General features: G+C 39.5%; 49 protein-coding genes and 1 pseudogene (1 of these 50 running past the window's edge). 45 read left to right on the forward strand and 5 right to left on the reverse strand.

From position 1 onward, the window contains the following. Positions 1-241: 241 nt before the first annotated feature. Positions 242-952, reverse strand: a complete 711-nt coding sequence (locus tag ODU37_RS06065) for a GntR family transcriptional regulator (protein ID WP_029172587.1) — start codon at positions 950-952, stop codon at positions 242-244. Between the two features lie 206 nt (positions 953-1,158). On the opposite strand from ODU37_RS06065, the gene ODU37_RS06070 reads away from it, so the two are divergent. The 26 genes from ODU37_RS06070 to ODU37_RS06195 all read left to right on the forward strand — a co-directional run bounded on the left by ODU37_RS06070 (position 1,159) and on the right by ODU37_RS06195 (position 33,595). After that, positions 1,159-2,931 carry a beta-galactosidase family protein gene (locus tag ODU37_RS06070; protein WP_249562218.1) on the forward strand — a complete coding sequence of 591 codons (1,773 nt, stop codon included), beginning with the start codon at positions 1,159-1,161 and terminating at the stop codon, positions 2,929-2,931. Positions 2,932-2,984: 53 nt separating this feature from the next. Next, on the forward strand, positions 2,985-3,470 hold the full coding sequence (locus ODU37_RS06075) for a PTS sugar transporter subunit IIB (RefSeq protein ID WP_004194095.1): 486 nt from the start codon (positions 2,985-2,987) through the stop codon (positions 3,468-3,470). Positions 3,471-3,508: 38 nt separating this feature from the next. Continuing rightward, positions 3,509-4,411, forward strand: a complete 903-nt coding sequence (locus ODU37_RS06080; RefSeq protein ID WP_024399825.1) for a PTS mannose/fructose/sorbose/N-acetylgalactosamine transporter subunit IIC — start codon at positions 3,509-3,511, stop codon at positions 4,409-4,411. Continuing rightward, on the forward strand, positions 4,398-5,216 hold the full coding sequence (locus tag ODU37_RS06085; protein ID WP_004194091.1) for a PTS system mannose/fructose/sorbose family transporter subunit IID: 819 nt from the start codon (positions 4,398-4,400) through the stop codon (positions 5,214-5,216). The genes ODU37_RS06080 and ODU37_RS06085 overlap by 14 nt, the downstream gene beginning before the upstream one ends. After that, complete coding sequence (locus ODU37_RS06090) at positions 5,216-5,617, forward strand: PTS sugar transporter subunit IIA (RefSeq protein WP_044754828.1); 402 nt, start codon at positions 5,216-5,218, stop codon at positions 5,615-5,617. The genes ODU37_RS06085 and ODU37_RS06090 overlap by 1 nt, the downstream gene beginning before the upstream one ends. 456 nt (positions 5,618-6,073) lie before the next feature. After that, on the forward strand, positions 6,074-7,075 hold the full coding sequence (locus ODU37_RS06095; RefSeq protein ID WP_105106266.1) for an aldose epimerase family protein: 1,002 nt from the start codon (positions 6,074-6,076) through the stop codon (positions 7,073-7,075). 109 nt (positions 7,076-7,184) lie between these two features. After that, the gene (locus ODU37_RS06100) at positions 7,185-7,439 is read left to right on the forward strand and encodes a DUF1912 family protein (RefSeq protein ID WP_002943432.1); all 255 of its coding nucleotides are present in this window, start codon (positions 7,185-7,187) and stop codon (positions 7,437-7,439) included. A gap of 22 nt (positions 7,440-7,461) precedes the next feature. Continuing rightward, positions 7,462-7,848, forward strand: coding sequence for a helix-hairpin-helix domain-containing protein (locus tag ODU37_RS06105; RefSeq protein WP_013730198.1), 387 nt, complete (start codon positions 7,462-7,464; stop codon positions 7,846-7,848). 241 nt (positions 7,849-8,089) lie between these two features. Beyond that, positions 8,090-8,479, forward strand: a complete 390-nt coding sequence (locus tag ODU37_RS06110; RefSeq protein ID WP_105106265.1) for a VOC family protein — start codon at positions 8,090-8,092, stop codon at positions 8,477-8,479. Then, on the forward strand, positions 8,476-9,048 hold the full coding sequence (locus ODU37_RS06115) for a shikimate kinase (RefSeq protein WP_105159122.1): 573 nt from the start codon (positions 8,476-8,478) through the stop codon (positions 9,046-9,048). Before ODU37_RS06110 ends, ODU37_RS06115 begins: the two co-directional genes overlap by 4 nt. Positions 9,049-9,162: 114 nt before the next feature. Further along, entirely contained in the window at positions 9,163-11,814 is a 2,652-nt protein-coding gene (locus tag ODU37_RS06120) for a valine--tRNA ligase (protein ID WP_249562217.1), read from the forward strand. Between the two features lie 75 nt (positions 11,815-11,889). Next, positions 11,890-13,356, forward strand: a complete 1,467-nt coding sequence (locus ODU37_RS06125; RefSeq protein ID WP_105159124.1) for an AAA family ATPase — start codon at positions 11,890-11,892, stop codon at positions 13,354-13,356. Beyond that, the gene (locus ODU37_RS06130) at positions 13,349-14,353 is read left to right on the forward strand and encodes a DUF4435 domain-containing protein (protein ID WP_161499141.1); all 1,005 of its coding nucleotides are present in this window, start codon (positions 13,349-13,351) and stop codon (positions 14,351-14,353) included. The genes ODU37_RS06125 and ODU37_RS06130 overlap by 8 nt, the downstream gene beginning before the upstream one ends. 59 nt (positions 14,354-14,412) lie before the next feature. After that, the gene (locus ODU37_RS06135) at positions 14,413-15,219 is read left to right on the forward strand and encodes a Fic family protein (RefSeq protein WP_105159126.1); all 807 of its coding nucleotides are present in this window, start codon (positions 14,413-14,415) and stop codon (positions 15,217-15,219) included. A 93-nt stretch (positions 15,220-15,312) separates the two neighbouring features. Continuing rightward, positions 15,313-18,027, forward strand: a complete 2,715-nt coding sequence (locus tag ODU37_RS06140; protein ID WP_249562216.1) for a TOTE conflict system archaeo-eukaryotic primase domain-containing protein — start codon at positions 15,313-15,315, stop codon at positions 18,025-18,027. A 115-nt stretch (positions 18,028-18,142) separates the two neighbouring features. Continuing rightward, positions 18,143-18,865: a hypothetical protein gene (locus ODU37_RS06145; RefSeq protein ID WP_044758543.1), complete on the forward strand. Its 723-nt coding sequence runs from the start codon at positions 18,143-18,145 to the stop codon at positions 18,863-18,865. A gap of 12 nt (positions 18,866-18,877) precedes the next feature. Then, on the forward strand, positions 18,878-20,032 hold the full coding sequence (locus ODU37_RS06150; protein ID WP_044758542.1) for an XRE family transcriptional regulator: 1,155 nt from the start codon (positions 18,878-18,880) through the stop codon (positions 20,030-20,032). A 14-nt stretch (positions 20,033-20,046) separates the two neighbouring features. Beyond that, positions 20,047-21,105, forward strand: a complete 1,059-nt coding sequence (locus ODU37_RS06155) for an MmcQ/YjbR family DNA-binding protein (RefSeq protein ID WP_249562215.1) — start codon at positions 20,047-20,049, stop codon at positions 21,103-21,105. A gap of 83 nt (positions 21,106-21,188) precedes the next feature. Next, positions 21,189-22,181 (forward strand): aspartate--ammonia ligase, encoded by a 993-nt coding sequence (asnA, locus tag ODU37_RS06160; RefSeq protein WP_044758540.1) that lies wholly within the window; start codon positions 21,189-21,191, stop codon positions 22,179-22,181. 132 nt (positions 22,182-22,313) lie between these two features. Further along, complete coding sequence (gene typA / locus ODU37_RS06165; protein ID WP_249562214.1) at positions 22,314-24,161, forward strand: translational GTPase TypA; 1,848 nt, start codon at positions 22,314-22,316, stop codon at positions 24,159-24,161. Between the two features lie 17 nt (positions 24,162-24,178). Continuing rightward, positions 24,179-24,427: a DUF3165 family protein gene (locus tag ODU37_RS06170; protein ID WP_004194480.1), complete on the forward strand. Its 249-nt coding sequence runs from the start codon at positions 24,179-24,181 to the stop codon at positions 24,425-24,427. 706 nt (positions 24,428-25,133) lie between these two features. Beyond that, positions 25,134-25,394: a hypothetical protein gene (locus ODU37_RS06175; protein ID WP_004194478.1), complete on the forward strand. Its 261-nt coding sequence runs from the start codon at positions 25,134-25,136 to the stop codon at positions 25,392-25,394. Next, a complete protein-coding gene (gene lepB, locus ODU37_RS06180) occupies positions 25,387-25,977 on the forward strand; it encodes a signal peptidase I (RefSeq protein WP_044753661.1) in 591 nt (196 codons plus the stop codon). The genes ODU37_RS06175 and lepB (ODU37_RS06180) overlap by 8 nt, the downstream gene beginning before the upstream one ends. Positions 25,978-26,026: 49 nt before the next feature. After that, positions 26,027-31,021 (forward strand): InlB B-repeat-containing protein, encoded by a 4,995-nt coding sequence (locus tag ODU37_RS06185; RefSeq protein WP_398580437.1) that lies wholly within the window; start codon positions 26,027-26,029, stop codon positions 31,019-31,021. 100 nt (positions 31,022-31,121) lie between these two features. After that, positions 31,122-32,612 carry a SpaH/EbpB family LPXTG-anchored major pilin gene (locus tag ODU37_RS06190; RefSeq protein WP_044753656.1) on the forward strand — a complete coding sequence of 497 codons (1,491 nt, stop codon included), beginning with the start codon at positions 31,122-31,124 and terminating at the stop codon, positions 32,610-32,612. A 113-nt stretch (positions 32,613-32,725) separates the two neighbouring features. Beyond that, on the forward strand, positions 32,726-33,595 hold the full coding sequence (locus ODU37_RS06195) for a class C sortase (protein WP_024387114.1): 870 nt from the start codon (positions 32,726-32,728) through the stop codon (positions 33,593-33,595). Positions 33,596-33,708: 113 nt separating this feature from the next. Here the strand turns inward: ODU37_RS06195 and ODU37_RS06200 are convergent. Beyond that, positions 33,709-33,986 (reverse strand): annotated as a pseudogene (locus ODU37_RS06200) (IS982 family transposase); the annotation flags it as partial. Between the two features lie 170 nt (positions 33,987-34,156). On the opposite strand from ODU37_RS06200, the gene murD reads away from it, so the two are divergent. The 12 genes from murD (at position 34,157) to ileS (ending at position 46,946) form a co-directional block, all read left to right on the forward strand. After that, positions 34,157-35,506: a UDP-N-acetylmuramoyl-L-alanine--D-glutamate ligase gene (gene murD, locus ODU37_RS06205; protein ID WP_105202244.1), complete on the forward strand. Its 1,350-nt coding sequence runs from the start codon at positions 34,157-34,159 to the stop codon at positions 35,504-35,506. 2 nt (positions 35,507-35,508) lie between these two features. Beyond that, a complete protein-coding gene (locus ODU37_RS06210; RefSeq protein ID WP_032500041.1) occupies positions 35,509-36,573 on the forward strand; it encodes a UDP-N-acetylglucosamine--N-acetylmuramyl-(pentapeptide) pyrophosphoryl-undecaprenol N-acetylglucosamine transferase in 1,065 nt (354 codons plus the stop codon). Positions 36,574-36,578: 5 nt separating this feature from the next. Continuing rightward, positions 36,579-37,661, forward strand: a complete 1,083-nt coding sequence (locus tag ODU37_RS06215; RefSeq protein WP_105202243.1) for a cell division protein FtsQ/DivIB — start codon at positions 36,579-36,581, stop codon at positions 37,659-37,661. A 153-nt stretch (positions 37,662-37,814) separates the two neighbouring features. Continuing rightward, on the forward strand, positions 37,815-39,194 hold the full coding sequence (gene ftsA, locus ODU37_RS06220; RefSeq protein WP_024395232.1) for a cell division protein FtsA: 1,380 nt from the start codon (positions 37,815-37,817) through the stop codon (positions 39,192-39,194). A gap of 25 nt (positions 39,195-39,219) precedes the next feature. After that, positions 39,220-40,449, forward strand: coding sequence for a cell division protein FtsZ (ftsZ, locus tag ODU37_RS06225; protein ID WP_024385822.1), 1,230 nt, complete (start codon positions 39,220-39,222; stop codon positions 40,447-40,449). Between the two features lie 6 nt (positions 40,450-40,455). Further along, positions 40,456-41,127 carry a YggS family pyridoxal phosphate-dependent enzyme gene (locus ODU37_RS06230; RefSeq protein WP_105159893.1) on the forward strand — a complete coding sequence of 224 codons (672 nt, stop codon included), beginning with the start codon at positions 40,456-40,458 and terminating at the stop codon, positions 41,125-41,127. 16 nt (positions 41,128-41,143) lie between these two features. After that, positions 41,144-41,716: a cell division protein SepF gene (locus ODU37_RS06235; RefSeq protein ID WP_024412671.1), complete on the forward strand. Its 573-nt coding sequence runs from the start codon at positions 41,144-41,146 to the stop codon at positions 41,714-41,716. Positions 41,717-41,720: 4 nt separating this feature from the next. Continuing rightward, entirely contained in the window at positions 41,721-41,984 is a 264-nt protein-coding gene (locus tag ODU37_RS06240; protein WP_024412672.1) for a YggT family protein, read from the forward strand. A gap of 2 nt (positions 41,985-41,986) precedes the next feature. Further along, positions 41,987-42,778 carry an RNA-binding protein gene (locus ODU37_RS06245; RefSeq protein WP_105095114.1) on the forward strand — a complete coding sequence of 264 codons (792 nt, stop codon included), beginning with the start codon at positions 41,987-41,989 and terminating at the stop codon, positions 42,776-42,778. A gap of 8 nt (positions 42,779-42,786) precedes the next feature. Beyond that, a complete protein-coding gene (locus ODU37_RS06250; RefSeq protein ID WP_249562212.1) occupies positions 42,787-43,476 on the forward strand; it encodes a DivIVA domain-containing protein in 690 nt (229 codons plus the stop codon). A gap of 229 nt (positions 43,477-43,705) precedes the next feature. Continuing rightward, the gene (locus tag ODU37_RS06255; RefSeq protein WP_105243394.1) at positions 43,706-44,146 is read left to right on the forward strand and encodes a GNAT family N-acetyltransferase; all 441 of its coding nucleotides are present in this window, start codon (positions 43,706-43,708) and stop codon (positions 44,144-44,146) included. 10 nt (positions 44,147-44,156) lie between these two features. After that, complete coding sequence (gene ileS / locus ODU37_RS06260) at positions 44,157-46,946, forward strand: isoleucine--tRNA ligase (RefSeq protein WP_249562211.1); 2,790 nt, start codon at positions 44,157-44,159, stop codon at positions 46,944-46,946. A 235-nt stretch (positions 46,947-47,181) separates the two neighbouring features. On the opposite strand, the gene ODU37_RS06265 is transcribed toward ileS, so the two are convergent. The 3 genes from ODU37_RS06265 to ODU37_RS06275 all read right to left on the reverse strand — a co-directional run bounded on the left by ODU37_RS06265 (position 47,182) and on the right by ODU37_RS06275 (position 50,420). Next, positions 47,182-47,490: a DUF1827 family protein gene (locus ODU37_RS06265; RefSeq protein ID WP_002938710.1), complete on the reverse strand. Its 309-nt coding sequence runs from the start codon at positions 47,488-47,490 to the stop codon at positions 47,182-47,184. 54 nt (positions 47,491-47,544) lie between these two features. Beyond that, positions 47,545-48,006 (reverse strand): NUDIX hydrolase, encoded by a 462-nt coding sequence (locus tag ODU37_RS06270; protein WP_024399534.1) that lies wholly within the window; start codon positions 48,004-48,006, stop codon positions 47,545-47,547. Positions 48,007-48,191: 185 nt separating this feature from the next. Continuing rightward, positions 48,192-50,420 carry an ATP-dependent Clp protease ATP-binding subunit gene (locus ODU37_RS06275; RefSeq protein ID WP_015646546.1) on the reverse strand — a complete coding sequence of 743 codons (2,229 nt, stop codon included), beginning with the start codon at positions 50,418-50,420 and terminating at the stop codon, positions 48,192-48,194. A 222-nt stretch (positions 50,421-50,642) separates the two neighbouring features. Here ODU37_RS06275 and ODU37_RS06280 point away from each other — a divergent pair, with 222 nt between their 5' ends. The 7 genes from ODU37_RS06280 to ODU37_RS06310 form a co-directional block, all read left to right on the forward strand. Continuing rightward, positions 50,643-50,873 carry a DUF1797 family protein gene (locus ODU37_RS06280; RefSeq protein WP_002938704.1) on the forward strand — a complete coding sequence of 77 codons (231 nt, stop codon included), beginning with the start codon at positions 50,643-50,645 and terminating at the stop codon, positions 50,871-50,873. Positions 50,874-50,998: 125 nt separating this feature from the next. Continuing rightward, complete coding sequence (locus ODU37_RS06285; RefSeq protein ID WP_002938702.1) at positions 50,999-51,688, forward strand: amino acid ABC transporter permease; 690 nt, start codon at positions 50,999-51,001, stop codon at positions 51,686-51,688. Continuing rightward, on the forward strand, positions 51,681-52,415 hold the full coding sequence (locus ODU37_RS06290) for an amino acid ABC transporter ATP-binding protein (protein ID WP_024401973.1): 735 nt from the start codon (positions 51,681-51,683) through the stop codon (positions 52,413-52,415). Before ODU37_RS06285 ends, ODU37_RS06290 begins: the two co-directional genes overlap by 8 nt. Before the next feature lie 233 nt (positions 52,416-52,648). Further along, the gene (locus tag ODU37_RS06295; RefSeq protein ID WP_044759565.1) at positions 52,649-53,497 is read left to right on the forward strand and encodes a bifunctional methylenetetrahydrofolate dehydrogenase/methenyltetrahydrofolate cyclohydrolase; all 849 of its coding nucleotides are present in this window, start codon (positions 52,649-52,651) and stop codon (positions 53,495-53,497) included. 1,418 nt (positions 53,498-54,915) lie between these two features. Next, the gene (locus ODU37_RS06300; protein ID WP_023369568.1) at positions 54,916-55,215 is read left to right on the forward strand and encodes a hypothetical protein; all 300 of its coding nucleotides are present in this window, start codon (positions 54,916-54,918) and stop codon (positions 55,213-55,215) included. Further along, on the forward strand, positions 55,205-55,807 hold the full coding sequence (gene lepB / locus ODU37_RS06305) for a signal peptidase I (RefSeq protein ID WP_023369570.1): 603 nt from the start codon (positions 55,205-55,207) through the stop codon (positions 55,805-55,807). Before ODU37_RS06300 ends, lepB (ODU37_RS06305) begins: the two co-directional genes overlap by 11 nt. 18 nt (positions 55,808-55,825) lie before the next feature. Next, a protein-coding gene (locus tag ODU37_RS06310) for a SpaA isopeptide-forming pilin-related protein (RefSeq protein ID WP_398580438.1) crosses the window boundary here: on the forward strand, positions 55,826-57,671 show its 5' portion. 1,433 nt of this gene lie beyond the right edge of the window; 1,846 of the gene's 3,279 nt are visible here — the first part of the coding sequence; its start codon is at positions 55,826-55,828; the stop codon falls past the right edge of the window.

The raw sequence follows: 57,671 nt of genomic DNA on the forward strand, positions 1-57,671 counted from the left end.
AAACATTTATCCATCATCCGACCCAATCGAACGTTCCAAAGAAAGATAAAAAGCAAGGTACCTGTAAGCTTCACTTATAGAGTAACATAATAGTTGAAAAATAGGGTTAAAAAACCTCCTTTTTGTGCGCCCTAAAATAAAAACTATTCCCGTTTTGTCATGAACTGCTCAGACGGGAATAGTTTCTTTAGCTACTTAAATGCTTAACTTAATGACATTGCGGACGTTAGTCTGCGTTTTTTTAGCGATGATTGGCTGTAATTTCAAATTTGTAATACTTCCAGTGTTTGTAAGTTTCAGTATATTCCATCACTTCACCGCTAGTACTGTTAGTAGTTGTTTTGTTTTGTAGTACAGCTGGTTCAGTCGCTTTTAATTTCAAATGAGTGGCAACCTCTTTTGGACATGGGCTGACAATTTCATTCGTTTCTACAAATGGTTCCTCGGACATGTGGATATTGTAGTCCAGTTTGAAGCGTTGATAGATTGATTGATAGTGCTCGAGTGGAGCATCTGGATTCTGGATATATCGTTGAGGGATGTATGAATTGTGGAAGATGTATGGAGTGTCTTCTGCTGCGCGGACGCGTACAATTTTATAATAAAACTCATTCTTGTCAAGATTTAGTTTTTCAAGGATATCGGGTTTATTGCTTTTTTCGCACGAGAGAACAGTAACCTTATCCTTATCCATAGGAAAAATCTCAATATCAGAAAATTCTACAAGACGTCCTTTGCGTGAACGGGATACAAAGGTTCCTTTACCTTGTTGACGAACGAGGTAGCCGTCTTTAACTAGTTCGTTTACTGCACGAATAACGGTAATAGAGCTAACGTTAAATAGTTTTGTTAATTCAGATTCTGTGTAAAATTTGTCGCCATTTTCAAATTTGCCAGAAACAATCTGTTGGCGTAAGTCGTTTTGTATAAGTTGGTACTTCGGTACTTTCATACTTATTTCCTTCCTTTCCACAGCTTATTATACTAAATTAGTTGATGAAAATCAAAAAATATAGCTAAAATACCCACAAAAATATACTTTTTCACTTTATAAAGGTGATAAAAAATGGTAAAAAATTTTTCAAAAAGTACTGGACATAACCACAAAGAAGTGTTAGTATATTAATAGAAAGGTAAGCGGTTGCATCGGAGGAAGAAATGAAAGAATTTTATATTGGAGACCAATTTTATTTGGACGGTGAACCCTTTAAGATTTTATCAGGAGCGATTCATTATTTTCGTGTCCATCCTGATGATTGGTACCATTCTTTGTATAACTTAAAGGCCCTTGGTTTTAATACGGTTGAAACCTATGTCCCTTGGAATATGCATGAACCTCGAAAGGGTGAGTTTTGTTACGAGGGTATATTGGATATAGAGCGATTTTTGAAATTGGCTCAAGAATTAGGGCTTTATGCAATTGTACGTCCTTCCCCTTATATTTGTGCGGAGTGGGAATGGGGTGGCCTCCCTGCTTGGTTGATGAAGGAAGAGCTTAGAGTACGTTCGAGTGATTCGGTGTACTTGCAGCACTTAGATGAATATTACGCTTCTCTTATTCCTAAATTGGCCAAGCTCCAACTCGCACAGGGTGGGAATGTACTTATGTTCCAAGTGGAAAATGAGTATGGCTCTTATGGTGAGGAGAAGGAGTATCTAAGATCGGTGGCTGGCTTGATGCGTAAACATGGTCTAACTGCTCCCTTGTTTACCTCGGACGGTTCTTGGCGAGCAACATTACGTGCAGGAACACTGATAGAGGACGATGTATTTGTAACAGGAAACTTTGGTTCTAAAGCTAGAGAGAATTTTGCAAATATGACGGCATTCTTTAATGAACATCAGAAGAATTGGCCACTCATGTGTATGGAATTTTGGGATGGTTGGTTCAATCGTTGGGGTGATGAAATTATTCGTAGAGAGCCGGAGGAAATGGTTGATTCGGTTATGGAATGTATCGAATTGGGCTCCTTGAATCTGTACATGTTCCATGGTGGAACAAATTTTGGTTTCATGAATGGTTGCTCTGCTCGTGGTCAAATTGATTTGCCTCAGGTAACTTCTTATGATTATGATGCTATATTGGATGAAGCTGGAAATCCTACTAAGAAGTTTTATCTTTTGCAACAACGTTTGAAAGAAGTCTATCCTGAATTAGAGTATGCAGAACCGCTTGTAAAAGAGGCAAAAGCTTTTTCAGATGTGTCGCTTCATGATAAGGTGAGTTTATTTGCTACTCTAGAAAATGTAAGCGGTTGCGTGAAAGGGTTTTATCCTAAGAATATGGAAGAACTTGATCAGTCAACAGGTTATATTTTATATAGAACAGAGCTGGAGCGGGATAAGACAGAAGCGGAACGTTTCCGAGTGGTTGATGCGCGTGACCGTATCCAAATTTATGCAGATGGAAAACTCGTTGCAACTCAGTATCAGACTGAGATTGGTGACGATGTTGAATTGGATTTTAAAGATGACAAGCTAAAATTAGATATTTTGGTAGAAAATATGGGACGTGTCAATTATGGGCACAAACTAACGGCTCCTACCCAGTCTAAAGGGCTTGGTCGAGGTGCGATGGCTGATTTACATTTTATTGGTCATTGGGAAACCTATCCTTTGCATCTTGAGTCAGTTGAGGACTTGGATTTTAGTAAGGGCTGGGAGGAAGGTCAAGCTGCTTTCTATCGTTATCAGTTTGAACTGGATGAACTTGCGGATACTTACTTAGACATGACAGGTTTTGGTAAGGGAGTTGTTTTCGTTAATAATGTAAATATTGGACGTTTTTGGGAAAAAGGACCAATTCTCTATCTCTATATTCCAAAAGGATACTTAAAGAAAGGAGCGAATGAAATAATTGTTTTCGAGACAGAAGGAAAATATAGAGAGAAGATTCATTTTTCACAAAGCCCCGTTATAAAAGACTTGTAGAAATTTTAATCGGTTTCTGCCTAAAAGATTTATGAAGAAAAGGAGAACACTGTATGGCAATTATTGCTACGCGTATTGATGGTCGTTTGATCCACGGTCAGGTTGCTAACTTATGGACGACGAAATTGAACATCGGTCGTATCATGGTTATCGATGATGCTGTTGCTCAAAATGACATTGAAAAACAAGGACTGAAATTAGCATGTCCTCCAGGCGTAAAATTATCGATTTTACCGATCGAAAAGGCTGCTAATAATATTAAGGAGGGCAAGTATGATAGTCAACGTCTCTTGATTGTTGCTCGTCGTCCAGAAAACTTCCTTCGCTTGGTAGAGTACGGGGTTGAGCTCCCTGAGTTGAACGTAGGGAATATGTCTCAAACTCCGGAAACTCGTTCTGTAACTCGTTCTATTAACGTTGTAGATAAGGATATTGCAGATTTTGATGCCTTGGCGGCTAAGGGTGTAAAATTATTTGCACAAATGGTACCTGGCGATTCACCAAAAGACTTTATGCCATTATTGGATAAGGTTAGATAACATTCGGATATTTTTGAAAAATTTAAAGGAGGATCACTATTATGCAATGGTGGCAAATATTACTTCTCACGCTCTACTCTGCTTACCAGATTTGTGACGAGCTGACAATTGTATCGTCAGCAGGTTCACCAGTCTTTGCAGGGTTTATCACTGGTTTAATCATGGGGAACATGGAAGTTGGCTTGCTAATTGGTGCAAGTTTGCAGCTAGTTGTCTTGGGAGTTGGTACTTTCGGTGGTGCGTCACGTATTGATGCAACATCTGGTGCGGTTCTTGCGACAGCTTTCTCAATTTCACAAGGTTTAGATCCAGAAATTGCTATTTCCACTATTGGCGTACCAGTTGCAGGATTGTTGGTTTATACAGATATTTTAGGTCGTTTCACCACTACTTTCTTTGCCCATCGTGTAGATGCAGCAATTGAACGTTTTGACTATGCTGGTATTGAACGCAACTACCTTCTTGGTGCAATTCCTTGGGCACTTTCTCGTGCACTTCCAGTTTTTCTTGCCCTTGCTTTTGGTGGTGGTCTTGTAGAAACTCTTGTCACTACGATTGAGTTGCCTGAATACAAATGGATTGCAGCAGGCTTAACTCTTGCAGCTCGTATGCTTCCAGGTCTTGGATTTGCAATCTTACTTCACTATCTTCCACTTAAACGCAACCTTCACTACTTGGCATTCGGTTTCGCTCTTACAGCTATGTTGACTGTTCTTTACGGTAACGTATCAGCTTTGGGTGGTGCAGTTGCTGGTATCGTTGGCACTCTTCCTGAAGATGCAGGTGTAAGCTTTGTCAATAACTTCAAAGGTTTGTCAATGATTGGTATCGCTATTGTGGGTGCATTCCTTTCAGTGCTTCACTTCAAAAATAGCCAAAAAGTAACTGTGGTTGCTCCATCAAATTCAGAAAGTGGGGAAATTGAAGATGACGAAATCTAATTACAAACTAACAAAAGAAGATTTTAATCAAATCAACAAACGTAGCTTGTTCACTTTCCAACTTGGTTGGAACTATGAGCGGATGCAGGCATCTGGCTACCTCTACATGATTTTGCCACAATTGCGTAAAATGTACGGAGATGGTACTCCTGAGTTGAAGGAAATGATGAAATTGCATACTCAGTTCTTCAATACTTCACCATTCTTCCATACCATCATTACAGGTATTGACTTGGCACTTGAAGAAAGTGATGGCGTCGCTTCTAAAGATGCGGTTAACGGTGTTAAGACAGGTTTGATGGGACCATTTGCCCCAATTGGTGACTCAATATTTGGTTCTCTTGTTCCAGCGATTATGGGGACTGTGGCTGCTACTATGGGTAAAGAGGGATCTCCAGTTGGTATCTTCCTTTGGGTAGCAGTAGCCATTGCCTATGATATTTTCCGTTGGAAACAGTTGGAAGTTGCCTACAAAGAAGGTACTAAGTTGATTACAACCATGCGCGATCGCTTGACAGCTCTCGTTGATGCAGCATCTGTAATGGGTGTCTTCATGATGGGAGCCCTGATTGCAACTATGATTAACTTTGAAGTAACTTGGGCTCCAGCTATTGGAGAAAAAGTGATTGATATTCAAGACATTCTGAATACCATCTTCCCACGTCTAGTACCTGCAATCTTTACAGGATTTGTCTTCTGGCTTCTTGGTCGTCGTGGCATGACTTCGACTAAAGCTATCTTGATTATTATTGTGCTTGCACTTGGCTTGTCAGCAATCGGTCACTTCCTATTTGGTATGGTATAATGGTTAGAAGTTTAGTATTAGTAAGTCATGGTATCTTCTGCGAGGAGTTGAAAAAATCTACTGAAATGATTATGGGTCCTCAAGAGGACATCTACACAGTAGCTTTATTACCAGAAGAAGGTCCAGAAGACTTCCAGAAAAAATTTGAAGAAACAATTGCTAATCTAGATGACTTTGTTGTCTTCGCAGACTTGTTGGGCGGTACACCAGCCAACATCGTATCACGAAAATTGATTGAAGGTGGGCAGTTTGACCTCTATGCAGGTATGAATATGCCAATGGTTATCGGATTCTTGAACGGCGTCCTGCTTGGCGAAGCCGTAGACTATGTCGAATTTGGTACAAGCAACCTTGTCCACGTCAATAGCCTATTAACAAGTGATGAGGATGACGATGAGTGAGACAGTCAGGGAAGTTGAAATGAAAGAGTGACCAAAGACAGCTTGAGCCTAGAGATAAGAGAGTGAGGCTAACTCAGCCGATTGTTACAGACGGATTTGATTTTCGTTAATTATAAAAGGTTCTATAGTTGATAGGCTTTAAGTATCCTGAGGCTGGGCAGAAAGTCCAGCCTCGCTTCTCAGAGTTCGAGTCAACATCTCAGCGCAGTGGTTGATTGGCAGATTTGTTCGTGTTTCCCACTCCCAATCTGACCATTACGACTGTTGCGAACAAAGTTCGCTTTATCTCCAACCTCAAACTGTCTCCCAGACAGTTTGAGCTGTGCGGGGATGGGAGTGAAACAGTCTGGGGATAGACTGTTTCAGCTCAACAACTAGAAATAAAGACTTGTTGACGAACTCTTTTTAGACTGGTCGAGTTCTTTCCCACTCCCATTTGGCTTGTGAGGAAAAGAAATGATTGAAGTAAAAACATTTGGTGAAAAAGCAAAACTGTATTGTTTGGAAAACAAGAATGGGATGCAGGTAACCTTGACGGATTTTGGTGCCAGAGTGGTAGAAGTGCTTCTGCCAGTAGAAGAGAATGGCGGTTTACGAAATGTCAGTTTGGCGGCTAAGTCGGATGAAGATTACAGCAAGACAGATTTGTATCCTGGTTCAACAATTATCCCAGTAGCGGGGCGTATTTCAGGAGCCCAAGCTGAGATAAAGGGAACAAGCTACCATTTCACAGAAAATGAACCTGGTAGGACTCTACACGGTGGGGTTGACACGGCAAATGAGCAGTACTGGGACGTTGAGCTAGACCATGAGAGAAATCAAGTGACCTTTGGTATGGTCCTAAAAGATGGTTTTAATGGCTTTCCTGGTGATGTGAGGGTCAAGGCTATTTATTGTTTGACGGATAAAAATGAATTGACCGTTGACTACCAGGCTGTATCGGATAAGGATACGATTTTTAATCCGACCAACCATATCTATTTCAACTTGACTGGTGATTTTCAACGGTCAGTTGCCGAGCACCGTATTAAAATTGCTGCGAATCACTATGCTCCGCTTGGGGAGGATAACCTGCCAACGGGTGTCTTAGAAGATGTGACAGGGACGCCGTTTGATTTTAGAGATTTTGCGCCTTTTGCTCAGGGATTTGATAGCCAACACCCACAGAATGTGTTGGTGAAGGGCTACGACCATCCGTGGCTTTTGGAGGATGTGGATAGGCCAGTTGAAGTGGTCAGTCCAGATGGGAAAATTGGACTCAGTGTCAAAACCAACCAGCCTGCGGTCGTTATTTATACATATAATTTTCCTATTGAAGCTTTGGCCTGTTACCACGGTGTCTTTAGTTTAGAGTGTCAGGCCTTGCCGAATGCGTGCAATGTCGATGGATTTGGTTCGATTTTGTTAGAACAAGGAGAAGATTTTTTGTCTAAAACGACCTATCGTTTTACTTGGTAAAAAAATGGGGACTCTAACTGTGTTACAGTTAGGGTTTTCTTGTGTTTTCTAGAAAATATGGTATAATAAACCGGTGTGTTTCAATCGAAGCAGGCGAAAGAGGAAAATAATGACAAAAGAACAAGAATTTTTAAAAGAATTTGAAGCTTGGGTCAACACTCAGGTCATGGTAAACGAAATGGCGGTTGAAGAAAGTCGTCGTGTCTTGGAAGAAGACAAAGATGAGCGTGCAGCGGATGCTTATATTCGTTATGAGAGCAAGCTGGATGCCTATCGATTCATTCAAGGGAAATTTGCCAACTACCATGCTGGCAAAGGTTTTCATGATTTACCAGATGAGTTGTTTGGTCAGAGGCATTATTAATCAGACAGGAGAGAGATGAAAAATGGCAAAGAAAAAAGTAAATCGAAAAAAACAATTGAAAAAGCAATTAGCAGACTTGAAACGTGCAGGTCGTGTAGGTCTTGAAAGAGCAGCAGAGGTAGTAGAGACAGTTGCTCACAAGGCTGAGGCTGTAGTAGAGCATGCTGTGGAACAAGTGAAAGAAGTTGTAGCAGAGGTGACTTCTTCAGCGACTTCATTGGAAGACTTCTTGGCACTTCCTGAGTTGGAAGGCATTGCGGCAGCACGTTTGGAAACCTTCTACGAAGCAGGTATTCAATCTGTGGCTGATTTTGCAAACCATACAGAAAAAGAGCTCTTGGCTCTTAAAGGCATCGGTCCTGCAACTATCAAGCAATTGAAAGAAAAAGGGATTGACTTGAAAGCCTAAATCCCTTGCTTTTCAAGGTGCAATTTGTTACAATAAAACCATTCAGAGGTGTTTTGAACCCCATTTGTCACAGGAAGCGGTGGTACTGAGAAATCCGCACAAATGTCAAAACTGGTTGCTGATGATGTGAATCGAATAAGCAAAGTGCAGATAGTTTATCTGAACAAGGGTGGTACCGCGGAATAACTTCGTCCCTGTCTAGCAAGTCTAGGCAGGGATTTTCATTTGGAAAGGAGAAGATATGCTACATCATGTTGAAATATATGTTTCAGACTTGGCAACCTCACGTGCATTTTACGATTTTCTTCTGACCAAGCTGGGCTACTCGCTCTATCAGGAGTGGGATAAAGGGCTGTCTTATAAAAAAGCAGAGCAGTACTTGGTCTTTGTCCAAACGCCACAGGACTTCCTAGAGGCAGGTTATCACCGCTGTCGCACTGGTCTCAATCATCTAGCTTTTCATGTGGGTACACCTGATGAGATTGACCAATGGCGGAAGGAATTTTTGACCAGACGAGTCAAACTGCTCTACGACGACCGTTATCCCCACGCAGGAGGGCCAAATCACTATGCCCTCTATTTGGAAGACCCAGATGGGATTAAGATAGAGTTGGTGGGGGAGGAAAGATGAATCTAATTATTATTGGAGCACAAGCTTCTGGCAAGATGACCATTGGGCAGGAAGTTGAGAAGTTAACTGATTTGGTTTTGTTTCATAATCATGAATCAATCGATTTCGTAACAAAATTTTTTCCAATGTCTGACGAAGCGAGAGAACTTATTAATGATATTCGTATGAAGTTTTTTGAAACCTCTGCGAAAACTGATTTGGGTTTGATTTTTACAGTTGTTATTGACTTTAATGATCCAGCAGATATTTCTTTTTTAGAGAATATTCAAGAGATTTATCACAGTAGGAATCAAGCTGTTTTGTTTATTGAATTGGAAACAGAGCTGCAAGAACGTTTAAGAAGAAATGTGACCGAAAATCGTTTGCAACATAAACCTTGGAAAAGAAATATTGAGTGGTCTGAAAAAGATATTCTAGATACTATGAAGTTTGCAAAGTTTAATCCAGAATTTGCTCCTAAGCAACTTGACCATTATCATAAAATTAATAATACCCACCTTACTGCTAATGAAGTTGCTCAACTGATTATCCAAAAAATGGAGGAGCTTGAGCAAGAACAAACGAAATAGCCAGCCCGAAGGACTGACTATTTCTAGGAGATTATATGAAAAAGAATTGGGCTATTTCTAGCTTGAAGATAGTATAAACCAATTTTCTTAAAGAATACTGAAGGAGAAAAATTAATGTCAAAAGAATTATCACCAAAATACAATCCAGCCGAGGTTGAGGCTGGTCGTTACCAGACTTGGTTGGACCAAGATGTCTTTAAGCCGTCAGGCGATGCGGAGGCCAAGCCTTATTCCATCGTCATTCCGCCGCCAAACGTAACTGGTAAGTTGCACTTAGGACACGCTTGGGATACAACCCTTCAAGATATCATCATCCGCCAGAAACGCATGCAGGGCTTTGATACCCTCTGGCTTCCAGGTATGGACCATGCGGGGATTGCCACTCAGGCTAAGGTGGAGGAACGCTTGCGGGAGCAAGGTGTCACACGCTATGATCTTGGTCGTGAAAAATTCCTCGACAAAGTCTGGGAATGGAAGGATGAATATGCTACAACCATCAAGGAGCAATGGGGTAAACTAGGTTTATCTGTGGATTATTCACGTGAACGTTTCACACTTGATGAAGGCTTGTCAAAAGCTGTTCGCAAGGTCTTTGTAGAACTCTACAAAAAAGGCTGGATCTACCGTGGCGAATTTATCATCAACTGGGACCCTACGGCTCGCACAGCTCTTTCTGATATCGAAGTTATCCACAAGGACGTAGAAGGTGCTTTCTACCACATGAATTACATGTTGGAAGATGGTTCTCGTGCCCTTCAAGTTGCGACAACTCGTCCTGAAACCATGTTCGGTGACGTTGCGGTGGCGGTTAACCCAGAAGACCCACGTTACAAGGACTTGATTGGCAAAAACGTTATCCTGCCAATTGTTAACAAGTTAATTCCAATCGTTGCGGATGAACACGCAGACCCAGAATTTGGTACGGGGGTTGTGAAAATCACACCTGCCCACGATCCAAATGACTTCCTCGTAGGTCAACGCCACAATCTGCCACAAGTCAATGTTATGAACGACGACGGTACCATGAACGAGTTGGCAGGCGAATTTGCAGGTATGGACCGTTTTGAAGCTCGTAAGGCAACGGTTGCTAAGTTGCAAGAACTAGGTGCCCTTGTGGAAATCGAAAACCGTGTTCATTCAGTTGGTCACTCAGAGCGTACAGGTGTGGTAGTCGAGCCACGCTTGTCAACTCAATGGTTTGTCAAAATGGACCAACTGGCTAAGAATGCCATTGCCAACCAAGACACAGCTGATAAGGTAGAATTTTACCCACCACGTTTCAACGATACCTTCCTACAATGGATGGAAAATGTACACGATTGGGTTATCTCGCGTCAGCTTTGGTGGGGTCATCAGATTCCAGCATGGTATAACGAATCTGGCGAAATGTACGTCGGAGAAGAGGCTCCAGTAGGTGACGGTTGGGTACAGGATGAGGATGTCCTAGATACCTGGTTCAGCTCTGCCCTTTGGCCATTTTCAACCATGGGCTGGCCTGACGAAAACGCGGAGGACTTCCAGCGTTACTTCCCAACCTCAACCTTGGTAACGGGCTACGATATCATCTTTTTCTGGGTTTCACGGATGATTTTCCAATCGCTTGAGTTCACAGGCCGTCAGCCATTTAAGAACGTGCTGATTCATGGTTTGATTCGTGACGAAGAAGGTCGCAAGATGTCCAAGTCGCTCGGAAACGGGATCGACCCAATGGACGTCATCGAGAAATACGGTGCAGATGCTTTGCGTTGGTTCCTGTCAAACGGCTCTGCCCCTGGTCAAGATGTTCGCTTCTCTTATGAGAAGATGGACGCGTCTTGGAACTTCATCAATAAGATTTGGAACATTTCTCGCTACATCCTCATGAACAATGAAGGTTTGACCTTGGATGCGGCGCGTGACAATGTCGCCAAAGTTGTAGCTGGTGAGGCTGGCAACGTGACGGACCGCTGGATTCTCCACAACCTTAACGAAACCATTGCCAAAGTCACTGAAAACTTCGACAAGTTCGAGTTTGGTGTGGCTGGTCACATCCTCTACAACTTCATCTGGGAAGAGTTCGCCAACTGGTATGTCGAGCTGACCAAGGAAGTGCTTTACAGCGACAATGAGGCCGAGAAAGTCATGACCCGCTCTGTCCTTCTCTACACGTTGGACCAAATCCTTCGTCTCCTCCACCCAATCATGCCGTTTGTGACGGAAGAGATCTTCGCTCAGTACGCAGAGGGCTCTATCGTGGTGGCAGCTTACCCTGTTGTCAACCCAGCCTTTGAAAATGCGGAAGCCCACAAGGGAGTAGAAAGCCTTAAGGATCTGATTCGTTCGGTGCGAAATAGCAGAGCAGAAGTGAACGTTGCCCCTTCTAAGCCGATTACCATTTTGATTAAGACGGCAGATAGCGAGCTTGAAACCTTCTTCAAAGCCAACGAAAACTACATCCGCCGCTTTACCAACCCAGAGCATCTGGAAATCAGCTCAAGTATCGTTGCACCAGAACTAGCCATGTCAGCCGTTATCACCGGTGCTGAAATCTTCTTGCCACTAGCCGACCTCCTCAACGTAGAAGAAGAGTTGGCTCGTCTGGACAAAGAGCTTGCCAAATGGCAAAAAGAACTAGACATGGTCGGAAAAAAACTCAGCAACGAACGTTTCATCGCCAACGCCAAACCAGAAGTCGTTGAAAAAGAAAAAGAAAAACAAGCCGACTACCAAGCTAAGTATGATGCGACAGTAGCGCGGATTGAAGAGATGAAGAAACTGGTGGGGTAAGGTTTTAATAATTATGAAAACGCTAGCAAATGCTAACGTTTTTTGGTATAATGAAGAAAAATATGGAGGTATTTTATGGAACTAACTTTTAAAAAATTCGAAATTAGAGGATTACATGGTTATAAAGATATTAGTTTAAATTTTAGCAATAAGACGAATATTTTTGTAGGTGAGAATGGTTTAGGTAAAACGACCATTTTAAACATGTTATATTACTTACTCAATGGTAATTACAAAGAATTAGGCAAATATAATTTTAATACTATCGTACTAAAAATGGGAGAAGGTGATGAAATTGCATTTTCGAAAGATGATCTTTTAGATTATATTGATTCTCCACTAACCGATGAGATTGTTAGGAAATATCTTTCAGATAAGAGAAAAGTTTTCGATATTGAAAGAGTTGTTAAAATGAGGAAAAATAGAGAAAAGAGCGGAAGAGGAATCCAGGAGTGGGTTAATGACATAGATGATTCCATTCAAAATAGAGTAAAAGATGCTAAAAAATTTGAAAGCCTTGATTTAAATGAATTGTATAATTTGAATAGAGAACATAATTTTAGGATTCCTAAAAATTTTTTCATTTATACGCTAGCTTATATATATGATGAGACGCATATTCACCATAATGAAAACATGAATGTTAATAATCCATTTGCTGCTCTCTCGAGAAAATTAAATGAAATTAGACGAGAGAATAAAATTCTTTATTTTCCGACTTATCGTCGTATTGAAGAGAGTTTGTTTGAAAAAGAAGATTTAGATAATCTTCCTTTTAGGGAAGAAATAAAAGCAAATCTTATTAACTTTGGTATGGATGATGTTACAAGTCAAATCAAGGAAATTTTATATGGCATAAAAACAGTAACTAGTCGAAATTATGAACAAATGACAACTGGATTACTTAATCAGTATATTGAGGAGACAGGATTTTCGTTTTCATTTTTAGAAACTGTAAAGCCTGAAACATTAAGAATTGCTTTGAAACGTTTGGGAAATAAAGTAAGTGAAGAAACAATTAATAAAATAATAAAAAAAATTGAGAAAAAAGAATTTTCTATAGACAAAGACAAGTATTTAATGAATTTACTTAATAAAATTATTGAAAATTATTTAGAACTTAGTAAAACAGATGAAAAAATAAATTCTTTTGTAGAGGTTGTAAATAAGTACTTAGTCAATAAACAATATATATATGATCAATCTTCTCTAGATCTTGATATATATGATAAAAACGGAAGAAAAATAGAATTGAGTCAGTTGTCATCTGGTGAGAAACAAATTGTATCAATTTTTTCTAAGATAATTCTTGAAGATAAAGAAAAAATAATTGCATTATTTGACGAACCAGAACTATCATTATCAATTGAGTGGCAAAAAGACTTTTTGGTTGACCTATCCAAATCAGAAAATTTAAACTTCTTGATGGCAGTAACACACTCACCGTTTATTTTTGAAAATTTATTTGAAAATGCATGCGAAATTGGAGTGAAAATGGATGATAATGTATCGTATGCAGATGAGGAATTTAATAATGACTGATAGAGTTGAAGGTATGCGAAATAGCAGTAAAAATGCAAGTACTGTCTGGCTAAACTATATACAAAGTAAGAATATAAAACCGTGTGCCTATTATTTTTTCTTCGAAGGTTATGATAGGGTTTACTATCTAAATAAATTTAAGGAGTTATATTCAAAGATAAAGGGTGATAAGCCAGAAATCCAACATTTTGATTGTGGAGGAAAGGCTGAAGTTAATAAACTTTATCACAAATTGGAAAAAGACAATGAGAGACTTGAAAAAATGATGTTTATTGTTGATAAAGACTATGAAGATAGACAACAAATAAATGAACATTTTTTCCAAACTGAATACTATTCGTTGGAAAATTATTATACTTCAAAAGAAGTAGTTGCTGAAATTATAGAAGAAGAGTTTGGTTTTAATAGTGGCAGTGAAGCATTTGAAGAGATTATAAGCAATTATACAGTATCTCATGAAAAATTTATTGAAAAATTAACCGATTATAATATTTTTGCGCTTACTTGTAAAAAGAATGAAATTGATTTAGATTTGGATGTTTTATCAATATCTGCTTGTCTTCAGATGAAATCTGATTTCTCAATAAAATTTATCAATTCAGGAATTGATGGGAAAGAAATACATGATTTGGATTTTGATTATTTAATGGAAAGATATAGTAAGAACTTAGAAAAATTAAAAAAGGATAATGATGATAAGAAAATGGAAGAGCTGACTGGCAAATTATCTAATTTAAATAAAAATATACCTAATATAAAGAGGCATTTCGATAAAAACAAATTAAAATATTGTAGCCAGATTGAATACTATTTTAGAGGTAAGGAAGATTTTAAATTTTTAATTCTATTTTTAAAATCAGTTCAAAAAGCATATGGTAAAGGTGCTATCAATTTTAATTCTAGTAAATCAGATTACGAAATGTTGAGTAGCCTATCTAAATATGCTATTCTGACCCAAGACTTAGCAAAATTTTTTTCATGTAAGATTTCTGCATAATATTTTGATGATAAGATTTTGTGGTATAATAAGGCTAGAAATTCAAACAGGAGGAGTCTATGCAACCAACTTACAACATTGATAATCCTAATCTTTCCTACGAAGCCAAGCAAGAACTCTGGGGAACGGGTTTTGGTCTTCAAAAAGTGGATGGGTTGACTCCGTCTGTTTATATGGAAGAGTTAGCTGATAGGCAAGCTCGTGGAGAGTACACCTATGAGCAGGTGTACGAGGAAATTACGAAATACCACGAGTCAACTGATGACAGTACGCAAGAGGCGGATATTGTCTCTCTCCGAATTGTTGAAATGCTTTCTCAAAACGGTTTTAGCCTCCGACCAACCACTCTCTTACATATCCACAAAGAACTCTTTCAGGATATTTTTGACAGCAGTATTCCAGTAGGTGAGTATCGAACGGTTAACATTACAAAAAATGAGCCAGTTTTAAAGGGGGACACTGTGATTTATTCAGATTTTCCCTTGATTGTCGCAACTTTGGACTACGATTTCCAGCAAGAAAGGAATTTTTCTTATGTTGAATTAGATAAAAAAGCCATTGTTGCCCATATCCAATCCTTTATTTCAGGTATCTGGCAAATCCACCCATTCCGTGAAGGGAATACTCGAACAATCACCGTATTTCTCATCAAATATCTTCGCTCACTTGGTTTCGACATTGACAACGAGCCTTTTCAAAAATACGCCAAATATTTCCGTGATGCCCTTGTGCTTGACAATGCTAAGTTAGTCAATAAACGCTCAGACTTTTTAACTGCCTTCTTTGAAAATCTCCTCTTGGATGGTCAGAATGATTTATCGAGCGAGAGGATGTATGAGGAGTTGGGGATTGTTGAATATCAATAAAGACAGGATAGTTTTCAAGTCGGAAATAGACCAGTGAATACTTGGGCTTTTGACTTTTCGTTGATAAGCTCGTTAGGCAATTTGGAGAAATCTATGTCCTATTATTATGAAAAATCAACGGGTAAGGTTGCGAAGTATCTTGCTCGTTTTCCCTATTATGCTACCGATAAGATTCTGAATTTAATGCAATTTCAAGATAGCAATCAGCAATTTCTGATTAGTGATAAGCATTTACACGATTACTTTGAGGAACAAAAACATCAACTAAGTACCGATGAAAAACTCTCCATTCTGCTCAATCTTTTTAAGGGGCGTTTGGATGTCTATGCGAAGTCCTATATTGATGAAAATGGGAAAATCAACTATTTTCCTTCTTACAATTATGGCTGGAAAAGTCTTCCTGCGGAAAAGAGAACCTGTCAACCTTTGACTAAACAGGTGTTATTGGCTCACCTACGTGGCGAAATAAGTATTGGTATTTTTCCAATGAGTTTAGAAGATACTTGTTCTTTTTTGGTGATTGATTTTGATAAAAAGAATTGGAGAGAAGAGGTCTCCATTCTACGAGATACAGCAGAAAAGTATGGTTTTGAGGTGCATATTGAAATCTCTCGTTCGGGCAATGGTGCTCACCTCTGGTTTTTCTTCGAGGAAGAAATTGCTTGTCAGCAGGCAAGAAATGTTGGGAAACGATTGCTGGAATTGGCCATGCAGGAGTCAAAAGATATTCGTTTTTCTTCATTTGACCGTATGTTTCCAAATCAAGATATTCTGCCCAAGGGAGGATTTGGCAATCTTATCGCCCTGCCCTTACAAGGGGACGCTTTCAAGAAGGGAAGAACTGTTTTTGTTGATAAATATTTTCAGCCCTTTTCTGAACAATGGACCTATCTTCAACAGGTTCAAAAGATTGGACAGAAGAAAATACTAGACTTCTTAGGGCAGGAGTTTTCAGATTCTGTAGATGATACAGTATTAGATTGTAGCCTATCAAATCTTATTCGAGTTGAGAAGAGGACTATTTCTTCAAAAACAAATTACTTATTGAGAAAGTTGGCATCCTTTTCCAATCCTGAATTTTATCTAAAACAAGCGTCTAGACAGCCAACTTATCAGACTCCAGAACGCATCTATTTATTTGAAGAAACGGATGAAGCATTGCATCTTCCAAGAGGAATACTTGCAAGCTTACAAGAAATATTTGAAACAGTAACTGTTAGGGACAATCGCAACAGTTTATCTCCGATTCAGATTTCTTTCAAAGGGATGTTACGTTTTGAGCAGGAGCTTGCTTTGGCAGATTTATTAGCTAGTGAGAATGGCCTGCTATGTGCCGAAACAGGTTTTGGGAAGACTGTTCTGGGGGCAGCCTTGATTGCACAAAGGAAATGCCGAACGCTTATCTTAGTTCATAATCGTCAACTGATGGAGCAGTGGTTGGAAAGGTTGGATGAATTTTTAGAGATTGAAGAGGAAGAGGCGGTTCGCTATACTCCTTCAGGGCGTGTAAAAGTAATAGGGCATATTGGGCAATATGGGGCTTCTAAAAGATGGAGGAGCAAACTGGTGGATGTGGTTATGATTCAATCTCTCTTCCAATTGGACACTATTTCTGACTTTTTGTCGGATTACGATATGATGATTGTGGATGAATGCCACCATGTGACAGCATTGCAGTTTGAAAAAGTAGTTGCTCAATTTGCTGGTCAATATCTATATGGTTTAACAGCAACGCCAGAGCGTAAAAATGGACATCAACCGATTGTCTTTCAACGTATTGGCCCAATTTTACATACTGCTCAATCTGAACAATATGAGTTTGAAAAGAGATTGCTACTCCGTTTAACATCTTTTGGAAAGTTAGATTTGGAGCAGTCAAGGAGCACAAACTTTTCTGTACTTAATGATTGGCTTGCCAAAGATTTACATCGCAATACATTGATTGTGCAAGATATTTTCAAACTATATCAAGAAAAGCGAAACATCCTTGTCTTGGTCAATCGACGAGAACATATAGAACTATTGGAAAAGCTACTTATCGAAAAAGAAATGACCAATATTTTTTGTCTGAGTGGAGCGAGTAAAAGAAGAGATACGAAAGAACTCCTGAAAAGAATCAGTGAGCTAGATAAGAATAGTCCCTTTATCCTCATTTCAACTGGAAGATATATTGGCGAGGGTTTTGATATGCCAAAGTTGGATACATTAATTTTGGCCGCTCCTTTGTCTTGGAAAAATAATCTCATACAGTATGCAGGACGGCTTCACCGTCCCTATCAAGGCAAAACTGAGGTGAGAATAGTTGACTATCTTGATATACACGTTCCCTACCTTGAAAGAATGTACCAGAAACGTCAGATAGCTTATCGAAAAATGGCTTATCAGGTTGGAGAGAAAGAACAAACCCAAGTACTATTTAGTGGTAGGAATTACGAGGAGAAATTTAGAGAGGACTTGCGGAACACACGTTCAACAGTCCATTTACAATTGCATTCATTCACTTCTAGTAGGATTCAGGAATTATTTGGACTGCTCCTAGGAAAACAAGTGGTTATTCATGCCTCCAAAAACCATAAGTTAAGCGAGTGGTTAACGGGGGTAAACAGTAACAATGTAAAGGTGAAGCTTGTACCAGAAAGGATTGGTACGACCGCAGTTATCTTAGATAGTAATCTCGTTTGGTATGGCAATTTGTCCCCCTTTACATATCAGTCGGATGACCAAGCTAGTTTGCTAAGGTTGGAAAGTCAAGCTATCGCTGAGGAGTTGCTTGAAAAATTTGAAGATTTAAATTTAAACATTAGATAATAAACAAAATCCCGAAAATTTTGTTCGGAATTTTCTTTAGAAAATATATCATTTTTGTAGTGAAATTTAATGTTTTTTATAAAAATATGATAGAATGATATAAATGGAGGTGTTTATGGAACGAGAAATTTTTACTCCCGATCAAAGTCAATCTATTGTAGATGCTATATTGAAGGGATACAAGTCATATCTTGATGAACGAATTGAAAAGAGAAGAACAATGCATGTTTCTGCGGGTTATGCTTGGACTAAAGCGAACCATATCGATGATGCACTTGCGGTTGCGGACTTAACCTTTATTGATACATTTGAATTAAAACATGCGGGTCAATCTTGGGAATTTTTAGAATTTAACTCAGAAAATCAACTATTAGGACGTGTATGTTTTGTTTTAAAAGGTCTTACTCGCTTGCGACAGGTTTTTCCAACAGCAGTAAAAAGTGGAAAGGGCTATTTATTTGACTATGCTCAAATTAATACAAGTTACCTAGAAAATCTTTCAAGGAATACAGATGAAAGTACGCTTTTCCCTGTTCAGATGGAATTATTTGATGACAAATTATTTGAACTTTTGAATCGGTCTGAACAATCTATCAATAATTTTTTCTTTATCACATATCAGGCTGATGAATTACATCACTTGACGAATATTCAAGTTATCATGCCTGATTCAAGAACGGGGAAATTGATTGAAATTCAAAATTTATCAACATTTATTTCTACAAGTAATGTTGATTTTAACGATGAAAAATATCAAGAGTTACAAGGCTTATCAGAGATTGATGATGTAGCTGATTTTGAGATTATACCACGTCTCGCTTCAGAAAAAGAAGCTTAGAAAGGCAAAAAAATGTTCAATGGTTCAAGACTGGAAGAATTAAGACTTCTGAATGGCCTTACACGTGCAGATTTGGCAAGAGAGCTTGAGGTGTCCGAACAGGCTATTTGGCAATTTGAAACAGGAGTTACACTTCCAAAAATGAAAAATAAGATAGCAATGGCTCGTTTTTTTCAGGTTGAAGTTGACTATTTTGATGCTGTTGATAAGAATGGTTCATTCTCACTAAGTCGCATTGCCTTTCGGAATGCAGACCTTGAGGCCAAAAAAACCGTCCATATCCAAATGGTATATTTGGAAAAAATGAATCAGATGATAGATTATTTGGAGAACTTTGTATCCATTCCTAATCAAATAATTTACCAGTTAGTTGATAGTATTGAGCAAAAACTTCAGCAACATGAATCACTTGAATTTATTGCTGATCATGCTAGAGAGGTATTGGCAGTATCAGTTGATAATGCCAATCTCCTCTATAGTTTAGAAAAATCTGGGATATACATTTCAGAGAGATTAATCAATGGGAATGCGGATGCCTATAGTGCTTGGTCACGTAATGGTCGACCTTTTATCGTTTTGGGGCTGGGAAAATCAGCGGTACGACGTAATTTTGATTTAGCACATGAACTAGGGCATCTACTCTTGCACAACCAAGTAGATTTTGAGGAACTGTCAAAAGAAGAATTAGAGGAAAAAGAGAAAGAAGCTAATCAATTTGCCTCCTATTTCCTGTTACCTAGGAAACAATTTTTAATGGATTTTATGAATATTGTAGGTAAGCGTGTCAGCAATCCTGATCAATATATCTTGTTAAAAAAACGTTTTGGTGTCTCAATTCAAGCGCTTGAATATAGAGCTTACAAGCTTGGCTTACTGACTCCACAGCAAAATTCTTATTTCTATCGACAGATTTCAAAAAAAGGATATAAAGTAGTTGAGCCACTAGATTTGGAAATTCCCTTAAAGAAACCAAGTAAAATCAGAAGTATCTTAGATGTTATCCTTTCAAACAATCTTTTAACTCTGTCAGATATTGAACGAAATCAGAGAGTATCAAAGAATTTTATCAGTCAATTATTTTCATTTGATGTGAAATTTTTTGATAAGTATTTGCTTCAATTAGATACATTTGATAATGTAATTCCATTGTTTTCTAGAAAAGAATGACGGGGAGTAGAGTAATGAACAAAACTAATTCTTACCAAATCAACCTCCCCTCTCTCCTCCCTTTCGGTTTTATCCTCTCCAACAATCGTTACATCTACCGTGAGGTGTTCATGGAGGGGCAGTTTGAGGCGGTGGTGGAGGTTGATGAGGCTGGTCAGCTGTCGTCCTTTGTCTGGGATTGTGAGATGGAGGAGGTCTATACTGCCCATCTGGTGACTGCGCCAGCTGGGGCTTTTGTGGGGCAGGTGAGAGAAAGCTATCAGTCCATTTTGACTCGGGTAGAGGAGGCTTGTTGTATCGCTCTGCCATTTTCCAAAGACCAAAGCAACCGCATAGCCCAGCTCATCAAGGAGAAGTGGGGTGACCTACCTGATTATCCCTTTGCCAAGTCACCGGAAACAGGGGTTTTTCGTCATCCTGCCAATAGCAAGTGGTACGCTTTGGTGACTCAGGTCAAGCGGGGACAGCTGGATGGGAGCGATAATCAAGAACTGGTGGAGATTGTCAATATCAAGGTTGATGGTCGGGAAATAGCAGAGCTGCTGAGTCAGTCGGGCATCTTCCCAGCCTACCATATGTCCAAGAAGAGCTGGGTGTCGGTCTTGCTCGATGATACTGTGGAAGATGAAGCGATATTAGTCCTCCTTGAGAAGAGCCGCTATCTTGTAGGACCAAAATCCTACAAGGCGGAGCAAGGGCCTGATTACTGGGTTATTCCAGCCAATCCAAAGGTCTATGATATTGATACCGAGTTTGCGGAAAATAAGGTGGTCTATTGGTCGCAAAAATCAACCATTCAAGTTGGGGACATCGTAGCCATCTACGTGACGGAGCCTGTACAGGCCATTCGTTATGTTTGTCGTGTCTTGGGGGCGAATCTAGAAAATCACGGACAATCAGACATTCCTACAGAGAAGAAAATCATGCAAGTGGAATTGCTCGCTCAGTTTTCCGATGATATTTTGCCGAGAGCGCGCATGATGGACTTGGGAGTCAGGGCGGTGCGTGGACCTAGACGCTTGACAGAGGGTGTGATAGAAGTACTGACATCCGAAGTGAAAAACCTCCATTAAATTATCAGAATATTTAATAAAAAGACTTTACAAGTAGGTAAAAAAGAGTATAATAAGGTGTATAAATTTAAGGAGGAGTAGGTATGAAGAAAAGCTTCATTCATCAGCAAGAGGAGATTTCTTTTGTCAAAAATACATTTACGCAGTATTTGAAAGACAAGCTAGAAATCGTAGAAGTGCAAGGACCGATTTTGAGTCGTGTCGGGGATGGTATGCAGGATAATTTGTCCGGTGTGGAGAATGCGGTTACTGTTAATGTGAAGTTGATTCCAGATGCGACCTATGAAGTGGTTCACTCGCTTGCTAAGTGGAAGCGCCATACCTTGGCTCGTTTCGGTTTTAATGAGGGAGAAGGACTCTTTGTTCACATGAAGGCTCTTCGTCCTGACGAGGATTCCTTGGATCCCATTCACTCAGTATACGTGGATCAATGGGACTGGGAGAAGGTCATCCCTGATGGTCGTCGCAACTTGGCTTATTTGAAGGAAACGGTTGAACAAATCTATAAGGCCATTCGATTGACTGAGCTTGCAGTTGAAGCACGCTACGATATCGAATCTGTCTTACCGAAGAAGATTACCTTTATTCACACAGAAGACTTGGTGAAAAATTTCCCAGACTTGACACCAAAAGAGCGTGAAAATGTGGTTGCCAAAGAATACGGCGCAGTTTTCCTAATCGGTATTGGTGGTGAACTGGCAGACGGTAAACCACATGATGGACGCGCCCCAGACTATGATGACTGGACAAGCCCATCAGAAGCAGGCTATAAAGGACTCAATGGAGACATCTTGGTTTGGAACGAAGCACTTGGTTCAGCATTTGAGTTGTCCTCAATGGGGATTCGTGTGGATGAAGAAGCGCTTAAGCGCCAGGTTGCTATTACAGGCGACGAGGACCGTTTGGAATTCGATTGGCATCGTGCCCTTTTGAATGGTCTCTTCCCGCTTTCGATTGGTGGCGGTATCGGTCAATCCCGTTTGGCCATGTTCTTGCTTCGTAAGAAACATATTGGTGAAGTGCAGTCAAGCGTTTGGCCACAAGAAGTGAGCGATAATTTTGAGAACATTTTATAAGAGATTGGCTTCAATCTCTTTTCTTCTGCTTTCAATCTGCTATCTGAAAACATTTACAACAAGATTATCTGTGATTTTTACGCCAATCTATGATATACTTTTTTAGTTAAATTAAAATATACAGAGGATATTATGACAAAACTTAGAGAAGACATCCGTAACGTAGCCATTATTGCCCACGTTGACCACGGAAAAACAACCCTCGTTGATGAATTATTGAAACAATCCCAAACGCTTGATGAGCGCACAAACCTTGATGAGCGTGCAATGGACTCTAACGACCTTGAAAAAGAGCGTGGTATCACCATCCTTGCAAAAAATACTGCCGTAGCTTATAACGGTACTCGTATCAACATCATGGACACACCAGGACACGCGGACTTCGGTGGTGAGGTTGAGCGTATCATGAAAATGGTTGACGGTGTTGTGCTTGTCGTGGATGCTTACGAAGGGACTATGCCACAGACTCGTTTCGTATTGAAAAAAGCCCTTGAGCAAAACTTGACACCAATCGTCGTTGTTAACAAGATTGACAAACCATCTGCTCGTCCAGAAGAAGTTGTAGATGAAGTGCTTGAACTCTTCATCGAATTGGGTGCAGATGATGACCAGTTGGAGTTCCCCGTGGTTTACGCATCAGCTATCAACGGTACTTCATCTTTGTCTGACAATCCAGCAGACCAAGAAGAAACAATGGCACCAATTTTCGATACCATCATCGAGCATATCCCTGCACCAGTGGATAACTCAGATGAGCCTTTGCAGTTCCAAGTATCCCTTTTGGACTATAACGACTTCGTAGGTCGTATCGGTATCGGTCGTGTCTTCCGTGGTACTGTTAAAGTTGGTGACCAAGTTACCCTTTCTAAACTAGATGGCACAACGAAAAACTTCCGCGTTACAAAACTCTTTGGTTTCTTCGGTCTTGAGCGTAAAGAAATCCAAGAAGCAAAAGCTGGTGACTTGATTGCCGTTTCTGGTATGGAAGACATCTTCGTTGGTGAAACTGTGACTCCGACAGATGCAGTTGAGGCACTTCCAGTTCTTCGTATCGATGAGCCAACTCTTCAAATGACTTTCTTGGTGAACAACTCACCATTTGCAGGTCGTGAAGGTAAATGGGTGACATCTCGTAAGATTGAAGAGCGCCTTTTGGCTGAGTTGCAAACGGACGTTTCTCTCCGTGTTGACCCTACTGACTCTCCAGATAAATGGACTGTTTCAGGTCGTGGTGAATTGCACTTGTCTATCTTGATTGAAACCATGCGTCGTGAGGGCTATGAGCTTCAAGTATCACGTCCAGAAGTTATCATCAAGGAAATCGACGGCGTGAAAATGGAGCCATTCGAGCGCGTGCAAATCGATACTCCAGAAGAATACCAAGGTTCTGTTATCCAATCCCTATCTGAGCGTAAGGGTGATATGTTGGATATGGTTGCGACAGGTAATGGTCAAACTCGTCTTGTTTTCCTTGTGCCTGCGCGTGGGTTGATTGGTTATTCAACTGAATTCCTTTCAATGACTCGTGGTTACGGTATCATGAACCATACTTTCGACCAATACTTGCCTGTTGTTCAAGGTGAAATCGGTGGTCGTCACCGTGGTGCCCTTGTCTCTATCGACCAAGGTAAGGCAACGACATACTCTATCATGCGTATTGAAGAGCGTGGTACAATCTTTGTCAACCCAGGTACTGAGGTTTACGAAGGGATGATTATCGGTGAAAACTCACGTGATAATGACTTGACAGTTAACATCACAACTGCTAAACAAATGACCAACGTTCGTTCAGCTACCAAAGACCAAACAGCGGTTATTAAAACACCACGTATCTTAACTCTTGAAGAATCACTAGAATTCTTGAACGATGATGAATACATGGAAGTAACGCCAGAATCTATCCGTCTTCGTAAGCAAATCTTGAACAAGGCAGAGCGTGATAAGGCTGCGAAGAAGAAAAAATTAGCGACTGAGGAATAATTTCTAGGAGAAGAAGCATGTTTTATTTAATCCTTGCCATCATGTTAGTACTTTTTTATATTTTTATTGCACCTCGCAATATTAAGGGGACTATGAATTTGATTGCGGCAGTATTTTTACTGGTAGCATTAGCGATTGCCTTGGTACTTGGATTTTTAAGAATCATGCAATTTCCAAAGGAAATTTGGGTTGGTCTACTAATGATTCTGATTGGTTTTTGGGCGATGCGGGATATTTATCAATTAAATGACGATACAAAATTTTAGCAGAGTCTTTGATTTTTGAATACCGTAATACGATATTACTAAGGAATTTTATCCAGCTTTTTGGACAGTAGTGGCAATCTATTAGCTAAAGAAATTATATTCTGTGATACATCTTGAAGAAGCTCTCGTTATTTATAATAAATGACAAGCGCATTTTCAAGGTGTTTTTATGTAGATAAATTTTAATACTCAATGAAATCCCCAAAATAGCAAGTTCTTAGTACAGTCATTTAAATTAACTCTGATACATCGCCGCTTTCGGCTTGCCGTACTCTACGAAAGTGACTCGTTTCGCAAGTCTTATTTCCAACCTAGAACAGCCTCTAGGCTGTTCTAGCTACCTGCACCTCAGTTCCTTGTCTGAAAGCTAATTCATTCGACCATACAAGGCAATGAGCTGCCGCCACCAACTTTTGTCAACATCTTAGCAATTCGTGTTGTACAGTCTGAAGCTGATCTCTATAATTGACGGGAGTGGGAAAGACATCCATACATTAAAGTAATTAAAGATAAATTAAATAACTATATTAGCCATTCACACCTAAATGAGAGGGATTTGTTTTATAAAATATTGCTAACAGTTTTCCCTTAGACAAACTCATATTACTAGACAATAAATGGAAACTATAGTAAAATACCAAGTATTGTTATTAAGTTGTGCCTTAACTTAATTTTATAATATTTTAGTAAAAGAGAGGAAACGCAGATGGATGTAAAAAATCTTCGGAAATTAAAGCGAATTGAGTTATATGAGATTATGTTGGCTCAAAGTGAAGAGATTGATTGCTTGAGAAATCAACTTGAGAAGATTAAAACAGAGTTGGCTGATAGAAGAATTATGATTAGTCAATCTGGCTCCATAGCGGAAGCTTCAATGAAACTGACTAATATTTTTGAAGAAGCGCAAAAAGCTGCGGATCTATATCTCTATAATGTGAAAAACAAAATTGGTGATGTTCATGAATAGTTTAAATCTCAAGGGAAAGGAACTTCCAAAAACTTCAGAATTAAAAGAGCTATATCAGCATGAAAGATATAGACATACATTTTGGAGGACAGTGAAAAGTACAGTGTTTATGTTGGTAGTAGTTGCAGCATTTGCAATACTAATCGCTGTATTATTTTTGCCTATTTTGAGAATATACGGAGAGTCAATGAAAGGAACCCTGAATAGCGGGGACATCGTTGTATCAGTAAAGAGCAATGATTTTGAAAGCAGTGATGTTGTTGCTTTTTATTACAATAACAATATTCTGGTCAAGCGCGTCATCGCTGAAGCTGGGGATTGGGTGGATATGGATAAACAAGGGAACGTTTATGTCAATAATCAAAGATTGGACGAGCCATATTTGGCAAATAGGGATTATGGTCATACGGATATTGAGTTTCCTTATCAGGTACCGGAAAATCGAATCTTTGTCATGGGAGATAACCGGAAAGAGTCCATTGATTCGCGAAACAACGCTATTGGTACAGTCTCTAATGAACAGATTGTTGGTAAATTGGTTTTTAGAGTATGGCCTTTGAGAGAGATGGGAGTAATTGATTAAAAATGATGAACTTAAAGTTAGATAGTTAAAGCAATTTAGGGGGAGGAACATGCAAAATAATTTTAAGTTTAAAAGATTATCTTTATGGCAGAAAAAATATAGAAAATTTGTTAATTTTGTAGCTGTTGTGGTTGTATTTGTAACAACGTATGCATTGATTTTACCAGCTCTGACACTGGAATCTAATAAAGCTAGCCAACTATCGGGTATCAGCAGCTCAGAGACAACTACTGAAATACAAGGTAATGAAGAAACTCCAGTAGAAGTGACGGAGGCTGCTAGTCAGATGGTTGAAGAAAGCTCTGCAATAGAGCAAACAAGCATGACAACAAGTGTGACATCGACAACGGAGCTTTCTTCGGAACCCCAGACAACTGAAACCACAAAAGTTGATCAACAGGTAATAACTGAAGCGACAGAGTTTATTCATAAAGGTAAAGATTATGAAGTTATCGCCAGATTTGATGCTTCTGCAAAAATGCCAAAAGGAGTGGAACTGAAGGTTAAAGAAATTGAAGCGGGGACAGATACCTACAAATCTCGATTTAATAAAGCCAAGGCTACTCTGGGAGCTCGTGCTCTAACTTTTGCAAGGTTCTTTGATATAAGCTTTGTGCATGATGGCAAGGAAATTCAGCCAGAAGCACCAATTTCCATTCAAATCAAAACAGATAGCAATATCAAACTTAAAGAGGAAACCAAGGTCGAGGCTGTTCATTTTCAATCAGCTAATAAGGCAGAAGTTGTCCCAGAAGTTGAAACCAATGAAGAAAACAATCAGGTGTCCGAAATTAGCTTTGATGCGGACTCCTTCTCTGACTATGGTGTCGTTGGGGCAGAGTACTATAAAGTAACTTTTGTAGCTCTGGACTCAAATGGACAGGAGCAGACAGTTTCGAGTTTGGTTGATAAAAAAGAGGGAGCAAAACTAGAAACGCTCCCTGAGGAACCCTTCCGTGCTGGCTATCGCTTTATCGGTTGGCGTGACAAAGAGACAAATGAAATTGTTACTGCTGACACCTTAGTTACCAAAGATATGATTGTGGAAGCAGAGTTTGCTTCAATCTCAATCTATAAAGTAACGATTCAGTATTTTTATAATAACGTTACTTCGGGCCAAGAAGTTATCTTTGAAACAGAAGTCTATGAGCTAGAAGCAGAAGACATGCCATATCGCATCACGACACCCGTATCCACTGAGATTAAAAGTGGATCAGAAAGTGGTCTTGCCACAGACGCCATTTACTACACCAGTAGACCCATCATAGATATACAGTCTGAAGATTTGGCTAGACTAGACAAAGAAGATGGAAATGTAGATAATGCGCTGACCATTAAGATTGCTTATATCCCCTACGATTCCAAATACAAGGTTCGCTACAAGTTGAAAGACTTGGATGGGGAAGGTTACACAGATATTGAGACGGGAACTTACTATGGTATTATCGGGTCTACGATTAGACCAGAGGTTCGCAATTATACTTATGCAAATTTTGAAAAGACAGATTCTCTTGAGTTGAAAAAATCAAGTGGACAAGAAATTGATGTTTATTACACTCGTAAAGAGTATACACTTTCCTACAATACTAATGGGGGGTCTTACATCCCACCACAAACTGGACTCTACAATGCTAAGGTCAATCTGACAACGACAATCCCAACTAGAGAAGGTTACACGTTTGATGGTTGGTATGATAATGCTAATTTAACAGGAAGCCCTATTAGTGGCTCGGTTACTTTAGATAAGAACAAGACACTCTATGCTAAGTGGAAGGCTGATACGGTTAACTATGTCATTGCTTACTATAAAGAAGTATATGATGGTAAAGAAGAGCCGCTCTACGTGTATGACAGTTCAATCAAACGGACTGGACAAGTTGGTACAACAATTCAAGCAAGTACTGCTCCAGAAATGCCTAGTGTACCGATAGGTTATGAAAAAGAAACCGCCTACGGGAAAAATAGCACATCTTCTATCGTAGTCGCAGCAGATGGTTCTTCTACTTTGAAAGTCTATTACAGTCTGATTAGATATACTTTAACTTTTGATATCAATCGGAATTCGACATGGGGATTCAACACCTATTATGGTCAGATTGAAAAAGGTGGCAGTACTTATACTGGAACTCAATACAAGATTAGGGATGTAGTTGTTGGACAAGATATTTTGAATCTTTGGCCATCAGGTGCGGATGAAGTTTATCAGATGTTGCGCATAGGAAATGGTACACTTGAGAAATACGATTCTATGAAATTTAGAGGATGGACTTTCTCAGACAGTAATGCTTATAATGTGACTCGCAGACCTACACTTACAACCGATATGATTACAACAGCAAATGCTAATCATGAGGTTGTCGTAACAGGGCATTGGGAAAGTTCCTTAAAAACAAAAAGGGTTGATTATTACTTGCAGTCAGCAGATAATCCAAATGTCTATGTATTATCTGAACATAGTCAGAGCTTAAATGGTGGACAAAATTCGCCACTCAATGCAAAAACAATTATGGGTTATCAAGTTATTTCTACTGTTCCGCCAGGTTATGATAATCATTCTGGACATTATGCTACACTAAACAATGGTATAAAATTGTATGATCATTACCGCTTCTACTATAATCGTAAGTCTTCTGAAATCCACTATATTTATAAGAGTGAAGTACTGAAAACTGAAAAAGGTATCCTTTTTGATGCCAATATCAATAGTGCAATCTACAATTACACACCAAGTCGTCCGGCTGGAGTTGATGATGACTATACGTGGGGTGGTTGGTATTCAGATTCAGGATTGAATCAGGCTTATTCTTTCGATAAAATGCCATCAAGTAACTTGGTGCTCTACGCTAAATGGGTGGCCCCAAACATGACAGTTAGCTTTGACCTAAATGGTGGTGAAGGTACAGCACCAGAGACTCAAACAGTTGAAAAGAAGAAAACTGCGACAGTTGTTGCTGATCCGACCAGAGCTCACTATGACTTTGACGGTTGGTTTACAGCTAAAGAAGGTGGGGAGCGCTATGCCTGGTCTAAGCCAGTCACAGAAAATATCACACTTTATGCTCGCTGGAAACCTCAACCTCTCAAGTATATAGTTAAGTACGTAGATGCTACTACTAATAAAAGTTTGGCAGCAGACAAGGTCATTGAGAGTCCAGCACTTGAATTGCATCAGGCCATCAAAGAAAATGCTTTAGCCATCACAGGCTACAGACCAGATGCCAGCAGTAAGACCCTTGATTTAACCTATGACAATAATGAGATTGTTTTCTATTACAGTGATAGGACATCAAAAATACCATATACCGTTCGTTACCTCCTTAAGGATGGAGATAATGATGACAGTAACAACACCGTATTGTTGCCAGAAGACCATCTGGAAGCTGATGCTAATATGATTGTTGCTAAGGCTGTAGCCAAGGGTGTAGGAACAGGATACTATCCTCAAAACAATGTCTTGAGTCTTACTCTGACAACAAACTCAGTCAATAATATCATTACTTTCTATTATCTACCATATGAGTTTGCGACCCTCGCAGTCAATTACCTTGATATGGATGGCAACCCTATTGCTGGTCAAGACCCTCTGGTAGAGTACAAGAAGAAAGGTGATACCTATATCCTAAATCGTAAGGAGATTCAAGGATATACCTTCTCAACCTCAAAAGATAACGAGAACAATGTAGATAAATCAATCTATCGTATCAGAAGACCAGATAAGCGGACGATTAATCTTTATTATAAGAAAAATCTGACACTTGAAGGTCAGCCAAGAGAGAAAGTCTACGATGACGAGCCGTTGAAACTATCAGGAATAGATGATTTAAAATCTGGTTATTCAACATCTCTAGCTAGCGGGGATAGGTTGACTGCTATTGATTTTGAGGGAAGTCAGACTGATGTCGGATCATCAAATGCGAAACCAAAATCAGCTGTCATAACAACTGCTGATGGCAAAAATCATACCGATTACTATGAGATTACCTATCTTGACAGTTCTCTGACAGTTAAAAAACGTCCGGTTACAGTAGAGATTGGAAGTCAAACTATTGAAAAAATCTATGATGGCAAAGTGTCTACTGTTGACTACAAGGTAAACTCAATTTCTGATAGCCTTTATAAAGAGTCCGATATTCACTATACAGGTTCAGAAATTGAAATGACCCAAAAAGATATAGGAACTTATACCTTTGCCTTACAAAATAAATTTGTTAATACAAATGATAATTTTGAGGTTACTTTCTTAGCTAAAGACGGCAAGATTACTATCAATCCGCGTAAGCTAATGTTAACGTCGGCTACGAAAGAAAAAGCATATGATGGAACAGAACTGACAGCAAAAGAAGTTAGTGTGACGACTCCAGAGGGTGCTAGCTATGATGGCTTCGTCCAAGGCGAAGGTGTTGACTTCTCTGATTTTGCAAGCCTAACTAATCCAGGTAGGAGAACCAATAGCTTTACTTATAAAGCAAAAGAGGGTACAAAGCTCAGCAATTACGAGATTACAGATGAGTTTGGAATGTTGACAATTCTTGAAACGCTTAACATTACCAAGACAGATGAAAATTGGAAATCTCTTGCAGGTGGCAAGTTTGAATTGACCAAGTGGGATGGTTTGAACTGGGCTCAGGTAGATGGGGTGCAGGAATTTGCCATTACCAGCAAAGATGGTATTCGGATACCGGTAGGCTTAGAAGCAGGTCGCTACCGTCTGCAAGAATTGGCAGCACCTGATGGTTTTATCGTCTTGGATAGCTATATCTACTTCAGCATCAAGGAAATCTTTAACGAAGATAAGACATCTTCCTTCTACACAGTTTCCTTGTCTGATGAAGCAGGCAAGGATGCTAGTCCGGAACGAGCAACGCTTACCAAGGTTAGTGGTGATGCCAGTCATCGCATCCAAGTGGCCAATGAGCAGGGCAGAGCCTTGCCAAGCACAGGCGGAGATGGACAGAAGTGGTTTATTCTTTCTGGCCTTGTCCTCATAGCCATCTCCTATCTGATGCATCTGTTTGTTCAACGTAATCGGGAAAAGAGGTCCTAGGACTGATTTCACGCTTACATAATTAAAGTATCACAATGGGAGTTGCAGGATTTCATGTCTGCTTCTCCTTAATAAAAAATGAAAAAGGAAAAAGAAAATCATGAATAAATTAAAAAGTCTCTTCATGACCGTGTTGGCTGTGTTAGCTATGGTCTTGCCTACCCCTTTCGCTAGTGCGCAAGAGGTAAATACAAATGCAGGTGGTACAGGGACAATCACTATCCGTAACGCCTCGCAAAGTCAAAAATATACCATCTATAAACTCTTTGATGCTACTGTAACAGAAGATGGTTCAGGTATCTCTTATAAACTCCCAAGCGGTAAAACCGCACAAAATTTTGGTGGTGAAACCTGGTTTGATGTAGACAGCAAAGGCAATGTTACTGCAAAGGCAGGTGCTAATGTCTTTTCAGAAGCATTTGCGACTTGGGCAAAGAGCTTTGGAACAGAAGTTAAAAGTGCCATAGCAACTGACAATACTCTAGTATTTACAAACTTAACATTTGGTTACTATTTTGTAACTTCTTCACTTGGGGCAGTCCTGACTGTTGACAGTACAACTCCAAATGCAACTGTTATCGATAAAAATACTACTAATCCAACCATTCCAGACTTAAATAATGGTGGCGGTAAGAAAATTCTAGCAGCGGATGGAAAAACAACAACATCAACAACAACTGCAAAAATTGGCGATACAGTACCTTTCCAATTCAAATTTAACGCTACAAACTTTGTTACTGCAGATGGTGTCACTAAACAAATCAAATCTTATACTATCACCGATACCCCTACAGCATTAACTATTATTCAAGATTCAGTAGCTGTTAAGGTAGGAACAGAAACACTTGTTAAAGATAAAGACTATACAGTTTCTTTTGATGATACAGGTAAAATGACAGTTGTCTTGTCATGGATCAAGGAAGACAAATCAACTATTTACAATTCACCAATTGAAGTGAATGTAACCTATTCAGCTGTTGTAACCAAAGACGCAAAAGAAGGTCAAGCAACCAACACGGCAACACTTGGCTACAATTCTTTTAACCCGACAGATCCAACTGATCCAAATCACCCGGATAACCCAAATCCAGACACTCCAGACACCCCAGTAGTTCCAAATACACCAGAAGATAATAAAACGACAGTAACCACTCATCGTTTCACTTTGAAGAAAACAAATGAAGCAAATGATACTCTGACTGGAGCAGAATTTAAGCTTTATGATGCAGTCAATAATGGAACTGAAATCAAGGTTGTAAAGGAATCTGACGGAGTATATCGTGTTGCGCAGGCTGATGAGCAAGGCGTTGCGATTGAAGCTGGCGAAGTTGTGATTAAAGGTCTGAAACATAGCACGACCTATTATCTTGAAGAAATGAAAGCACCGAATGGTTACAATATTTTGACAGAACGTCAAGCCATCGAAGTTACGAAAGATAACGCAGCAAAAGCAAATATCGTCAATAAAAAGGGTGGTGTCTTGCCAAGCACTGGTGCGATTGGAACAACTTTATTCTATCTAGTTGGTTCAATCCTACTTTTGGTAGCATTGGTTTATACTATTTCAAAACGTCGTATGAACAATATCTAATTGTCCATACAATACCTAATATTTAGAATCTATCTTCGGAAGTGCAAAAGCAAGAGTGGAAGTATTTCCGAAGATATTTCTTTGGTCTTAACATAAGGAAAGGAGGGGATTTCATGATCAAATGGCTCAAAAAGAAAGGTCAATCTTTTATCATGCCATTAATTTTTATATTTGGGATTGGACTATTGGCTTATCCATCGGTCAGTGATTACTGGAATTCCTTCCACCAATCAGAGGCCATCATGTCCTATTCTGACACAGTATCAGATATGACAGCTGACCAATACAAAGAAATCATTGATAGTGCGCGCCAGTATAATCAAGAAAACCCCTTAAACTGGAATGTGACTGCATCCGACATTGAAGCCTATAATCAGGAATTGAATTTCAATAAAGATGGCATCATGGGCTATATTGAGATTCCTAAAATTGATGTCAAGTTATCTATATTTCATGGGACAGACGAAACGGTTTTAGAGACTTCTATTGGACATCTAGAAGGAACATCGTTGCCTGTAGGAGGTTTGGGAACTCATAGTGTACTTTCAGGGCATCGTGGGCTCCCATCTGCCCGTCTGTTTTCTGATTTAGATAAGTTGAGAGAAGGCGATATATTTACCATTCACGTTCTCAATGAAACACTAACTTACAAAGTGGACCAGATTCGAGTGGTTGAGCCATCAGATTTATCGGCTCTTACCATGGAACCTCAGAAAGACTTATTGACTTTGGTAACCTGTACACCCTACGGTATTAATACACATAGGCTATTAGTTCGTGGCTATCGTATTGAAAATGTTAATGGTAGTGCTTTGGTTACCTCTGATGCTATCCAAATTAAAGCAATTTTTATTGCTCCATTTATCGCAACTCCAATTCTATTTGTAATCTTAATTTATATTTTTATAACAACTAGTAAAACATTTCGTTCTTGGAATAGGAATCAAGTGTTGGATGATTTTTTAGTTCCCAAGAAATTTTGAACTATTGAAAATGTTTCAAAGTCGATTTGACTCTGGAACATTTTTCTATTATAGACATTAGACAATATGGCTGAATGAGGTAATTGTTCAACTTCTAACCTCCTGTCAACTCAAATCAATTGCCTAGACCGACGATTGAAACGACTTCTTTCTAGTAACGGACCACGAGGAAAGAGGTGGCAGATATTGTAGAAATGTCGTTGAGATGTCATACCTAGTTCAGCTTGTAACAAAAGCAAGACAAGGAGTAATCTATCTGAAAGCCTACATTACGCCGAAGTTAAAAGGAATCTGGGCAATAGTTTTGGTAGAAATGATGAGAAATTTGTGATAATTGGCGTACATTCCATTGCAAATGATGAGATTTAGCAGTATACTGTAAGTAGCTCATTTGGACTACCCCTCTGTATGTTTCGTCGCTTACAGTATAGTCCATTTGGGCTTTTTATTGTATTTTGAAATGAACTAGCACCACGGGTAGAGTTTACTTTTCTGTTCTCTGGCTTGAAAAAGGTCTTCGTAAAGGGTAAAATAAGGTGTTAGAAAGTAAAGGTAATTGAGATGAAGATGATTGATATTGTAAAAAATAAGAAAGTGCTGGTACTAGGTTTAGCTAAATCAGGAGAGTCTGCGGCTCGTCTTCTAGATAAATTGGGTGCTATCGTCACTGTTAACGATGGAAAGCCTTTTGAAGAAAATCCGACTGCTCAATCTTTGTTGGAAGATGGTATCCGTGTTATTTGCGGGAGCCATCCCTTGGAATTATTGGATGAAGATTTCGCTTTGATGGTAAAAAATCCAGGAATTCGCTATGATAATCCTATGGTTGAAAAAGCAATTGGAAAAGGAATTCCAGTATGGACAGAGGTTGAATTGGCCTACTTGGTATCAGATGCTCCAATCGTGGGGATTACAGGTTCGAACGGCAAGACAACGACAACGACCATGATTGCAGAAGTCTTGAATGCAGGAAATAAACCTGCAAAATTATGTGGAAATATTGGTTACCCAGCATCTTCGGTCGCTCAAACTGCAACTGCAGAGGATACCTTGGTCATGGAATTATCGTCTTTCCAGTTAATGGGGACAGAATCTTTCCGCCCACATATCGCCGTTGTGACCAACCTCATTGCCAGTCATATTGATTATCATGGGACTTTTGAAGACTACGTAGCAGCTAAATGGATGATTCAGCGTCAGATGACGGCTGAGGATTTTGTGGTGCTCAACTTCAACCAGAAAGAAGCCAAGGAATTGGCTGGACAGACCAAAGCAACGGTAGTTCCTTTTTCTACGCTGGAAGTGGTTGATGGAGCTTATTTGGCAGATGGAAAACTCTATTTCAAGGATGAATACATCATGGATGCTGACCAAATTGGTGTTCCAGGTTCACACAATGTTGAAAATGCCTTGGCAACAATTGTGGTTGCAAAATTGTTGGGAGTAGACCACCAAGCGATTCAGGAAAGTTTGTCTGCCTTTGGAGGTGTCAAACACCGCTTGCAATTTGTAGGTGAGATCAATGGGGTTTCCTTCTACAATGATAGTAAGTCTACCAATATCTTGGCGACTCAAAAAGCTCTTTCAGGGTTTGACAACAGCAAGGTCATTTTGATTGCAGGAGGCTTGGACCGTGGCAATGAATTTGATGAATTAGTCCCTGATTTGGTCGGACTAAAGAAAATGGTGATCCTTGGTCAATCAGCTCCCCGTGTTCAACGTGCAGCAGATAAGGCAGAAGTGGAAACGATAGAAGCTCTTGAAATTGCGGATGCGACTAGAAAAGCCTTTGCCATTGCAGAAAAAGGAGATATTGTCCTGTTAAGCCCAGCCAATGCAAGCTGGGATATGTATGCCAATTTTGAAGTGCGTGGTGACGTCTTCTTACAGACCTTTGAGGAGTTGAAATAATCATGAAAAAAATTGTTTTTACAGGCGGAGGGACTGTTGGGCACGTGACGCTCAATCTCCTTTTGATTCCGCGATTTTTGGAAGAAGGCTGGGAAGTCCACTATATTGGTGATGGGAACGGTATTGAGCATGAGCAGGTTGTGAAATCAGGTTTAGATGTCCATTTTCATTCTATTTCGACTGGGAAATTACGCCGTTATTTCTCTTTCCAAAATATGTTGGACGTGTTTAAAGTTGGTTTTGGTGTTCTTCAATCCTTGGCCATTATTGCTAAAATTCGTCCGCAAGCTCTTTTTTCAAAAGGTGGGTTTGTATCGGTTCCACCAGTTATTGCTGCTAATTTGCTGCGGGTTCCGGTCTTTATCCATGAATCAGACTTAACAATGGGACTGGCCAATAAAATAGCCTATAAATTTGCGACAACCATGTATAGTACTTTTGAGCAACCTGCCAGCTTGACTAAAGTAAAACATGTTGGTGCGGTTACAAAAGTGGGGCAAACGAATGACAAAGTTACACCAATTCAGTTGCCAGAAATTCTCAGTCACTTCGATAAAAGTCTGCCGACCTTACTGTTTGTAGGTGGTTCGGGCGGTGCTAAGGTCTTTAATGATTTAATCAGTCAGAATAGTGCTGCTCTGACCGAACGATTCAATATTATCAACTTGACAGGGGACAGTAGTCTCAACCAATTAGATAAAAACCTATATAGAGTTGACTATGTGACAGAACTTTATCAACCGTTGATGGATTTAGCGGATGTCGTTATTACCCGTGGTGGTTCCAATACTCTGTTTGAGTTGATTGCCATGCAACAACTCCATTTGATTGTGCCACTAGGACGGCAGGCCAGTCGAGGGGATCAAATTGAAAATGCTCTCTATGCAGAGAAAAAGGGATATTCTAAGCAGATTGATGAAAGTCAATTGACATTTGCCAGCCTGTTAGTAGAAGTCGATGAGCTATTGAAAAATAAGGAATTTTATATCCAAAACATGGCAAATTCTAATGAAATTCAGTCAGTAGATAGTTTTTACAATTTGCTTAGAGAAGATATGGGAAGGTAGGTTCTATGACGGAAAAAGATTCAAATGTAGAAGAATCAGTACTAGAAGTGGAACAGGCGTCCCAAGTAGAATTGGATTCAGAACAAATTTCACCAGCAGAGAAAGAATCTGTATTAGCCGAAGAAAAAGGACTTTCTACGGATGTAGACATACCTGAGATGACTGCTCCGGATGATGAAAAAAGTGCCTTTTTCGAACAATGGAAAGCACGCCATCAAGCCTACCTTGCTCATAAAGATGAGGCAGATATTCAGGCAGTTGACGAAGGGCAGGCGGAACAGAAGAGCCCAAAAGCTAAAAAGAGTAAAAGGGTCCTTTTTCAGGGAATAGAAAGAAAAACAGAGAGTCTGGAATCTAAAAAGGAAACAGGGGAAAAGGTTCAAACTTTAAAAGTTGATATTCCTTCCAAAGTAGTCTGGAAAGCTATTCCGGTTCTTGTGACGAGTTTGTTACTGGCAGCGTTGGCTCTGTATTTTATTTCTCCAACCAGCAAGAAAAAACAGATAGAGGTCGTTGGAAATGAGCGACTGACTGCTGAACAGGTGGAAAATTATAGTCTGATTTCTCCAGATGATTACATTGTAACCATAGCTTTGCATGCAGATGCTTACGCAAAGAATATTAAGAAGAATAGTTCGTCCGTTGAGACAGCAACAATCAAGTTCCAGTTTCCGGCTACCTTTACCATTCACATCAAAGAATACGCTATAATAGGCTACATTCAGCAACAAAACCAGTGGTATCCGGTATTGTCTAGTGGAGAGATTGGCGGTGAACCGATTTCACAGGATTCCTTGCCAGAAGGCTATACAACAATCAATTTATCCGACAAGGAATTAATCAAGGAACTAGCCATTGAATTGGGGAAAATAGATGCAGGAATTCGTTCTGCTATTCAGACAATAAATTTAACGCCGAGTAAAGTGACCGTGGATTTGTTGACATTCAATATGAGAGATGGAAATACTGTATTAATCCCGTTGGGTGAGATTAGCCAGAAGATGTCTTACTATACAAAAATAGCAGCAGAAGTGACTGTTCCAACAACAATTGATATGGAAGTTGGTATTTATAGGTATGCAAGCTGAAATAGATAATTTTGTAAAGAAAAAGTAATAAAAAAATCCTTTAAAAACACCATAATTCGATATAATATGGTATAATGAAGGATGACTAATTATACTATTTTTTCAAAATGGAAGATGATTTGTTAAAGTTGGAAGTAAGAGAGGACTGATAGAATGGCTAGAAACGGCTTTTTTACGGGATTAGATATTGGTACAAGCTCCGTTAAAGTCTTGGTTGCAGAATATATTGATAACGAAATGAATGTGATTGGGGTCAGCAATGTAAAAAGTGCTGGCGTCAAAGATGGAATTATTGTAAATATTGAGGTGGCTGCTGGAGCGATTAAAAAAGCAATCGAGCAGGCAGAAGAAAAGTCAGGTATCCGCATTGAAAAGGTAAATGTTGGATTACCTGCCAACCTTCTTCAGATTGAACCGACTCAAGGGATGATTCCTGTTACAACAGATTCACAAGAAATTACAGACTTGGATGTTGAGAATGTTGTAAAATCAGCATTGACAAAGAGTATGACTCCGGAACGCGAAGTGATTTCATTTATTCCAGAAGAGTTCACTGTCGATGGATTCCAAGGCATTAAGGACCCTCGTGGAATGATGGGAATTCGCTTGGAAATGCGTGGGATGCTGTACACAGGACCACGCACCATTCTTCACAATCTTCGTAAAACGGTGGAGCGTGCAGGTGTCCAAGTTGAAAATATTGTAATTTCTCCGTTGGCACTAACTCGCTCTGTATTGAATGAAGGTGAACGTGAGTTTGGTGCGACTGTCATTGATCTTGGTGGCGGTCAAACGACTGTGGCTGTTATGCGTGGTCAAGAGTTGCAATACACAAACATCTACCAAGAAGGTGGAGATTATATCACAAACGATATTTCAAAAGTATTGACAACTTCAAAGAGTATTGCTGAAAACTTGAAATACAACTACGGCATTGCCTATCCGCAAGATGCAAGTGATAAGGAAAAGTTCACTGTCGAAGTGATTGGAGAAAACGCTCCAGTTGAAGTGACCGAGCGCTACCTTTCAGAAGTGATTGCGGCACGTTTACGTCAGATTTTTGACCGTGTGAAACAAGATTTGGAGCGTACACGTGCTCTAGATTTACCAGGCGGCATTGTTCTTGTAGGTGGTGGTGCCATCTTACCAGGAATTACAGAATTGGCCCAAGAAGTGTTTGGTGTTAACACTAAACTTTTTGTTCCAAATCAAATTGGTATCCGCAATCCAGCATTTGCAAGTGTGATTAGCTTTGTTGAGTATGTTGGTGAGTTAGAAGATGTTGAAAATATTGCCCAACATGCAGTAAATGGCGAGACTACCTTGAGACATAAGCCAGTTGAAATTCCTGTTGCTCGTCCTCGAATTAGTCAGCCAATTCAAAGAGAAATCGTGAACGAATTGAACACAGTTGATCAGGTAGAGGAACAAGTTGCTCCTACTTACCATGATGAGGAAGAAGAAGTTCGTCCAGCTGCTAAGGGAAACATCACAGATCGCATTCGTGGTTTGTTTGGCAGCATGTTTGAATAAGAGAAAAGAAAAGGTGATTTAAACTATGGCATTTTCATTTGAAGCAGCAGCTAGTCATGGTGCTGTCATTAAAGTAATCGGTGTCGGAGGTGGTGGCGGAAACGCGATTAACCGTATGATTGAAGAAGGTGTTGCTGGGGTTGAGTTCATTGCAGCAAACACAGATGTACAAGCGCTAAGTAGCTCTAAAGCTGAAACAGTTATCCAACTAGGTCCTAAATTGACTCGTGGTTTGGGTGCTGGAGGTCAACCTGAGGTTGGTCGTAAAGCTGCTGAGGAAAGCGAAGAAGCATTGACTAATGTATTAACTGGTGCAGATATGGTCTTCATCACTGCTGGTATGGGCGGTGGTTCAGGGACAGGTGCGGCTCCTGTTATTGCACGTATTGCTAAAAACTTGGGTGCGTTGACTGTCGCAGTTGTGACTCGTCCGTTTGGTTTTGAAGGAAATAAACGTGGAAACTTTGCGATTGAGGGAATTGAAGGTCTTCGCGAACAAGTAGATACACTCTTAATTATTTCAAACAACAACCTTCTTGAAATTGTTGATAAGAAAACACCGCTTTTAGAAGCACTAAGCGAAGCTGATAATGTTCTTCGTCAAGGTGTTCAAGGAATTACAGACTTGATTACAAATCCTGGTTTGATTAACTTGGACTTTGCAGATGTGAAGACAGTTATGGAAAACAAAGGAAACGCCTTGATGGGTATCGGTATCGGTACTGGTGAGGACCGAGTGATTGAGGCGGCTCGTAAAGCGATTTATTCTCCTCTTCTTGAAACAACAATTGATGGTGCAGAGGATGTCATTGTCAATGTTACAGGTGGTTATGACATGACTCTGACAGAAGCAGAAGATGCTTCAGAAATCGTTAATCAGGCTGCGGGTCAAGGTGTTAACATTTGGTTGGGTACATCTATTGATGAAACAATGAAAGATGAGATTCGTGTGACTGTTGTGGCTACAGGGGTTCGTCAAGATACTGCTGATAAACCAGCCCGCCATCGCACGGAAGCTGTTTCACCACGCCCTTCTCAACGCTTTGATCATTCAGTAGCATCAGCACCAACTCGTGGAGCTGCACAACAAACTGAAGCGCCGAAAGCTTCTGCCTTCGGAGAGTGGGATTTGCGTCGCGAAAACTTGATTCGTCCAACTGACGCAGAACCAACATCCACTGTTTCCGTCGAAAAATTTACAATGGATCAAGATGAGGATGAATTGGATACACCACCATTCTTCCGTAATCGCTAAACTAAAATGGATTTTCAAAAGAATAAGGATGCTATCTTTTCATCAGTGGCAAAAGCTGCTGAGAAGGCAGGTCGTCCGAGTGAATCAGTAAAGGTAATAGCTGTCACCAAATATGTTGACAGCTCTATTGCTAATCAGCTAGTGAATACTGGAATTACTCATATTGGAGAAAATCGAGTCGATCAGTTCTTAGAAAAGTATAATGCCCTAGCAGACAAACAATTGACATGGCATTTGATAGGGACTTTACAGAGAAGAAAGGTCAAGGACATTATTCCATTTGTTGATTATTTCCACGCCCTAGACTCTGTCAAACTAGCTCAGGAAATAGATAAACGTGCGACTAAAATAGTCAAGTGTTTCCTCCAAGTCAACGTTTCCGGTGAGGAGAGTAAGCATGGCTTTGCAGTATCTGAGATTGATACGGCACTTGCTGAAATTAGTTTATTGGAGAACATTGAACTTGTTGGATTGATGACGATGGCACCGATTGATGCTACAGATGATGAATTAGACGAGATTTTTTCTAAAATGCAGGAAATCCAAGAAGAACTAGCTACAAGGAACTTACCACGTATGCCCTTTACAGAGTTAAGTATGGGAATGAGTGGGGACTTTGAACGCGCCATTGCTCACGGAGCTACATATGTGAGAATTGGCTCAGCATTCTTTGAATAATGGAGAGGAGGAAAATATGGCATTAAAAGATACATTTAAGAATTTATTTAATTACTTTGAAGTTGACGAAGTCAATGAAGTTGAAGAACAGGCAGATGCCTATTCAATGCCTAATGATCGTCCTAAAATGCGTGTTGCCAATACTACTACAGCTGCACCTGTGCGCGAACAGCAGCCAAAAGTAGAGACGCGTCGGGAAGCACGTTCAGAAAGTCAACTTCAACGCCTACATGAAAGGCAGCAAGAATTGATGACTAATAATAACGAAAAAGAGATTGTCAAAACTACAATTGATATTAAGTTTCCAAAACGTTATGAAGATGCACCAGAGATGGTAAATCTTTTATTAGACAATGCGAGTATTCTCATTGATTTTCAATATATGTCGGAGCAACAAGCAAGACGTTGCCTAGACTACTTGGATGGTGCTCGTTCAGTATTATCTGGAAATTTGAAAAAGGTCTCAAATACCATGTGGCTGTTAACTCCAGTAAATGTCACAGTCAATATTGAAGAATTGCGCAATGCTAATGCTGGTACAACTACTGGTGCGGCTGATTCAAATTTTGACTTTGATATAAAACGGTAACGCTATGCAAATTTTGATTTTTTTACTATTAAAAATTGTAGAGATTTATTCTTATCTCTTATTGGCATACGCTTTGCTAAGTTGGTTTCCTAGCCTATACACAAGCTCGATTGGTCGTTTGATTCAATGGCTGGTAGCACCGATTTTAAAACCCTTTAGGCGGTTTAATCTGCAATTTATGGGGTTGGATTGGACCGTAATGGCAGCCATGATTGCGCTTAATATGGGAACTCGCCTTTTGGTTCAATTATTGCTACTGTTAGCATAGTTATGAAAAATGACAAAAATTTATTGCAACATTTTTCTAGGGAAGAAAGAGAGTTTGTAGAGAAAATAATGGATATGTGTCAGCAAGTTGAAGATACGTATTCATATAGATTAACTCAGTTTTTACATCCTAGACAAGATGAAATTGTATGCAAAATTGCTAACTACTACCAGTTACAAACGTTTTCTAGTCGGGACTTTGTTTCGACTGAACATTCGCGGGTTATTATTGCCCCGGCTTATTATGAGTTGGACATCAAGGACTTTGAGTTAACCGCTCTTCATTTATCCTATGCTAGAAAATTTCACACCTTATCCCATTCACAAGTTCTTGGAACTTTTCTCAATCAACTAGGGATTAAAAGGGAGTATTTGGGTGATATTTTGATTGATGATGAACGATTGATTGTCTTTATCGATCAGAAATTTGGGCAGATTGCCTTACAATCTATCACTAAAATTGCTCGTGTCCCTGTTAAGGGAAAGGAAGAAGAATGGATGACTGTTCGACTACCGATTGGACAGGAATGGCGTTCAAAGGATGTTTTGGTTTCTAGTATGAGATTAGATAAATTGATTTCGGTCGCATTTAATCTTTCAAGGGCAACTGCAAATAAGTTGATCGAGGCTGGACATGTGAAGTTGGATTATGTTCTGGCAGAACAAACCAGTAAATTAGTTGAAATAGGGCAATTAATTAGTGTTAGGAGATATGGTAGAGTTCGCCTAAATGAATTTTTAGGTTTTTCTAAGCAAGGGAAGATAAAATTAAAGTTAGACATTGTTAAAACTTAGGAGGAAAGATGGCACTTACAGCATTAGAATTAAAAGATAAAACCTTTGCTACAAAATTTAGAGGATACGACGCAGATGAAGTTGATGACTTTTTGGACATTGTAACGCGTGATTATGAGGATTTAATTCGTAAAAATCATGACCAAGAGTTAGAATTGAAAAATTTGCGGGAACGTTTGGCTTATTTTGATGAGATGAAAGAATCATTGAGTAAATCAGTTCTTTTAGCTCAAGATACAGCTGAGAAAGTAAAGGTTGCGGCCGAAGATCAAGCGGCAAATATTATTAAACAAGCTGACTATGATGTGGCAACATTGTTACATGAAGCTAAAGATAAGGCAAATGAAATTCTTCGTAATGCGACTGACAACGCGAAAAAAGTTGTCATTGAAACTGAAGAATTAAAAAACCAGACACGTATTTTCCATCAGCGTCTGAAATCAACAGTAGAAAGCCAATTATCATTGGTTAATTCATCTGAATGGGAGGAAATTCTTCGCCCAACAGCAAGTTACATTCAAACAAGTGACGAGGCTTTCCGTGATGTTCTTCATAAGGCATTGGATGAAGAATTACCTGTTGAAGAAGAAAGTTTGGATTATACACGTCAATTGACACCAGAAGAGATTGCAGAATTAACTCGTCAGGCAGCAGCTTTTGAGAGTGGAGAACCTGTAGTACTTTCAATAGAAGAATAATAGAAATCATAAGCAAAGACAAGGTCGTTAGAAATATTTTAAGCGAGTAGGAGATGGTGGAAGTCCTACAATCTCTTTCTATGGATCATCACTTTGTTTGATTTTTCCTGAAAATAGTAAGGAGAGACGTCCGTTCACGTTACGAACATAGAGGGATAGAGGAAACTCTATCTAAACTAAGGTGGTACCACGAACTTTCGTCCTTATTTGGCGGGAGTTTTTTATTTTTATGGTAAGATTAGAACTAGTAAACAAGGATAATTTTGATGCTGTACTAGAAGTGAGCCTTTCGGCAGCAGACGAGCGGAAAGTAGCTTCGGTCGAATATTCTTTGGCACAGGCATGGCTCTACCGGAAGGAAGGAAATTTTATTCCTTACGCAGTTAAATCTGGACAAACTGTTGTAGGTTTTGTATTATTATTTATTCAAGAAGACAAGAGTTACTATGTCTGGCGCTTGTTAATTGATAAGGAGTATCAAAATCGCGGATATGGTAAAGAAGTGATTCGGTACATTTTGAGTTTGGCCAAAGAAGATTCTTCATGTCAAAAAGTTTCTGTGAATTATGTCATCGGCAATCATAAAATGCGGTACATTTTAGAAAAACTTGGCTTTCAATCCGTTGGTTTAGAAGGCCAAGAAATGAAAATGGAAATAAGTATAAAATAAAGGAGTTATGATGAAACTAAAAGAAACACTCAATTTAGGTAAGACAGCCTTCCCAATGCGTGCAGGTTTGCCAACTCGTGAGCCAGAATGGCAAAAGGCCTGGGATGAAGCAAACTTGTATGCCCGTCGTCAAGAACTAAACGCAGGCAAGCCAGCCTTCCACCTCCACGATGGACCTCCATACGCAAATGGGAATATCCACGTTGGGCATGCCTTGAACAAGATTTCAAAAGATATTATCGTTCGCTCTAAGTCAATGTCTGGTTTCCGTGCTCCATTTGTACCAGGTTGGGATACACACGGCCTTCCTATTGAGCAAGTCTTGGCAAAACAAGGTGTCAAACGCAAGGAAATGGACTTGGTTGAATACCTTGAAATGTGTCGTGATTATGCATTGAGTCAGGTGGACAAACAACGTGACGACTTCAAGCGTTTAGGAGTTTCTGCAGACTGGGAAAATCCATATATCACTTTGACAAAAGACTACGAAGCAGCTCAGATCCGTGTCTTCGGTGCTATGGCAGACAAGGGCTATATCTACCGTGGTGCCAAGCCTGTCTATTGGTCATGGTCATCTGAATCTGCCCTTGCAGAAGCTGAAATCGAATACCATGACATTGACTCAACATCTCTTTACTATGCTAACAAGGTCAAAGATGGCAAGGGGCTCTTGGATACAGACAGCTACATCGTTGTCTGGACAACGACTCCATTTACAGTAACGGCTTCTCGCGGTTTGACAATGGGAGCAGACATTGACTATGTCTTGGTTCAACCAGCTGGTTCTGACCGTAAGTATGTCTTGGCAGAAGCCTTGGTTGACAACTTGGCAGCCAAATTCGGTTGGGAATCTTTCGAAGTGATTTCAAAACACAAGGGTGCTGAGTTTGAATACATTGTGACCGAACACCCATGGGATAGAGAAGTTGATGAATTGGTTATCTTGGGTGACCATGTCACAACGGACTCGGGTACTGGTATCGTCCATACGGCTCCAGGTTTTGGTGAGGATGACTATAATGTCGGTATCAAATATGGTTTGGAAGTTGCGGTAACGGTCAACGAACGTGGCTTGATGATGGAAAATGCTGGTCCTGATTTTGAAGGGCAATTCTATGACAAGGTTGTTCCAACTGTAAAAGAAAAACTAGGAGACTTGCTTCTTGCTAGTGAAGTGATTAATCACTCTTATCCATTTGACTGGCGGACCAAGAAACCAATTATCTGGCGTGCAGTGCCACAGTGGTTTGCTTCTGTTTCTAAATTCCGTCAGGAAATCTTGGACCAAATCGAAGCAACGACCTTTATTCCTGCTTGGGGTAAAACACGTCTTTACAACATGATCCGTGACCGCGGTGACTGGGTCATCTCTCGTCAGCGTGCTTGGGGTGTGCCGCTTCCAATCTTCTATGCAGAAGATGGTACAGCGATTATGACCAAGGAAATGACAGACCACGTTGCTGCCCTTTTTGAAGAGCATGGTTCTATCATCTGGTGGAAATCTGAAGCCAAAGATCTTTTGCCAGCTGGTTTCACTCATCCAGGTTCACCAAATGGCGAATTTACCAAAGAAACAGACATTATGGACGTATGGTTTGATTCGGGTTCATCTTGGAATGGTGTCATGAATGCTCGTGAAAACCTTGCCTATCCAGCAGACCTTTATCTTGAAGGATCTGACCAATACCGTGGCTGGTTTAACTCATCCTTAATCACCTCTGTAGCAGTCAATGGTCATGCACCATACAAGGCTGTCTTGTCACAAGGTTTTGTCTTAGATGGCAAAGGTATGAAGATGTCTAAATCCCTAGGCAATACTATTCTTCCAAGTGATGTTGAGAAACAATTTGGTGCAGAAATCTTGCGTCTGTGGGTGACATCCGTTGATACTTCAAACGATGTGCGTGTGTCTATGGATATTCTTGGACAGGTTTCTGAAACCTACCGTAAAATCCGTAATACCCTTCGCTTCTTGATTGCCAACACTTCTGATTTCAATCCTGCAAGTGATGCGGTGGCTTACGAAGAGCTTCGTTCTGTTGACCAGTACCTCTTGGTGAAATTCAACAAACTGGTAGCTCAAATCCGTGAAGCCTACGACAATTATGATTTCATGGGTATCTACAAATCTGTAGTAAACTTTGTAACCCTTGACTTGTCAGCCTTCTACCTCGATTTTGCCAAAGATGTTGTCTACATTGATGGTGCTAAATCACTTTCTCGTCGTCAGATGCAGACAGTGTTCTATGACATCTTAGTGAAAATTACCAAGCTCTTGACCCCAATCTTGCCACACACAGCAGAAGAAATTTGGTCATACTTGGAACACGAAGCAGAAGAGTTTGTACAATTGGCGGAAATGCCAGAGGTGGAAACCTTTGCCAATGAAGCGCAGCTTTTGGCTGATTGGGAAAACTTTATGAACTTCCGTACTCAGGCACAAAAAGCCTTGGAAGAAGCACGTAATGCCAAAGTCATCGGTAAATCACTTGAAGCTCATTTGACTGCCTATGTCTCAGCTGAAACCAAGTCCTTCTTGGAGAGCTTGAATGCAGACCTTGCTCAGTTGCTCATCGTTTCTAACCTTACAGTAACCACGGAAGCAGCTCCTGAAAGTGCTGTTCTGGTAGAAGAAGTTGCCTTTACTGTAGAGCGTGCAAGCGGTGAAGTATGTGACCGTTGCCGCCGTATTGATACTAGCGTTGTAAAACGTAGCTATGGTGCGACAATCTGTGACCACTGTGCAAGCGTAGTGGAAGAAAACTTTGCTGAAGCAGTAGCTCAAGGTTTTGAAGCTTAAGTAATCACAATACATTTGTTAAAGTCTATCTAGCGATAGGCTTTTTTTGTAATACTCTTCGAAAATCAAAATTATCCGTTGTCAAGAGCCTTGATGAGTGAAAAGCTCCAGTGGAGGTTTTCAGCCTGTTACCTTGAAATAAGAAAGTAACAGAGTTCTATCTTCGGCTTCGTTTCCTAGGCTACTTTTGATTTTCATTGAGTATAAATAGAAAAAAAAGAAGCCATTTGGCTTCTCACACTTCTGCGATAATGGGAATAGACATTTCAATCAAACGGTCTGTGTGAATCGTTTGAATGGCAGCCTTGTTAATAGTTCGTTCATCAATTTTTCGATGAAGGAAGAAATCACGAATTTGCTCGATTTCATTTTGTTGTACTGCACGGTATTTATTACTAATCAAGAGTTCATAATGACGGGGTGCCTGTGTGAAAATAACGTCTGTATTACCTGCAGAATAAGTCTCTACTAGGAAAGCATCAGTATTAGCCAACTGGCTTTGGACAAGATTGGGATGACTATTTGTCGTGTTAATGATTTTCATGTGGAACCTCCTCTATCTCTTTGGCTACATTATAGCACGATTAGAGTGTTTTTACTAGTTATTGAATGAATTTTCTTGCAATTTCCATTGTTCAATGCCCCATTTGTGACTACCACGTTTGAGTTTATCGATGGCTTCATTGACTGGGAACCAGGCAATATGGTTGAAATCTTCTAGTGGTTGTCCTATTTGATGGTAGCTAGTTACTTCATAGATGTAGGCTGGATTATAGAAATGGGTATCGCGGTGGCTAGAGTAGAAGTATTCGTCAGCCTGACCAAAGTATTTTCCGATTTCAGCGGTGAATCCAAGCTCTTCCATCAATTCGCGCTCCAAGGCAATGAGGTGATTTTCTCCCTTTTCAATTTCTCCACCAGGAAGAAACCAAGCTCCGTTTGGTGCTTGAACGAGTATGATTTGTTCTTTCTTTTCATCTGGGATAACTGCGTAAACACCAAAGCGACTCTGGTAGCTGACGCCAGCCTTCTTTTCTCCAAATACAGCGTTTTTCTCCATAGGCAATTCTATCCTCTTTCATAATTGGAATGAGTTGTATACATTATACCACTTTTTTATTATTTTTCCTTGTGATAGGCTTTACAAAGTAAAGTTTTTTTATAGGATGGAGATGGGGAAAAATTTAGAAAAATAGAGTATCAAAACAGTAAAATAGGCTACTCGTAGGGAGCAGCTCTATTTTCTTATTTTGTCTTTGTTTGTGCCTTGATTTGAATTGTACCTTTACTTGACATGACAGCACGTAGATCTTTTTCTGCTGGATGTTCTAAGTAGAAGTCGGTGATAGCATCTTCAATCTGATCTTGGATGGTTCTGCGTAGTGGACGAGCTCCCATCTTTGGATCGTAGCCAAGGTCCACTAATTTCTCCTTAACTTTATCTGTTACATGGAGGCTGATGCCATTGTGAGAAAGGCGTTTGTTTACATCGTCTAGCATGAGGCTGACGATTTCAAGTAGGTTTTCCTTGCTCAGTGGTTGGAACTCAATAATGCCGTCAAATCGGTTCATAAATTCAGGTGTGAAGAAATTGCTAAGTTGGCCAAGGACTGATTGAGTCCGCCCTTCCATAGCCGCACCAAAACCGACACTTGCTTCAACTTTTCCAGTACCAGCATTTGATGTCATGATGATGATGGTATCTTTGAAGCTGACTGTCCGACCTTGTCCATCTGTCAGACGCCCATCGTCTAAGACCTGAAGGAACATGTGCATGACATCTGGGTGGGCTTTTTCAACTTCGTCAAGGAGGATGAGTGAGTAAGGATTACGACGGACTTTTTCAGTCAATTGTCCAGCCTCCTCATAGCCGACATAGCCTGGAGGAGCTCCGACGAGTTTAGCGACAGCGTGTTTTTCCATGTATTCGGACATGTCGAAGCGGATCATGCTGTCCGCCGAACCGAAGAGTTCGATAGCTAATTGCTTAGACAATTCGGTTTTACCGACACCTGTTGGTCCGACAAAGAGGAAGGATCCAATTGGACGATTTGGAGCACCGAGACCGACACGATTACGGCGGATGGCTTTAGCTATCTTGTCAACTGCTTCATCTTGTCCGATAACATGGGCTTTTAAGTCACTAGCGAGGTTCACAAGCTGGGACTGTTCCTTTTCTTTTAAATCACCAACTGGGATATTTGTTTTTTGCTCAACGATGGCCTCAATTTCTTTCTCAGTAATGAGTGGAATATCTTCCTCGCTGATAGTTGCCTTTTGCATCTCCTTGTACTTAGCAATTTGGTCACGGAAATAGGCCGCTTTTTCATAGTCCTCATCCCGTGTAGCTTGTGCTTTACGATTTTCGGCATCAATCAGGCGTTGGTCAATTTCTTTTGGATCAATAAAGTTGAGGGTCAAATTCATTTTTGAACCAGCTTCATCCAGAAGGTCAATAGCCTTGTCTGGTAGGAAACGGTCTTGAATGTAGCGGTTGGACAGTACTGCGGCAGCTTCGATAGCTGCATCGGAGTATTTAACATGATGGTAATCCTGGTATTTATTTTGGATACCTTTGAGAATGGTAATGGTTTCTTCGACACTTGGTTCTTCAACTTTTACGGGTTGCATACGGCGCTCTAGGGCGGCATCTTTTTCGATAATACGGTACTCGTTGAGCGTTGTTGCACCGACTAGTTGCATTTCACCACGTGCGAGGGCTGGTTTGAGGATATTGCCAGCATCCATGTTGCCATCGCCTGCAGAACCAGCACCGACAATTTCGTGAATCTCGTCAATAAAAAGAATGATTTCGCGACGATTACGGATTTCTTCCATGAGTTTTTGCATACGTTCTTCAAATTGTCCGCGGATACCTGTTCCTTGTACGAGGCTGACAACATCCAGACGAATGACTTCCTTGTCTCGTAATTTCTGTGGGACATCGCCATCGACAATTTTTTGAGCCAAGCCTTCAACAACCGCTGTTTTACCTACTCCAGGCTCACCGATAAGAACAGGGTTATTTTTTGTACGACGGTTGAGAATTTCGATGACACGGGTAATTTCTTGATCGCGACCGATTACTGGATCAATATCCCCACGACGGGCAATTTCGGTAACGTTGATACCAAATTCTTCAAGGAGCCCATTTGGTTGTTGGGGTTGTTGCGGAGGAGGGGTCTGTCCACCACGTCCATTATGCCCACCAGCTTGAGTGGGAGGAGTCTGTTCGCGATTTTTTCCAGCAGGGGTATTGCCAGGATAGCCACCTAGGTGATTGAAGAACTCACTAAAGGGATCCATATTGTTAGGATTTGTTAAATCTCCCAACCCACGTAGGATAGCATTATTAGGGTCTGTTTTCATGATTTGGTAGCAGTTGTGACAGAGGTCTACCTGCTGCTGTTTACCGTTTAAGTTGGTGTAGAGATGGATCGTTGCGTCGTTGATATTACAATTTTTGCAGAGCATAATTCTACCTCTTTCTGTGAAAAATGTGACCTATTGTTGAATAGTCAAAAAAGGTCAGTTCTAGCTTTATTATAACAAGATTCATAGAAAAATCAAGAAACTGCTACGCTTGGAAAAACTTTCTATGAAAAATAGGGCGATAGGAAGAAAATAGGGAAAAAATAAGACTTTTTTGGCAATATGTGGTAAAATATTCCTATAAAAAGGATTAGGAGAACGAATATGGAATCACATTTGGTGAGAATTATCAATCGTCTGGAAGCTATGGCTAATGACGGCGGTACGTTGAAACGTAATTTCGAACGTGATGGTATTGTTGTTGCAGAAGTGGCTTATAGCTATGACGAGGAAAATGGTTCAGTATTTACCTTGCGTGATGTTGCTGCTCGTGAAACGTACGCGTTTGATAGCATCGACTTGATTGCAATGGAAATCTATGAGCTATTGTACTAAGAAGAAGTGAGAGGCACCTAAGGGTGCTTTTTTCTTATGTGAAATGAATATTATAAACAAAAGCATTGCATAAATATTCAAAAATGGTATAATAGACTCTAAATGACAGAATTGGAGTAAGATGAATGAATTTTTCTTTTTTGCCTGAGTATTGGGCTTATTTTAATTATGGGGCAATTGTTACCCTCATTATTGCATTTTTCTCAGTATTTTTTGGTAGTATTTTAGGTGTGTTGCTTGCCTTTGCTCAGCGTAGTAAGTATAAAGTTTTAGCTTGGACTGCTAATATCTATGTCTGGATTTTTCGTGGGACACCGATGATTGTCCAGATTATGATTGCTTTTGCGATGACACATTTTGTAGCACCAACTTTTCAGCTAGGAATTTTGACGGTAGATTTGACACGCTTGATTCCAGGTATCATTGTTATTTCGATGAACTCGGGTGCCTATGTATCTGAAACTGTTCGTGCAGGTATTAATGCTGTACCAAAAGGACAGTTGGAAGCTGCTTATTCGCTTGGTATTAGACCAAAGCAGGCGATGCGTTATGTTATCATGCCACAGGCTATCAAGAATATCCTTCCAGCCTTGGGAAATGAATTTGTGACTATTGTTAAGGATAGTTCACTTTTGTCAACCATCGGTGTGATGGAATTATGGAACGGTGCTCAGACAGTTCAATCCACTTCTTATATTCCTTTAACACCACTTGTATTTGCAGCGAGCTATTATCTAATTATGACAACGGTGCTAACAGTGATTATTCAGTCGTTTGAGAAAAAGTTGAACAAGGGAGGGCAGTTCCATGTCTAATGCGATTATTTCTATCAAGGATTTACATAAGTACTTCGGAAAGAATGAGGTTTTAAAAGGAATTGATTTAGATATTCAACAAGGTCAGGTAGTCGTTATTATCGGTCCATCAGGGTCAGGGAAATCGACTTTCTTACGTACAATGAACCTCTTAGAAGTGCCAACCAAGGGAACTGTTACATTTGAAGGTATTGATATTACTGACAAGTCAAATGATATTTTCAAGATGCGTGAAAAGATGGGAATGGTTTTTCAACAGTTCAATCTTTTTCCAAATATGACGGTATTAGATAATATTACTTTATCACCTATTAAGACAAAGGGAATTGCAAAGGATGAGGCTGAGAAGAAGGCTAAGGAATTACTTGAAAAGGTAGGATTGCCAGATAAGGCCAATGCCTATCCACAAAGCCTTTCAGGTGGTCAGCAACAACGGATCGCTATTGCACGTGGTCTGGCCATGGACCCAGATGTCCTACTTTTTGATGAACCGACCTCTGCACTAGACCCTGAAATGGTTGGTGAAGTTCTTGCTGTAATGCAGGATTTGGCCAAGTCAGGGATGACCATGGTTATCGTGACTCATGAGATGGGATTTGCGCGTGAGGTAGCTGACAGGGTTATCTTTATGGATGGCGGTGTCATCGTGGAGGATGGAACGCCTGAAGAAGTCTTTGAACATACCAAGGAAGAACGGACTAAGGATTTCTTGTCTAAGGTCTTGTAATATAGTCATTTAGTTTTTCTTTTATTACTTCGTTAACTCGCTTTGCCGTACTCCAGTACTGTCTGCAGCTCGTTGCCTAGTACTAAAAGTAAACTAAAAGACTATAAATGAACAAATAAGTACGACTCCGATATTGTTCGGAGTTTTTTTCTATATGCTATATTCTACTTTGTACAAGTATAGTCAGTCGGAGAATTTTAGGGTATAATAGAAAAAACAAAAGGAGTGTAGGTATGACAGTCATTGATGGGAAAGCACTAGGTGTAAAAATGCAGGCTGCCTTGGCGGAGAAAACTGCTCGATTAAAAGAAGAAAAGGGGTTGGTACCAGGTCTTGTAGTTATTTTAGTTGGCGAAAATCCTGCTAGTCAGGTTTATGTACGGAATAAGGAGCGGTCAGCTCTAGCTGCTGGATTCAAGAGTGAGGTTGTTCGCGTTCCAGATACGATTTCTGAGTCAGACTTGTTGGATTTGATTGAGCGCTATAATCAGGATGATGAATGGCATGGTATTTTGGTGCAATTGCCCTTACCAGCCCACATCAGCGAGGAGAAGGTCTTGTTGGCTATTGACCCAGATAAGGATGTGGATGGTTTTCATCCGACTAACATGGGAAAATTCTGGTCAGGTCATCCTGTCATGATTCCATCTACTCCAGCAGGAATTATGGAAATGTTCAAGGAATATCAGATTGAGCTGGAAGGGAAGTCTGCTTTAGTTATTGGTCGTTCTAATATTGTTGGTAAACCGATGGCACAGCTACTATTGGATGCCAATGCTACTGTAACGATTGCACATTCTCGTACCAAAAACTTGCCAGATCTTGCTCGTCAGGCTGATATTCTTGTTGTTGCCATTGGTCGTGGTCATTTTGTGACCAAGGACTTTGTTAAGCCAGGTGCCGTGGTAATTGATGTTGGTATGAATCGTGATGAAAATGGCAAGCTAATCGGTGATGTCAAATATGATGAAGTATCAGAAGTAGCAAGTTATATCACCCCAGTTCCAGGTGGTGTTGGTCCGATGACTATTACCATGTTGATGGAACAGACCTATGAAGCTTGTGTCAGAAGTGTAAAATAAGATAGAGAGTTTAATAAAAATAAATATATCCATGCCTGCTTTGGTAAAGCTCTATTCTTAGAACCTGTATTTACAAGCGAAGTACTCATATTAAGAGACAGATTTAGCTAATCAAGGTAATTTTTGAGGGGATGTTGATTGTATTTTGAAAAAAACTAATGATGAGTAGCTTAAAGACTAGCCTTAAAATAGAAGCGTTGAACGGTGAATACGGGTTCTTAAATTATGACTGCAGTTCTCGTATGAATAAGTCTATTTTTAAACGACTCTACTCATTTTATTGGTCATATTCAATAAATCAGTCTTAAGACGGATGTGGCTTTTGATAATATTGGTTATACTGTACCCAATCCTAAATATTTTTCATAATCTCCTGAAAAGCCTGATCGTGTGATCAGGTTTTTTGTATGCAAAAATGAATCTGTACAAAAAACAGTACTATTTCTCGAAGTTCGAACAATATCCCAGTGTAGTAAAAACGTTTGGAGACAGATTGTTTCAGCTCAACAACTGGGAATGAAGACTTATTGACGAACTCTTTTTTATACTCTTCGAAAATCAAAATCAGACGTTGTTGACTTGATTTGATGAACTTCAGTTCTATCTGCATCTGCGTCGCCTAGTCTGATTTTGATTTTCATTGAGTATTATCTGTCTAGTTCTTTCTCTCTTCCATTTTGTGTTTATAATGTTTTAGGTGATTGTAGGACGTTTTCAGTGAAATTGCTAATGGAACGGTTTTACTCCTAGTCTTATCTGAGTAATAATAGGATAAAACTCATATACCCACATAAGAGGGATAGAGGTTTGTGAATAGTATTTAGTTAGAAACATTTGTTATCAAATACAGGTTCTACGTTATATTTAAAGAACTTCTCTATCATTCGTTAAATATTTCTTCTCCGATTTATCGCTAGATAGGAGCAGTGTATGCGTTTCTAAAAATCTAAAGTTGGAGGATGTTCAATTTTAAATAAGTTACAATCTGCAAATCACTACTAAAATCAATTTATCCCTTATACAGGGTAATGTAATAAATTGTTTTTTCTTTGTTTTTTGTATGTTTTTTCAAAAAAATATATGAAACAAATGAGGGGAATCTAGTGATGCACTAGCTATGAAAAAAATATTTATATTAATGGAATTGTTTGAGAAATCAGAAGGAAGTAGTTTTTCGATTTGCATACATATTTTAACTTAAACATATGTGTGCAAAAAGTTCTGATTTTTTTGTGTTTTTTTAAGAAATTGGCATTGTTGACAAACTAAGGATTGGCTTGGTATCATATACAAGCTAATTTGATCGTATTATATTTACAAAAATGTATATGTTTTGATTGATAGGTGATATTTAGAAGTAAATAAGCATATATTTTGTAGCGAAAGCAATATAAGCAAAAAGGAGAGAGGAAGAAGCAATGTTAAATGCAAAAGACCTTAGAAAACTGAAGCGTTCTGAATTATTTGAACTCTTGGTTGAGCAGGCAAAGGAAATAGAGTCTTATCAAGCAAAATTAGTAGATTTGGAAAAAAGAATTGAGTATCGCGAAGCGGTTTTGGGAGAAATTGGTTCGATAGCGGAGGCGTCTCTAGCAGTTACTAGGATTTTTGAAGAAGCACAATTGGCTGCAAATATTTATCTTGAACAAGTTCAAAAAGTTACACATAAACAATCTGATAATTGTGAAATAGGGAGAACAGATGAGGATGGCGACTAATAAAAATAAGGATTATGTTACCATATCAGATTTACCCAGTATATCAATAATGTCAGAGGAGCTGGATAAAATACGATATAAAGAGCGGTATCTTGAGACATTAAAAAATACTATTTTCACGCTTGTTACTGTCGCTGCACTTGCAGTATTAATAGCCATGTTATGGTTGCCAGTTCTACATATTTATGGAAGTTCCATGTCTCCTACTCTGGAAGCAGGTGATATGGTGGCAACTGTGAAGACAAATACACTTTCAACTGGAGATATGGTTGCATTCTACTACAATAATAAGGTTTTGGTAAAAAGAGTAGTAGCAACTTCTGGTCAGTGGGTAAATATAGATGAGCAGGGGAATGTTTATGTAAATGGAAAAACATTAGACGAACCCTATGTTAAAGATAAGGCCTATGGTCAAACGGATATTAAACTACCGTACCAGGTTCCAGAAGGTCAATATTTTGTAATGGGAGATCATCGCAGTGTATCTATTGATTCTAGAAATACAGCTATTGGGTCGATTGGTGAGGAGCAACTGGTTGGAAAGTTAACCTTTCGGATATGGCCATTTCATAAAATGGGAGTAATCAAATAAAGGAAGGAGATATAAAACATGAAAATATTATGGGAAAGATTGTTTAAATTTGTTCAGCAATACTTTCGAGAGAAAAAGACTGCAAAAATAACTATGGCGTTGTCAATAATTATGGCTTTTGGAATATCATATTTGCTGATTTTACCAGCCATTACTTTAGAGACAGACAGTCAGGAGAGTGTTCTGCAATCAGTCTATAATCAGTCAACAACAGTAGAACAGCCAGTTCAAGAAGAACAGGCGGAGTCACAGTTGGCACAGGTTCAATCTGCTGGAAGCTTATTCGCTGAACATGAAAATATAACTGTACAAGTTAACTATGAGGAGCATACATTTGAACAGCCTGTTCGATTACAGGTTTTACCTTCAGAAGATAGTACAAAATATAGTGATAGAGTATCATCTATTCTTGAAGAAAATTCTCAGATTGTTCAGCAGGCTCATTCCTACGAACTTTCTTTTTTGACTGAATCAGGAGAAAAAATCGAACCTCAAAAAGAAGTGAGAGTTTCATTTACATTTAAAAATAGTATACCTGTAGAAAAAAGCTCGACAAAATGGAAGTTCTATCATTTCAAAAATAATGATTTAGATAGTGTTGAAGATTTAACAGATAAAACAGAAATAAAGGCAGATGAAACAGGACTCACCAGTATTGAATTTTATTCAGATTCTTTCTTCAACTACACACTAGTAGAGACAGCTGAAAAGCCTATCACTTTATATGCAAGAAAAGAATGGAATGAGTTTGATAGTGATGACGTTATTGATATAGAATTGCAAGTTCAAAATGAAGATGGTTCATGGAGAATAGCAGAAGTTGAAAATGCTGTTCAAAGTATTGAAGCGCCGGATGAGGCAACTTCTACTCAGTTAGTATGGGAAAATGTAGCAAATTCCTCAGCGACGTATCGAATAATTGAACGAGCAGCAACAAATAGTGAATTGGTAAATAAAACAGGGAATGGAAGCAAGGAAGATCCCTTTGTATTAACAAGAGAAGTGACAGAAGCAACTGTCTCAATGGATTCCTTTTTACGCTCGGCGTCAAATGTTCAGATAGCTGAACAAAGTGGAAGCTTTACTTTGAAGAAAGTAAATGAGAAAGGGAAGGCATTAGCAGGTGCTGTATTTACTCTTTCTGATTCAACTGGTACAGTTATGCAAACGATAACTACCACTAACGATTCAAAGGGTACTGTATTCTCAAATCTAACGAAAGGAACGTATACCCTTAGAGAGACTAAAGCGCCTAAAGGTTATCAGTTATTGAATGATTACTATGAAATCAGAGTTAATCATTACGGAATTGTGGAAGCCAAATATATAAAATCCACCGATTCAACATCTGAAGAGAAAATATCAGAGTCCCGGGGTAATACTATTATTAGGCAGCCTAAAGTAGAAAATGTAGTTGAAGTATTAAAATACGAGCTGACTTCAACGCGAAGTGATACAAAAAAAGATAATGAAGATGCAGTATGGATGACCAGTGGAGAGTTTATAAAGTTAGCTTTTGAACTTAAAGTTAAACCAGATACTCAACCGGGAGATTCTTTCACAATTAAGTTGGATAGTAAATTATCACCTACAGGGATTAGAGAACGTACTTTACCGCCTATTCCTTTGAAAGTTGGAGATACGGTTGTAGCTACAGGAAGGTATGATGAAGCGACAAATAGCTTTATTTATACATTTAATGATTATGTACGACGAGAACAGAATATCAAGCTTTCAGCAAGTTATGCGACTATGGGAGCGGATTTGAAGAATGTACCTTATTCAGGTAAACAAAGTTTTACAAATGTTATAGATGGACAAAATCAACCTTCAAAAACATTTTATATTGATTATGGGGCTTCCA

The organism is Streptococcus sp. 2021WUSS109 (genome assembly GCF_044427305.1).
Taxonomy (GTDB): Bacteria; Bacillota; Bacilli; order Lactobacillales; family Streptococcaceae; genus Streptococcus; species Streptococcus suis.

Excerpts from the sequence above, each read along its gene's own strand:
- ODU37_RS06065 (WP_029172587.1), bottom strand. The coding sequence starts at position 952 with ATGAAAGTACCGAAGTACCAACTTATACAAAACGACTTACGCCAACAG.
- ODU37_RS06070 (WP_249562218.1), top strand. The coding sequence starts at position 1,159 with ATGAAAGAATTTTATATTGGAGACCAATTTTATTTGGACGGTGAACCC.
- ODU37_RS06075 (WP_004194095.1), top strand. The coding sequence starts at position 2,985 with ATGGCAATTATTGCTACGCGTATTGATGGTCGTTTGATCCACGGTCAG.
- ODU37_RS06085 (WP_004194091.1), top strand. The coding sequence starts at position 4,398 with ATGACGAAATCTAATTACAAACTAACAAAAGAAGATTTTAATCAAATC.
- ODU37_RS06090 (WP_044754828.1), top strand. The coding sequence starts at position 5,216 with ATGGTTAGAAGTTTAGTATTAGTAAGTCATGGTATCTTCTGCGAGGAG.
- ODU37_RS06095 (WP_105106266.1), top strand. The coding sequence starts at position 6,074 with ATGATTGAAGTAAAAACATTTGGTGAAAAAGCAAAACTGTATTGTTTG.
- ODU37_RS06100 (WP_002943432.1), top strand. The coding sequence starts at position 7,185 with ATGACAAAAGAACAAGAATTTTTAAAAGAATTTGAAGCTTGGGTCAAC.
- ODU37_RS06105 (WP_013730198.1), top strand. The coding sequence starts at position 7,462 with ATGGCAAAGAAAAAAGTAAATCGAAAAAAACAATTGAAAAAGCAATTA.
- ODU37_RS06110 (WP_105106265.1), top strand. The coding sequence starts at position 8,090 with ATGCTACATCATGTTGAAATATATGTTTCAGACTTGGCAACCTCACGT.
- ODU37_RS06115 (WP_105159122.1), top strand. The coding sequence starts at position 8,476 with ATGAATCTAATTATTATTGGAGCACAAGCTTCTGGCAAGATGACCATT.
- ODU37_RS06120 (WP_249562217.1), top strand. The coding sequence starts at position 9,163 with ATGTCAAAAGAATTATCACCAAAATACAATCCAGCCGAGGTTGAGGCT.
- ODU37_RS06125 (WP_105159124.1), top strand. The coding sequence starts at position 11,890 with ATGGAACTAACTTTTAAAAAATTCGAAATTAGAGGATTACATGGTTAT.
- ODU37_RS06130 (WP_161499141.1), top strand. The coding sequence starts at position 13,349 with ATGACTGATAGAGTTGAAGGTATGCGAAATAGCAGTAAAAATGCAAGT.
- ODU37_RS06135 (WP_105159126.1), top strand. The coding sequence starts at position 14,413 with ATGCAACCAACTTACAACATTGATAATCCTAATCTTTCCTACGAAGCC.
- ODU37_RS06140 (WP_249562216.1), top strand. The coding sequence starts at position 15,313 with ATGTCCTATTATTATGAAAAATCAACGGGTAAGGTTGCGAAGTATCTT.
- ODU37_RS06145 (WP_044758543.1), top strand. The coding sequence starts at position 18,143 with ATGGAACGAGAAATTTTTACTCCCGATCAAAGTCAATCTATTGTAGAT.
- ODU37_RS06150 (WP_044758542.1), top strand. The coding sequence starts at position 18,878 with ATGTTCAATGGTTCAAGACTGGAAGAATTAAGACTTCTGAATGGCCTT.
- ODU37_RS06155 (WP_249562215.1), top strand. The coding sequence starts at position 20,047 with ATGAACAAAACTAATTCTTACCAAATCAACCTCCCCTCTCTCCTCCCT.
- asnA (WP_044758540.1), top strand. The coding sequence starts at position 21,189 with ATGAAGAAAAGCTTCATTCATCAGCAAGAGGAGATTTCTTTTGTCAAA.
- typA (WP_249562214.1), top strand. The coding sequence starts at position 22,314 with ATGACAAAACTTAGAGAAGACATCCGTAACGTAGCCATTATTGCCCAC.
- ODU37_RS06170 (WP_004194480.1), top strand. The coding sequence starts at position 24,179 with ATGTTTTATTTAATCCTTGCCATCATGTTAGTACTTTTTTATATTTTT.
- ODU37_RS06175 (WP_004194478.1), top strand. The coding sequence starts at position 25,134 with ATGGATGTAAAAAATCTTCGGAAATTAAAGCGAATTGAGTTATATGAG.
- lepB (WP_044753661.1), top strand. The coding sequence starts at position 25,387 with ATGAATAGTTTAAATCTCAAGGGAAAGGAACTTCCAAAAACTTCAGAA.
- ODU37_RS06185 (WP_398580437.1), top strand. The coding sequence starts at position 26,027 with ATGCAAAATAATTTTAAGTTTAAAAGATTATCTTTATGGCAGAAAAAA.
- ODU37_RS06190 (WP_044753656.1), top strand. The coding sequence starts at position 31,122 with ATGAATAAATTAAAAAGTCTCTTCATGACCGTGTTGGCTGTGTTAGCT.
- ODU37_RS06195 (WP_024387114.1), top strand. The coding sequence starts at position 32,726 with ATGATCAAATGGCTCAAAAAGAAAGGTCAATCTTTTATCATGCCATTA.
- murD (WP_105202244.1), top strand. The coding sequence starts at position 34,157 with ATGAAGATGATTGATATTGTAAAAAATAAGAAAGTGCTGGTACTAGGT.
- ODU37_RS06210 (WP_032500041.1), top strand. The coding sequence starts at position 35,509 with ATGAAAAAAATTGTTTTTACAGGCGGAGGGACTGTTGGGCACGTGACG.
- ODU37_RS06215 (WP_105202243.1), top strand. The coding sequence starts at position 36,579 with ATGACGGAAAAAGATTCAAATGTAGAAGAATCAGTACTAGAAGTGGAA.
- ftsA (WP_024395232.1), top strand. The coding sequence starts at position 37,815 with ATGGCTAGAAACGGCTTTTTTACGGGATTAGATATTGGTACAAGCTCC.
- ftsZ (WP_024385822.1), top strand. The coding sequence starts at position 39,220 with ATGGCATTTTCATTTGAAGCAGCAGCTAGTCATGGTGCTGTCATTAAA.
- ODU37_RS06230 (WP_105159893.1), top strand. The coding sequence starts at position 40,456 with ATGGATTTTCAAAAGAATAAGGATGCTATCTTTTCATCAGTGGCAAAA.
- ODU37_RS06235 (WP_024412671.1), top strand. The coding sequence starts at position 41,144 with ATGGCATTAAAAGATACATTTAAGAATTTATTTAATTACTTTGAAGTT.
- ODU37_RS06240 (WP_024412672.1), top strand. The coding sequence starts at position 41,721 with ATGCAAATTTTGATTTTTTTACTATTAAAAATTGTAGAGATTTATTCT.
- ODU37_RS06245 (WP_105095114.1), top strand. The coding sequence starts at position 41,987 with ATGAAAAATGACAAAAATTTATTGCAACATTTTTCTAGGGAAGAAAGA.
- ODU37_RS06250 (WP_249562212.1), top strand. The coding sequence starts at position 42,787 with ATGGCACTTACAGCATTAGAATTAAAAGATAAAACCTTTGCTACAAAA.
- ODU37_RS06255 (WP_105243394.1), top strand. The coding sequence starts at position 43,706 with ATGGTAAGATTAGAACTAGTAAACAAGGATAATTTTGATGCTGTACTA.
- ileS (WP_249562211.1), top strand. The coding sequence starts at position 44,157 with ATGAAACTAAAAGAAACACTCAATTTAGGTAAGACAGCCTTCCCAATG.
- ODU37_RS06265 (WP_002938710.1), bottom strand. The coding sequence starts at position 47,490 with ATGAAAATCATTAACACGACAAATAGTCATCCCAATCTTGTCCAAAGC.
- ODU37_RS06270 (WP_024399534.1), bottom strand. The coding sequence starts at position 48,006 with ATGGAGAAAAACGCTGTATTTGGAGAAAAGAAGGCTGGCGTCAGCTAC.
- ODU37_RS06275 (WP_015646546.1), bottom strand. The coding sequence starts at position 50,420 with ATGCTCTGCAAAAATTGTAATATCAACGACGCAACGATCCATCTCTAC.
- ODU37_RS06280 (WP_002938704.1), top strand. The coding sequence starts at position 50,643 with ATGGAATCACATTTGGTGAGAATTATCAATCGTCTGGAAGCTATGGCT.
- ODU37_RS06285 (WP_002938702.1), top strand. The coding sequence starts at position 50,999 with ATGAATTTTTCTTTTTTGCCTGAGTATTGGGCTTATTTTAATTATGGG.
- ODU37_RS06290 (WP_024401973.1), top strand. The coding sequence starts at position 51,681 with ATGTCTAATGCGATTATTTCTATCAAGGATTTACATAAGTACTTCGGA.
- ODU37_RS06295 (WP_044759565.1), top strand. The coding sequence starts at position 52,649 with ATGACAGTCATTGATGGGAAAGCACTAGGTGTAAAAATGCAGGCTGCC.
- ODU37_RS06300 (WP_023369568.1), top strand. The coding sequence starts at position 54,916 with ATGTTAAATGCAAAAGACCTTAGAAAACTGAAGCGTTCTGAATTATTT.
- lepB (WP_023369570.1), top strand. The coding sequence starts at position 55,205 with ATGGCGACTAATAAAAATAAGGATTATGTTACCATATCAGATTTACCC.